This is a genomic window from Acinetobacter sp. 25-47-122, from assembly GCF_056779695.1.
In genome coordinates, this window is sequence record NZ_JBWYIJ010000002.1 from 173,014 (window position 1) to 229,690 (window position 56,677).

58 protein-coding genes and 1 tRNA gene (2 of these 59 running past the window's edge) are annotated in these 56,677 nt (G+C 39.6%); 22 read left to right on the plus strand and 37 right to left on the minus strand.

Annotation, left to right across the window (positions count from 1 at the left end):
* The 5 genes from mltB to AC1M9P_RS02360 all read right to left on the minus strand — a co-directional run.
* A protein-coding gene (gene mltB, locus AC1M9P_RS02340; RefSeq protein ID WP_416202006.1) for a lytic murein transglycosylase B crosses the window boundary here: on the minus strand, positions 1 to 865 show its 5' portion. Its footprint begins 77 nt before the window's first position; the window shows 865 of its 942 coding nt (coding positions 1-865); it begins with the start codon at positions 863 to 865; its stop codon lies beyond the left edge, outside the window.
* A 309-nt stretch (positions 866 to 1,174) separates the two neighbouring features.
* Positions 1,175 to 1,828, minus strand: coding sequence for a hypothetical protein (locus tag AC1M9P_RS02345; RefSeq protein WP_035265692.1), 654 nt, complete (start codon positions 1,826 to 1,828; stop codon positions 1,175 to 1,177).
* A gap of 25 nt (positions 1,829 to 1,853) precedes the next feature.
* Positions 1,854 to 2,672 (minus strand): NADPH-dependent 7-cyano-7-deazaguanine reductase QueF, encoded by an 819-nt coding sequence (gene queF, locus AC1M9P_RS02350; protein ID WP_481586625.1) that lies wholly within the window; start codon positions 2,670 to 2,672, stop codon positions 1,854 to 1,856.
* Complete coding sequence (locus AC1M9P_RS02355; RefSeq protein ID WP_035265695.1) at positions 2,672 to 3,445, minus strand: ABC transporter permease; 774 nt, start codon at positions 3,443 to 3,445, stop codon at positions 2,672 to 2,674. Before AC1M9P_RS02355 ends, queF begins: the two co-directional genes overlap by 1 nt.
* The gene (locus AC1M9P_RS02360) at positions 3,442 to 4,377 is read right to left on the minus strand and encodes an ABC transporter ATP-binding protein (protein WP_180027530.1); all 936 of its coding nucleotides are present in this window, start codon (positions 4,375 to 4,377) and stop codon (positions 3,442 to 3,444) included. Before AC1M9P_RS02360 ends, AC1M9P_RS02355 begins: the two co-directional genes overlap by 4 nt.
* Before the next feature lie 187 nt (positions 4,378 to 4,564).
* On the opposite strand from AC1M9P_RS02360, the gene AC1M9P_RS02365 reads away from it, so the two are divergent.
* Both AC1M9P_RS02365 and AC1M9P_RS02370 read left to right on the plus strand, forming a co-directional pair.
* Positions 4,565 to 4,640, plus strand: a tRNA-Arg gene (locus AC1M9P_RS02365).
* A 276-nt stretch (positions 4,641 to 4,916) separates the two neighbouring features.
* Positions 4,917 to 5,918 carry a hypothetical protein gene (locus tag AC1M9P_RS02370; protein WP_035265699.1) on the plus strand — a complete coding sequence of 334 codons (1,002 nt, stop codon included), beginning with the start codon at positions 4,917 to 4,919 and terminating at the stop codon, positions 5,916 to 5,918.
* 327 nt (positions 5,919 to 6,245) lie between these two features.
* Here AC1M9P_RS02370 and AC1M9P_RS02375 read toward each other — a convergent pair whose 3' ends face one another.
* Together AC1M9P_RS02375 and AC1M9P_RS02380 are read right to left on the minus strand one after the other, a co-directional pair.
* Positions 6,246 to 6,602, minus strand: a complete 357-nt coding sequence (locus tag AC1M9P_RS02375; RefSeq protein WP_035265701.1) for a hypothetical protein — start codon at positions 6,600 to 6,602, stop codon at positions 6,246 to 6,248.
* A 257-nt stretch (positions 6,603 to 6,859) separates the two neighbouring features.
* A complete protein-coding gene (locus AC1M9P_RS02380) occupies positions 6,860 to 7,561 on the minus strand; it encodes a putative quorum-sensing-regulated virulence factor (protein WP_035265703.1) in 702 nt (233 codons plus the stop codon).
* Positions 7,562 to 7,964: 403 nt separating this feature from the next.
* Between AC1M9P_RS02380 and glyA the strand changes: the two genes are divergently transcribed.
* On the plus strand, positions 7,965 to 9,218 hold the full coding sequence (gene glyA / locus AC1M9P_RS02385; RefSeq protein WP_035265704.1) for a serine hydroxymethyltransferase: 1,254 nt from the start codon (positions 7,965 to 7,967) through the stop codon (positions 9,216 to 9,218).
* A 144-nt stretch (positions 9,219 to 9,362) separates the two neighbouring features.
* A complete protein-coding gene (rnk, locus tag AC1M9P_RS02390) occupies positions 9,363 to 9,767 on the plus strand; it encodes a nucleoside diphosphate kinase regulator (RefSeq protein WP_035265705.1) in 405 nt (134 codons plus the stop codon).
* A gap of 38 nt (positions 9,768 to 9,805) precedes the next feature.
* Here the strand turns inward: rnk and AC1M9P_RS02395 are convergent, their stop codons facing one another.
* The 5 genes from AC1M9P_RS02395 to AC1M9P_RS02415 form a co-directional block, all read right to left on the minus strand.
* On the minus strand, positions 9,806 to 10,210 hold the full coding sequence (locus AC1M9P_RS02395; RefSeq protein WP_035265706.1) for a DUF3106 domain-containing protein: 405 nt from the start codon (positions 10,208 to 10,210) through the stop codon (positions 9,806 to 9,808).
* Complete coding sequence (locus AC1M9P_RS02400) at positions 10,200 to 10,526, minus strand: hypothetical protein (RefSeq protein WP_035265708.1); 327 nt, start codon at positions 10,524 to 10,526, stop codon at positions 10,200 to 10,202. The genes AC1M9P_RS02395 and AC1M9P_RS02400 overlap by 11 nt, the downstream gene beginning before the upstream one ends.
* The gene (locus AC1M9P_RS02405) at positions 10,516 to 11,136 is read right to left on the minus strand and encodes an RNA polymerase sigma factor (protein WP_035265710.1); all 621 of its coding nucleotides are present in this window, start codon (positions 11,134 to 11,136) and stop codon (positions 10,516 to 10,518) included. The genes AC1M9P_RS02400 and AC1M9P_RS02405 overlap by 11 nt, the downstream gene beginning before the upstream one ends.
* A gap of 160 nt (positions 11,137 to 11,296) precedes the next feature.
* Positions 11,297 to 12,073, minus strand: a complete 777-nt coding sequence (locus tag AC1M9P_RS02410; RefSeq protein WP_035265712.1) for a TrmH family RNA methyltransferase — start codon at positions 12,071 to 12,073, stop codon at positions 11,297 to 11,299.
* Between the two features lie 50 nt (positions 12,074 to 12,123).
* On the minus strand, positions 12,124 to 13,098 hold the full coding sequence (locus AC1M9P_RS02415; RefSeq protein WP_035265714.1) for a class 1 fructose-bisphosphatase: 975 nt from the start codon (positions 13,096 to 13,098) through the stop codon (positions 12,124 to 12,126).
* A 172-nt stretch (positions 13,099 to 13,270) separates the two neighbouring features.
* Between AC1M9P_RS02415 and AC1M9P_RS02420 the strand changes: the two genes are divergently transcribed.
* The gene (locus tag AC1M9P_RS02420; protein WP_035265716.1) at positions 13,271 to 13,456 is read left to right on the plus strand and encodes an NF038105 family protein; all 186 of its coding nucleotides are present in this window, start codon (positions 13,271 to 13,273) and stop codon (positions 13,454 to 13,456) included.
* Between the two features lie 47 nt (positions 13,457 to 13,503).
* On the opposite strand, the gene pal is transcribed toward AC1M9P_RS02420, so the two are convergent.
* From pal to ybgC, 6 genes are all read right to left on the minus strand, one after another.
* Positions 13,504 to 14,076 carry a peptidoglycan-associated lipoprotein Pal gene (gene pal / locus AC1M9P_RS02425; protein ID WP_035265718.1) on the minus strand — a complete coding sequence of 191 codons (573 nt, stop codon included), beginning with the start codon at positions 14,074 to 14,076 and terminating at the stop codon, positions 13,504 to 13,506.
* Between the two features lie 28 nt (positions 14,077 to 14,104).
* A complete protein-coding gene (gene tolB, locus AC1M9P_RS02430; RefSeq protein ID WP_035265720.1) occupies positions 14,105 to 15,388 on the minus strand; it encodes a Tol-Pal system beta propeller repeat protein TolB in 1,284 nt (427 codons plus the stop codon).
* A 137-nt stretch (positions 15,389 to 15,525) separates the two neighbouring features.
* Positions 15,526 to 16,743: a cell envelope integrity protein TolA gene (gene tolA / locus AC1M9P_RS02435; protein ID WP_481586626.1), complete on the minus strand. Its 1,218-nt coding sequence runs from the start codon at positions 16,741 to 16,743 to the stop codon at positions 15,526 to 15,528.
* 3 nt (positions 16,744 to 16,746) lie between these two features.
* Positions 16,747 to 17,196, minus strand: a complete 450-nt coding sequence (gene tolR / locus AC1M9P_RS02440; RefSeq protein WP_035265723.1) for a protein TolR — start codon at positions 17,194 to 17,196, stop codon at positions 16,747 to 16,749.
* The gene (tolQ, locus tag AC1M9P_RS02445; protein ID WP_179998400.1) at positions 17,197 to 17,895 is read right to left on the minus strand and encodes a protein TolQ; all 699 of its coding nucleotides are present in this window, start codon (positions 17,893 to 17,895) and stop codon (positions 17,197 to 17,199) included.
* 23 nt (positions 17,896 to 17,918) lie between these two features.
* The gene (ybgC, locus tag AC1M9P_RS02450; protein WP_035265725.1) at positions 17,919 to 18,326 is read right to left on the minus strand and encodes a tol-pal system-associated acyl-CoA thioesterase; all 408 of its coding nucleotides are present in this window, start codon (positions 18,324 to 18,326) and stop codon (positions 17,919 to 17,921) included.
* A 262-nt stretch (positions 18,327 to 18,588) separates the two neighbouring features.
* Between ybgC and AC1M9P_RS02455 the strand changes: the two genes are divergently transcribed.
* The 4 genes from AC1M9P_RS02455 (at position 18,589) to AC1M9P_RS02470 (ending at position 24,577) form a co-directional block, all read left to right on the plus strand.
* Positions 18,589 to 19,815, plus strand: a complete 1,227-nt coding sequence (locus tag AC1M9P_RS02455) for an acetamidase/formamidase family protein (RefSeq protein ID WP_035265726.1) — start codon at positions 18,589 to 18,591, stop codon at positions 19,813 to 19,815.
* 285 nt (positions 19,816 to 20,100) lie between these two features.
* The gene (locus AC1M9P_RS02460; protein ID WP_481586627.1) at positions 20,101 to 21,762 is read left to right on the plus strand and encodes a flavin-containing monooxygenase; all 1,662 of its coding nucleotides are present in this window, start codon (positions 20,101 to 20,103) and stop codon (positions 21,760 to 21,762) included.
* A gap of 12 nt (positions 21,763 to 21,774) precedes the next feature.
* Positions 21,775 to 22,683 carry an alpha/beta hydrolase gene (locus AC1M9P_RS02465; RefSeq protein WP_481586696.1) on the plus strand — a complete coding sequence of 303 codons (909 nt, stop codon included), beginning with the start codon at positions 21,775 to 21,777 and terminating at the stop codon, positions 22,681 to 22,683.
* A 268-nt stretch (positions 22,684 to 22,951) separates the two neighbouring features.
* On the plus strand, positions 22,952 to 24,577 hold the full coding sequence (locus AC1M9P_RS02470; RefSeq protein WP_481586628.1) for a sigma 54-interacting transcriptional regulator: 1,626 nt from the start codon (positions 22,952 to 22,954) through the stop codon (positions 24,575 to 24,577).
* Between the two features lie 32 nt (positions 24,578 to 24,609).
* On the opposite strand, the gene mobR is transcribed toward AC1M9P_RS02470, so the two are convergent.
* Positions 24,610 to 26,286 (minus strand): phenol degradation transcriptional regulator MobR, encoded by a 1,677-nt coding sequence (mobR, locus tag AC1M9P_RS02475; protein WP_481586629.1) that lies wholly within the window; start codon positions 26,284 to 26,286, stop codon positions 24,610 to 24,612.
* 355 nt (positions 26,287 to 26,641) lie between these two features.
* On the opposite strand from mobR, the gene AC1M9P_RS02480 reads away from it, so the two are divergent.
* The 6 genes from AC1M9P_RS02480 to AC1M9P_RS02505 all read left to right on the plus strand — a co-directional run bounded on the left by AC1M9P_RS02480 (position 26,642) and on the right by AC1M9P_RS02505 (position 31,305).
* Positions 26,642 to 26,911, plus strand: coding sequence for a phenol hydroxylase subunit (locus AC1M9P_RS02480; RefSeq protein WP_481586697.1), 270 nt, complete (start codon positions 26,642 to 26,644; stop codon positions 26,909 to 26,911).
* Between the two features lie 21 nt (positions 26,912 to 26,932).
* Entirely contained in the window at positions 26,933 to 27,937 is a 1,005-nt protein-coding gene (locus AC1M9P_RS02485) for an aromatic/alkene monooxygenase hydroxylase subunit beta (RefSeq protein ID WP_481586630.1), read from the plus strand.
* An 11-nt stretch (positions 27,938 to 27,948) separates the two neighbouring features.
* The gene (locus AC1M9P_RS02490) at positions 27,949 to 28,215 is read left to right on the plus strand and encodes an MmoB/DmpM family protein (RefSeq protein ID WP_179998393.1); all 267 of its coding nucleotides are present in this window, start codon (positions 27,949 to 27,951) and stop codon (positions 28,213 to 28,215) included.
* Positions 28,216 to 28,277: 62 nt separating this feature from the next.
* The gene (locus AC1M9P_RS02495) at positions 28,278 to 29,801 is read left to right on the plus strand and encodes an aromatic/alkene/methane monooxygenase hydroxylase/oxygenase subunit alpha (protein WP_481586631.1); all 1,524 of its coding nucleotides are present in this window, start codon (positions 28,278 to 28,280) and stop codon (positions 29,799 to 29,801) included.
* Between the two features lie 68 nt (positions 29,802 to 29,869).
* Positions 29,870 to 30,232 (plus strand): phenol hydroxylase subunit P4, encoded by a 363-nt coding sequence (locus AC1M9P_RS02500; RefSeq protein WP_180027549.1) that lies wholly within the window; start codon positions 29,870 to 29,872, stop codon positions 30,230 to 30,232.
* Between the two features lie 11 nt (positions 30,233 to 30,243).
* Positions 30,244 to 31,305 (plus strand): 2Fe-2S iron-sulfur cluster-binding protein, encoded by a 1,062-nt coding sequence (locus AC1M9P_RS02505; protein ID WP_481586632.1) that lies wholly within the window; start codon positions 30,244 to 30,246, stop codon positions 31,303 to 31,305.
* Positions 31,306 to 31,363: 58 nt separating this feature from the next.
* Here the strand turns inward: AC1M9P_RS02505 and AC1M9P_RS02510 are convergent, their stop codons facing one another.
* Both AC1M9P_RS02510 and AC1M9P_RS02515 read right to left on the minus strand, forming a co-directional pair.
* A complete protein-coding gene (locus AC1M9P_RS02510) occupies positions 31,364 to 31,942 on the minus strand; it encodes an OmpW/AlkL family protein (protein WP_481586633.1) in 579 nt (192 codons plus the stop codon).
* A gap of 298 nt (positions 31,943 to 32,240) precedes the next feature.
* Complete coding sequence (locus tag AC1M9P_RS02515; protein ID WP_481586634.1) at positions 32,241 to 33,593, minus strand: amidohydrolase; 1,353 nt, start codon at positions 33,591 to 33,593, stop codon at positions 32,241 to 32,243.
* A gap of 206 nt (positions 33,594 to 33,799) precedes the next feature.
* On the opposite strand from AC1M9P_RS02515, the gene AC1M9P_RS02520 reads away from it, so the two are divergent.
* Positions 33,800 to 34,684 carry a hypothetical protein gene (locus tag AC1M9P_RS02520; RefSeq protein ID WP_481586635.1) on the plus strand — a complete coding sequence of 295 codons (885 nt, stop codon included), beginning with the start codon at positions 33,800 to 33,802 and terminating at the stop codon, positions 34,682 to 34,684.
* A gap of 19 nt (positions 34,685 to 34,703) precedes the next feature.
* Here the strand turns inward: AC1M9P_RS02520 and ruvB are convergent, their stop codons facing one another.
* The 3 genes from ruvB to AC1M9P_RS02535 all read right to left on the minus strand — a co-directional run bounded on the left by ruvB (position 34,704) and on the right by AC1M9P_RS02535 (position 37,783).
* A complete protein-coding gene (ruvB, locus tag AC1M9P_RS02525) occupies positions 34,704 to 35,708 on the minus strand; it encodes a Holliday junction branch migration DNA helicase RuvB (RefSeq protein ID WP_481586636.1) in 1,005 nt (334 codons plus the stop codon).
* Positions 35,709 to 35,719: 11 nt separating this feature from the next.
* On the minus strand, positions 35,720 to 36,322 hold the full coding sequence (gene ruvA, locus AC1M9P_RS02530; RefSeq protein WP_481586637.1) for a Holliday junction branch migration protein RuvA: 603 nt from the start codon (positions 36,320 to 36,322) through the stop codon (positions 35,720 to 35,722).
* Positions 36,323 to 36,442: 120 nt separating this feature from the next.
* Positions 36,443 to 37,783 (minus strand): deoxyguanosinetriphosphate triphosphohydrolase, encoded by a 1,341-nt coding sequence (locus tag AC1M9P_RS02535; RefSeq protein WP_481586638.1) that lies wholly within the window; start codon positions 37,781 to 37,783, stop codon positions 36,443 to 36,445.
* Positions 37,784 to 38,211: 428 nt separating this feature from the next.
* On the opposite strand from AC1M9P_RS02535, the gene sohB reads away from it, so the two are divergent.
* On the plus strand, positions 38,212 to 39,174 hold the full coding sequence (sohB, locus tag AC1M9P_RS02540) for a protease SohB (protein ID WP_481586639.1): 963 nt from the start codon (positions 38,212 to 38,214) through the stop codon (positions 39,172 to 39,174).
* A 59-nt stretch (positions 39,175 to 39,233) separates the two neighbouring features.
* On the opposite strand, the gene AC1M9P_RS02545 is transcribed toward sohB, so the two are convergent.
* A complete protein-coding gene (locus tag AC1M9P_RS02545) occupies positions 39,234 to 39,869 on the minus strand; it encodes a DUF2238 domain-containing protein (protein ID WP_481586640.1) in 636 nt (211 codons plus the stop codon).
* Positions 39,870 to 40,048: 179 nt separating this feature from the next.
* Here AC1M9P_RS02545 and AC1M9P_RS02550 point away from each other — a divergent pair, with 179 nt between their 5' ends.
* Entirely contained in the window at positions 40,049 to 40,288 is a 240-nt protein-coding gene (locus tag AC1M9P_RS02550; RefSeq protein ID WP_035265735.1) for a hypothetical protein, read from the plus strand.
* A 73-nt stretch (positions 40,289 to 40,361) separates the two neighbouring features.
* On the opposite strand, the gene purB is transcribed toward AC1M9P_RS02550, so the two are convergent.
* The 10 genes from purB to AC1M9P_RS02600 all read right to left on the minus strand — a co-directional run bounded on the left by purB (position 40,362) and on the right by AC1M9P_RS02600 (position 49,311).
* Complete coding sequence (purB, locus tag AC1M9P_RS02555; protein ID WP_092766083.1) at positions 40,362 to 41,750, minus strand: adenylosuccinate lyase; 1,389 nt, start codon at positions 41,748 to 41,750, stop codon at positions 40,362 to 40,364.
* A gap of 55 nt (positions 41,751 to 41,805) precedes the next feature.
* On the minus strand, positions 41,806 to 42,537 hold the full coding sequence (hflD, locus tag AC1M9P_RS02560; RefSeq protein ID WP_481586641.1) for a high frequency lysogenization protein HflD: 732 nt from the start codon (positions 42,535 to 42,537) through the stop codon (positions 41,806 to 41,808).
* Between the two features lie 14 nt (positions 42,538 to 42,551).
* On the minus strand, positions 42,552 to 43,685 hold the full coding sequence (gene mnmA, locus AC1M9P_RS02565; RefSeq protein WP_035265757.1) for a tRNA 2-thiouridine(34) synthase MnmA: 1,134 nt from the start codon (positions 43,683 to 43,685) through the stop codon (positions 42,552 to 42,554).
* A gap of 4 nt (positions 43,686 to 43,689) precedes the next feature.
* Complete coding sequence (locus AC1M9P_RS02570) at positions 43,690 to 44,175, minus strand: NUDIX hydrolase (RefSeq protein ID WP_481586642.1); 486 nt, start codon at positions 44,173 to 44,175, stop codon at positions 43,690 to 43,692.
* Positions 44,176 to 44,853: 678 nt separating this feature from the next.
* The gene (locus AC1M9P_RS02575) at positions 44,854 to 44,973 is read right to left on the minus strand and encodes an SRPBCC family protein (RefSeq protein WP_481586643.1); all 120 of its coding nucleotides are present in this window, start codon (positions 44,971 to 44,973) and stop codon (positions 44,854 to 44,856) included.
* 58 nt (positions 44,974 to 45,031) lie between these two features.
* On the minus strand, positions 45,032 to 45,691 hold the full coding sequence (locus tag AC1M9P_RS02580) for an HAD-IA family hydrolase (RefSeq protein ID WP_035265744.1): 660 nt from the start codon (positions 45,689 to 45,691) through the stop codon (positions 45,032 to 45,034).
* Positions 45,692 to 45,800: 109 nt separating this feature from the next.
* Positions 45,801 to 46,829, minus strand: coding sequence for a MerR family transcriptional regulator (locus AC1M9P_RS02585; RefSeq protein WP_035265745.1), 1,029 nt, complete (start codon positions 46,827 to 46,829; stop codon positions 45,801 to 45,803).
* Between the two features lie 199 nt (positions 46,830 to 47,028).
* On the minus strand, positions 47,029 to 47,559 hold the full coding sequence (locus AC1M9P_RS02590) for a gamma carbonic anhydrase family protein (protein ID WP_035270475.1): 531 nt from the start codon (positions 47,557 to 47,559) through the stop codon (positions 47,029 to 47,031).
* Between the two features lie 85 nt (positions 47,560 to 47,644).
* Positions 47,645 to 48,793 carry a D-alanyl-D-alanine carboxypeptidase PBP5/6 gene (gene dacC, locus AC1M9P_RS02595; RefSeq protein ID WP_035270478.1) on the minus strand — a complete coding sequence of 383 codons (1,149 nt, stop codon included), beginning with the start codon at positions 48,791 to 48,793 and terminating at the stop codon, positions 47,645 to 47,647.
* Positions 48,794 to 48,912: 119 nt separating this feature from the next.
* A complete protein-coding gene (locus tag AC1M9P_RS02600; protein ID WP_035270480.1) occupies positions 48,913 to 49,311 on the minus strand; it encodes an MCR_0457 family protein in 399 nt (132 codons plus the stop codon).
* Positions 49,312 to 49,601: 290 nt separating this feature from the next.
* Between AC1M9P_RS02600 and surE the strand changes: the two genes are divergently transcribed.
* The 3 genes from surE to AC1M9P_RS02615 all read left to right on the plus strand — a co-directional run bounded on the left by surE (position 49,602) and on the right by AC1M9P_RS02615 (position 52,376).
* Complete coding sequence (gene surE, locus AC1M9P_RS02605) at positions 49,602 to 50,372, plus strand: 5'/3'-nucleotidase SurE (RefSeq protein ID WP_035270482.1); 771 nt, start codon at positions 49,602 to 49,604, stop codon at positions 50,370 to 50,372.
* Between the two features lie 128 nt (positions 50,373 to 50,500).
* A complete protein-coding gene (locus AC1M9P_RS02610) occupies positions 50,501 to 51,340 on the plus strand; it encodes a peptidoglycan DD-metalloendopeptidase family protein (protein WP_481586644.1) in 840 nt (279 codons plus the stop codon).
* A 103-nt stretch (positions 51,341 to 51,443) separates the two neighbouring features.
* The gene (locus tag AC1M9P_RS02615) at positions 51,444 to 52,376 is read left to right on the plus strand and encodes a LysR family transcriptional regulator (RefSeq protein WP_481586645.1); all 933 of its coding nucleotides are present in this window, start codon (positions 51,444 to 51,446) and stop codon (positions 52,374 to 52,376) included.
* Positions 52,377 to 52,431: 55 nt separating this feature from the next.
* Here the strand turns inward: AC1M9P_RS02615 and AC1M9P_RS02620 are convergent, their stop codons facing one another.
* Positions 52,432 to 53,643, minus strand: coding sequence for an acetylornithine/succinylornithine family transaminase (locus AC1M9P_RS02620; protein ID WP_481586646.1), 1,212 nt, complete (start codon positions 53,641 to 53,643; stop codon positions 52,432 to 52,434).
* Between the two features lie 161 nt (positions 53,644 to 53,804).
* On the opposite strand from AC1M9P_RS02620, the gene grxD reads away from it, so the two are divergent.
* On the plus strand, positions 53,805 to 54,146 hold the full coding sequence (gene grxD, locus AC1M9P_RS02625; RefSeq protein ID WP_092766094.1) for a Grx4 family monothiol glutaredoxin: 342 nt from the start codon (positions 53,805 to 53,807) through the stop codon (positions 54,144 to 54,146).
* Between the two features lie 57 nt (positions 54,147 to 54,203).
* Here grxD and AC1M9P_RS02630 read toward each other — a convergent pair whose 3' ends face one another.
* A protein-coding gene (locus tag AC1M9P_RS02630; protein WP_481586647.1) for a Lon protease family protein crosses the window boundary here: on the minus strand, positions 54,204 to 56,677 show its 3' portion. It continues 145 nt past the right edge of the window; 2,474 of the gene's 2,619 nt are visible here — the last part of the coding sequence; its start codon lies off the right edge, out of view; it ends in the stop codon at positions 54,204 to 54,206.

Consider the following 56,677-nt stretch of genomic DNA (forward strand, 5'->3'; position numbering starts at 1 on the left):
CTTGAAAATTAGGATATGTAAGGTAATAAGCTGGTCCATAATTTTCTTGTAGTTGAATCACATTGACCATGTCTAAGTCATCTATTTTAACAATAGGATTGAGTGGGCTAATGCCTTGGACTTTTAATGCACCATATGGGGTAGGTTGTGTTAAGTCTTTGGCTATGATGGCATCCGCATTATTTCCTTGGTAGCGTGCGGCAAAAGCAATCGGTTGATCTCGTTGCCAACCATGTTGAGCAAGATAATTTGCAATAGAACCAATTGCATCTACAGCAGAGTTTCTGAGATCGATATGACCATTACCGTCATAATCCACACCAAATTTCGGAATATTGCTTGGCATAAATTGAGGATAGCCCACAGCACCAGCATAAGAGCCAACGACTGAATTAGCTGGAATACCGTCCTTATAAGACCATGCAATCAAAGCGCTTAATTCGTCTTGAAAGTATTGTGCACGACGTTCATATCCAAACCCTAAAGTGGCTAGGGCGTCACGTGTGATGAATGAACCTTTATTTGCTCCAAAACCTGTCTCAACGCCAAGAATACCGAGAATGATGGACTGGGGAACACCGAACTGCTGTTCTGCTCGATTTAAAGTGTCTGCATACTGATTTTTAAAACGCACACCTCGTTGAATTGTACTTTCTGCTAAAAAATTCTTTTTGTATTCGTACCAAGGTTTGCTTTCTCCTGGGCGATTCATAATGTTGATAATATTTGGTAGGTTTTTTGACCCATTCATGGCCCAGTCAACTTGCTCAGCACTCAAACCATAGGTCTGCATCGTTTTTAGTTTAAAATTTTGATATTGAGGATGTTGAGCGAAGTCATTGGCTTGAACAAAACTTGTGACCATAAACGCACTGAGTGCTAGACCAATACGTTGTAATTTAACATTAAAATTTTCAAATAACATAACAGCAGCAGATCCAATTATTATCGGTGATAGATGCAAAGGTATAAGTGTTGATAAGGATTAAAAGTTCAGCATCATTTGATTAATCGCAATGTTTATTAAGATAACATTAGGTCGTGATGGATTCACAAAAACCTACATAAAAAGTGTAAAAATGGATGAATTATGTCTTTTATTTATTCAATATTGTTGAACCATCTTTAAAACATAAAAAAACCTAGCTTTAGCTAGGTTTTTGATTAATCTGATTTATTCCTGAATAAATAGCGTGTCATGATATTCAGCTGCAGCTAACAATTCTTCTTTAGTAAAGTTAGGAATGAGCTTATCAATAGCAATATGAACTGCTTTGATGACCGCTGAAGAAGCGATATCAGACGCCTTACGTTTAATCATCCCCAAATCTAGGGTCTTATTAAAATCATTCATAAAGTGACGAACTGCAGCTTCACCGAATTGTTTGTATTGTTCAGACAGAACTGCACGATTGACATCATTGCCTGCACGTACTTCTGCAAAGCTATTTTTTAAGTTTGTTACTAAATCAGCGGGTAATGGAGCACCGACACGATAATTACCCTCTGGATCTTTGAATAAACTTTTTTCAGAGAATTCAATCGATTGTCTCACGACGTCATTTGGTGCTTTACCCAATAACTGTTTAAGTAGTACCGATACTGTTGATTTAATATAACCAGCAAGTTTTTCAGCTGTTTCTCGTTTGTCACTTGCAGGGAAACGACGTACAAGTTCAACTAAAATTGCATCGATAATTTCATCATTAATAGCGAGTGCAGTTTGATCACGCAAAGGGTAAAGTGGTTCGTTTGAATTTTTTTTCTCAATTCCAGTTTGAATATTCTTTAACAAAGATTCAGATGGAATAAAACCAAAATATGACATCGTATAACCTCAACTATTCTTCAATTTATTGTCGCGCCAATCGAATTGGGCTCGGCATCCATGCAAAGTCCGATACACGACAAGGGTTAATGTCTAAACCACCACGGCGTGTATAAGTCGCATATACCATCAACTTTTCAGGATTAAAGTTTTCCCAAATGTCTGCGTAGATTTGTTCAACGCATTGTTCGTGAAAGCCATTATGCTGACGATAGGAGATAATATAAGCTAAAATTGAACGATAACAAGGTTTTTTGCCACGATATCTTAAAAAAACTGTGCCCCAATCAGGCTGTCCTGTGACTGGGCAGTTACTTCTTAATAAATGCGAATATAATTGAATTTCAACGATTTCTTCGGAAGACGCTGCATCGAGTTTAAGTAAGCTTGCATCAGGGTGGTTTTCAAGACGTTCAGGCTCATAATGGTCGATACAAATTCCTTCAGGCTGGGCAATATTCAACTGATCAACATCGAATAATTCAAGTCTGACTTCTGCATTGGCTGCTTTAGAAAGATCACGCTCAACTGTCTCAATAAACTGATTTTGAGATTCAAATTGAGCAAAATTCAGACTATTGAAATATAGCTTTAGAGATTTTGACTCGATGAGATAAGGTGATGAAGCAGGAAGATGCATTCGACCAATCGCAACTTGAGGAATCCCTGACAGATTCAACCAAGAAATTTCAAAAATATGCCACCAATCTATTCCTTGTTGAATACCGTCTACATGAGCGTACTTCGCTCGTGCTTCTGCACGAGCAATTGGAAATAGCACCTCAGGTTGATATTCAGTTGGATAGTTGGTGTCTTTGCCTAAAAGAGATTGTTCAACGCTCATTATTCACGCATTCCTGAACCACGGGAGAGTAAGTGATAAGCGACCGCATATAGCGCGGCGCAACACGCTGTGATTACTAATAAAGAGATAGATACATTTACATCGCTATGACCAAGGATCCCATAACGGAATGCATTGACCATATATACGACAGGGTTAATTAAAGATAGATTTTGCCAAAATGGGCTTAATGCAGAAATTGCATAGAACACCCCACCTAAATAGGTCAACGGTGTTAAAACAAAAGTGGGAATAATCGAAATATCATCAAATGACTTTGCATAGACCGCATTGATAAATCCACCTAATGCAAACAGTAATGATGTAATCAGGACGGTATAAATTGTTACGAACCAGTTGGTAATATATAAGTCAGTAAAAAATAAACTCATCGCAGTCACAATGATAGCAACCAATAAGCCTCGAGCAACACCACCGAGCACATAACCCCAAAGTACGGCATGTAAAGGCACTGGACTCATGATCAATTCTTCAATACTTTTTTGAAATTTAGAACTAAAAAAGCTTGATGAAACGTTGGCATAACTATTAGTAATGACAGCCATCATAATTAGACCAGGTACAATGAACTGCATGTAGGTAAAGCCACCCATTTCCCCAATTCTTGAACCGACTAGATTTCCAAAAATCACAAAATACAGTGACATGGTAATTGCTGGTGGTAACAATGTTTGTGGCCAAATGCGCATAAATCTACGAATTTCCTTATGGATAATCGTATATAAAGCTACAGCGAGTTGGTTAAAATTCATTGCGCAGCTCCATCAAGATTCTTTTCGACCATTTTGACGAATAACTCTTCTAAACGATTTGATTTATTACGCATACTTCGAACTTGAATGTTCTGTGATTCTAGAAGTTGGAAAAGATCATTCATGCTATGTGCTTTATCAAGCGTAATTTCTAAGGTCACTGGATCAACCAAATTAAATTTCACACCAATAATGTCAAGTTGTATCGGTTCTATAGGTTCAGCCAAATCAAAAATGAAAGATTCTTCATTTAATTGATTTAAGAAGTTCTTCATGGTGGTGTCTTCTTTAATGACGCCACGATCAATAATTGCAATTTTGCGACACAGTACTTCTGCTTCTTCTAAATAATGTGTTGTGAGAATGATAGATGTACCTTTCTGATTCATTTCTGTTAAGAAGTCCCACATCGAGCGACGTAGTTCAATATCAACACCAGCAGTCGGTTCATCGAGAATTAACAGTTTCGGATCATGCATCATTGCCCGGGCAATCATAAGGCGGCGTTTCATTCCCCCAGATAGCATACGTGCTTGAGTAGAACGTTTTTCCCATAAACCTAATTTGGTCAGATACTCCTCTGCACGAGTTTCAGCAACTTTTTTTGGAATGCCGTAATAACCTGCCTGAGTGACTAAAATATCGAAAGTCTTTTCAAATTGCGCAAAGTTAAATTCTTGGGGGACTACACCCAAGCATTGTTTAGCTTGTGAAGGATGTGTATCGAGATTATGACCAAAAATCTCGACAGTTCCTGCAGTTTTTTTTGTAAGAGAGCTGATGATGCCAATAGTGGTTGATTTACCTGCACCATTAGGGCCTAGAAGTGCATAAAATTCACCTTCTGGAACATCTAAGTTGATTCCTTTTAATGCTTGAAAACCATTTCGATAGGTCTTCGACAAATCCCTCAAGGTCAATGCATCAGTCATGAATATCTCGAATGGTGAAAAGTTGAGATATTGTGAGTGATCTTGAAAAATAAACCAAGCTCTGTAATCAGAATTCTCTGTTTTGATGTTGAAACGCTGTATAAAGCATGAGCACTAAAAATTGGAAAGATATATAGTTGCTTTACCTTAGAGTTTTTTTTGTTATGATGTGCGCACTTCCTAAAATGCGCTCATAGCTCAACTGGATAGAGTACAGGTCTCCGAAGCCTGTGGCGTGGGTTCGAGTCCCGCTGAGCGCACCATTTCTTTTATGTCTTTCAAACAAAACATAGTCCGTCAAATAAAATATTTTTAGTAAATATTTATCAAAATTTAGTGCGTAATCTGAATTGTTAATCTGAGTCGATTGAATCGTGAGATGCTCCAATACTGACAAATAACAATATATTTAGTCTCAAAATAAACATAAAAATGCAAAATTTGTCACATAAAATTCACATGGCCTATTTTAAATTTGAATTGCGGCATTGCCGTATAAATCACATAAATTATGAATAATTCAAATAAGAGGCACAACAATGTACGAAGAAAAAGTTCTGATCCAAAATCGAATTTCGTGGGCGAGTATTTTCGCTGGCGTTATTGTTGTATTAGCTATTTCAATTTTACTCTCATTACTTGGCGTTGCATTAGGATTTGCGCTCCTAGATCCACAATCTACCACTGATATTACAAATGGCTCAGGGATAGCAGTAAGCGTATGGACAATTATTTCATTGTTAGTATCGTTAGCTATTGGTGGATTTGTTGCAGGTCACTTGGCTCAAGCTGATGGTGCAATCCATGGCTTTATTGTCTGGTCACTTTCATTGCTGTTAGGTATCTGGTTTGGTGCAATGACCATTAGCGGCGCGGCAAAAATTACTGGTAGTGCGATTAGTTCAGTCAGTAGTGCTGCGGGTAGTGTAGCATCAGAAATTGGTCGAGGTGGCGTTAATTTAACTCAGATCGGAGTTCAAGCTTTTGAGGAATTGGTTCCTTTACCAAAGCTTGAAAATAGTGATGAAAAGATGTCTGAGGCATTACGCAAAACAGGAATCGAGGAATTGCAACCCGAATTCTTAAAAGCGCAGGGTGAATGGGCAAAAGAGCAAATTAAGGTTGCTGCAAAAGAGTTGGTGATTCATCCAGATAACAGTGATGCTATTATTCAAAAGTTATCAGAACAATTAAAAACTCGTGCACAATCTGTAACTGCTTCTATTAATAAGAATGAAGTCAGTGCTGCTTTAGCGAAAAATTCATCTCTAACTCCGCAAGAAGCGAATCAAGCTGTCAATAATTTCCTTATACAGCAGGATAAATTCTTTAATGATTTAGAGGCGAATATTCAATCTGCTAAATTAAAATATGCTGAACTAAAAGATCAAGCACGTGAAAAAGCAGCTAATGCGACTAAAGCTGCTGCAAAAGCTGCCTTATGGTCATTCATTGGTTTATTGATTGGATTGATTGTGACGATTTTTGCTGGACGTTTTGGTGTAAATCATTCAAATAATCGTTCACGTCATTTGGCTTAATTCTGAGCTTAAAATTAGAATTAAAAGTCGACCCATTTCGGTCGACTTTTTTGAATTAAAACTTTGTTCATATTCGCGAAACTTATTCTTATCTATAAATAAAAAAATTCAATTGTATTTTTTTTATACAGTTGTTGAAAAGTGTTAAAGTGACTTCACATCACATATTGAAAGTATTAAATTAAAAATCACAGTAGGTTGTAAATATTCAACGCTACTGACGAGTTGGACGGATCAATGACAGTTAGTTGAGTTCAGTTGAACAATAAATCTAACACTAGCCTTCCAACATAAAGCCCGCGTAAAGCGGGCTTTTTCATATCGGAATTATGCTTTAAACATGACTTCAACATCATATTTTCGAAATTCACTGAGCAGGTCTTGAATGATCGATCCACCCGTTTGTTCTGAAGCATTGAGCAGGACTTCTTTATTTTCAAGGCTATCAAAACATTCTATGTGATTGATTTGCCATTGATGATCTTGATCAGCTTGCTCAATGATAATACGTCGAGGCTGCAATGAGCCATCTGCTTGACGCGGAATAACATTGGTAATGGCGAGCTGGATTTTCTCCACCTGGTCATGGGCATGCAAGAAGGTGAGAACCCAATTTCCGACTTTTTTAAGATACATAGGATTATCTAAAGGATCAAATTCTAGAATTTGGCTAAGTTTAGACATAAGGCACCTATTTATACCGTGGTTGGATGATGGTATTAATATATTTATGGTACAGATGTTCTACTTCGCCTTAGTCTAATAGCGGATGAGGTGGGCAGTGTTGAATGAATAAAAATAATAAAAAATATTTAATTATCATGTGATTATATTATTGTAATTATTGGTGTAAATTTTAGTTTAATCGTTTAAAAGTATTAAAAAATAGTTAATTTCTCACTTTGAGGTTTAGGTTCAAAGTGAGAGTCATGAAATATTGCTTAAAGCGTATCAATTAAAGTTTTTTCTAAGGCTTTTTTCAAATAGGGATCCAAGTCTTCTTGTCTTAGTAACCATGAAACATAATCACTTGGAAGATCTACAATGGCTGTCCCACGATGTTTACCGAAGTTAATTGTACGAGGAATACGTGCATCTTCAGATACTTCATAGAGTTCTTCAATGTTTTGAATACCCAAATGATGAATAATGTGCATTAAGATATTTGCAGTCAAAATAATATCAGCATCAGCACGATGGGCACCTTTTAACATCTCTCTAGCTTTGCTACTGCCTTTACTAATCATATAAATTAAAGCAGAAATGTTGTGTGCTTCTGCATGAGGCCAAACTAGTCGAGAAAGAGCGAGTGTACAGATGGCTTTAATATGACTTGTGTCTACGCCGCATTGCTGAACAGCTCGAATATCATAATCAATATTATGACCAATAATATACGTCGTTTCTTGAGGTAATTCGAAGGTACCGAAGTTGGGCTGATCTACTAAATCACTTTCAAGAATATGATGTACCGCCATTGCAGCATAGGAAATTTTTTCGTCACCAATACTATATAGTTGGTCAAAGATTTTTTCGCGATCAAGACTTAATTTGCCTTGTTCAATCTGAATAGGAGCATATGCAATTTCTATGGGCAAACCGTTCAATGTATGGGTTTCAGTATCCAAGATAATGGCTTGCATGCAAATGTCCAAGTAAATGATAAAGATGTAATTAATTTAACATTTTCAAATCTGAGCTCACAGTAATAAAGTCAGTGAATTGTATAAATTATGCTGAATTGAACGAATCATGGGAATTATTTAGATGAGGTGCTCATTTTAAGTAATCTTCATGCTCGATCATATTAACGTTGCAAGTTTAGGCTGTAGGTTGTTAAAGGCAATTTTCAAAAATGGCTGAATTTAAAAAGAATAGTCTTAATTCAGATATTTGTTTTTAATAGTAATAGAGTGAACACACAAGAATTAATCAAATTTAATTGCAAACTGTTTAAACTTCATTCTCGAAATTTAACAAGTTCATGTTACAATACGCGCCAATCTTAGCACGGCTTAAAAGCCCTACATTAATAGGACCTCGCTAATGTTTGCCAATATCTCTATTGCTGACTTTGATCCAGAATTAGCTCAAGCTATTACGAGTGAAGATGCTCGTCAGGAAGCTCATATTGAGTTAATCGCTTCAGAAAACTATTGCTCTCCAGCAGTAATGGAAGCTCAAGGTTCAAAACTCACTAACAAATATGCAGAAGGCTACCCAGGCAAACGCTACTATGGCGGTTGTGAATATGTAGACGTGATTGAACAATTGGCAATTGACCGTGCTAAAGAACTCTTTGGTGCTGATTACGCGAACGTTCAGCCTCATGCTGGTTCTCAAGCAAACTCTGCAGTTTATCTAGCGCTTCTTAACCCAGGCGATACTGTTTTAGGTATGAGCTTAGCTCACGGTGGTCATTTGACTCACGGTGCTAAAGTTAGCTTCTCTGGTAAAACATATAATGCGATCCAATACGGTTTAAATCCAGAAACGGGTGAAATCGATTACGAAGAAGTAGAACGTTTAGCTGTAGAACACAAGCCACGTATGATTGTCGCTGGTTTCTCTGCTTATAGCCAAATCGTTGATTGGCAGCGTTTCCGTGAAATCGCAGACAAAGTAGGCGCTTATCTATTCGTTGATATGGCTCACGTTGCTGGTCTTGTTGCTGCTGGTGTTTATCCAAGCCCAGTTCAAATTGCTGACGTAACTACAACGACGACTCACAAAACACTTCGTGGTCCACGTTCAGGTTTAATCCTTGCAAAAGCAAATGAAGAAATTGAGAAAAAACTTCAATCTGCTGTATTCCCAGGTAACCAAGGTGGTCCTTTAGTTCATGCTGTAGCGGCTAAAGCAATCTGCTTCAAAGAAGCAATGGCTCCTGAATACAAAGCATATCAACAACAAGTTGTGAAAAACGCGCAAGCAATGGCTGAAGTGTTAATCGAACGCGGTTATGATGTTGTTTCAGGTGGTACGAAAAACCACTTGTTCTTGTTGTCTCTCATCAAACAAGACATTACAGGTAAAGATGCTGATGCTTGGTTAGGTGCGGCTCACATCACTGTGAACAAAAACTCTGTGCCAAACGATCCACGTTCTCCATTCGTAACTTCTGGTATCCGTATCGGTACTCCAGCTGTAACAACTCGTGGTTTCGGTGAAGCAGAAGTACGTGAACTTGCAGGTTGGATCGCGGATATCTTAGATTCTAAAGGTGATGAAACTGTCATCAACGCTGTGAAAGCTAAAGTTGAGACTGTATGCGCTAAATTCCCAGTTTACGCAAAATAATCTTCGACTTGAGAAAAGCCCCCTCAAGGGGGCTTTTTTATTGAATGTTGGAATGTCAAATCTGTCATTTTTGGATAGTTCTGATATAACTGATGTATCTATTAATTATTCAATTGTCTCTATACATTTGAATTGGAGCAGAAAATGAGCCATCCAAATATTATTATTTCTGAGCAAGATTTAAATCGTTTAGAAACCATGTTGGAACATCAGAAGCAGGTAACTCCAACGATGGAGCATTTAGAAAATGAGTTGGCTCGTGCTGAAGTCGTACAGCCTAAAGATATCCCTGCCAATGTAGTGACGATGAATGCTAGAGTACTGATAACGGTTGCACCGTCCACTGAATCTACAGAGATTGTGCTAGTATATCCCCATGACTTTAAAGGTGAAAGGGGGCAGGTTAATGTGATTGCACCTATTGGTGCAGCAATCCTAGGTTTGGCGGAAGGACAAGAAATTGAATGGCCTCAGCCTGATGGGCAAACAATGAAAGTGAAAATTGATAAAGTGCTCTATCAGCCTGAACGAGAGGGCATATATCTTTAACTAAAAAATAAAGCCTCTTGTGGAGGCTTTAAAGTTTATTATTTCATCGTGGTTTGTTGCATATATTTATTTAAATAAGTTTCGCGTATTTCTTTGCGCTGCTCGGCAGTCGTCGCGTTCATCATTTTTTTACGCAAATCATTTCGTTCACTTGAGCTCATCTGTTGCCAAGTTTCGCGCATTTGTATTTTTTCTTGTTCAGGCAGTTTAGTAAACCAATCCATTCTTTGTTGTAGAACAACACTTTGCTCTTCAGGAATTTCTTTCAAATTTTGATAGCGTTTAATCAGTGCTTTTTGTTCATCTTCAGAAAGAGATTCCCAAGATTCATTAAGTTCAGGATTATTGTCTTTCGAGAAGATCCAAAAACGTTCATAGCCTGCAAAACTGGTTTGTAAAAAACCTAATGTGCAGAGTGCAATCGCTAAGCCTTTAGCTGCCATGAGCTGATTTATCCTCACCAAAAACAGATAACATTTCTAGATCTTCCATCATTTGCGGAGAAAGTTTAGGGGTGACAATCACTTGTTGTGGGCTTGGAGCTTCTTCTAAATCAAATGCATTAGGAAGTACCACAAATCCTGTGATCGCGGCTGCTAATGCAAAACCAGTAACTTTCCAAGTCATAAACTGAGAAAATAACGGTTTGTCTTTAATTTCATCGAGTACATGCTCCATCACGACCGCTTTATTGCGATGTTGTGATGCCAGTACATTCAATTTTTCAGTCACTTGTTTCGTAAATTCATCATGATTCATCCGATGATCCCCCGTCATTTGGGTTTAAGTGAGACAAAGCAGATCTTAAGCCCTGTATAGCTCGATGGTAATGGGTCTTTACACTGCCTTCTGAACAATTCATGATTTCGGCTGTGGTTTGTGTATCAAACCCTTCCCATGCTCTCAACATAAATGCTTGTTGTTGGCGAACAGGTAACTTAGAAATTGCATTTTGAATCTCCTCAACAGCCATCTCTTGTGCAAGAAATTGCAGCGGATTAGGTGTTGATTCATCCACAATATTGATGGTTTCGTCATCATCTTCATCGTGGTTATTTTTTTTAAATAACGTGAATGGAAAAGCCCGTCGAGATTCTTTACGACGCCAATCCTGAAGTTTGTTATTTAAAATGGTATAGAAAAGGGGATACCACTCTGCAGTGGATTTATCAGCATATGATTTATGCAAGGATATAAAAGCTTCTTGGACTAAATCCATGGCAATGCCATTGTGTCCTTGAGTTGCACTTTCCATCATCACCAATGCACGCCCAGTGACGTCTTGCATAAAATATTTAAGACGTTGTTCTGCCGTATTCAAAAGAACACTCGAATCTTCAGGCTTGACTTTTTTTGGTGCTAAATCCATAGAGATGGAAAATCCCGTCATTGGGTACCCACCATTATTTTCTAATCGTTACTTATATAACGTCAAAACATAATGGTAGGTTGACAATCTAAGCAACTATTTTTTTGCAGTTTAATAGATTTTTTTATTTTCAGTGACTTCGTTAATATATTTTAACGAATCATATCCGTTGGCGTACCATTTCAAAGAAACAAATCGATCCGGCAACTGCAACGTTTAATGATTCTTGACCACCCGGTTGGGGAATGGTAATTGCTGAAGCATGCGCTAGGGCATATTCCGAAACGCCTTGGCCTTCATTGCCCAGTACCCATACGCAAGCTTGAGTTAAGTCTTTTGCATATAAACTTTCTGATTCATGTGAGCTCGTGACATACACGGGAATTTTGAATTGAGACAGCACATCTTCAAGCGCAACGTTTTCATAGGTTTTTAATGAAAAGTGCGCACCCATTCCTGCTCGTAATACGCGAGGAGACCACAAAGATGCTGAACCTTTGGTGCAAACAATTTGTTCAATACCTGCAGCCGCAGCTGAACGAAGTAATGTACCTACATTGCCTGGATCTTGAACATTTTCAAGAATTAAAGTGTCTTGAGTATAATCTAGAGCATCACGTTGAGTTGGTAAATCTACAATCGCTAAACATGCTAAGGTGGTTCCTAGCGTGCTAATGTCTTTATAGAGTGATTCACTAATAACAAACACTGAACCTGTATAGTGTTGTGCGATTTCGTCAAAATCGGCGTGTTCCATTGCTTTTTCAGTGGTAAAAATCGAATTCAATTTACGATTTTTTTCTAACCAAGCTAAGCACAAATGTGTGCCTTCTAGAACAGTTTGGCCTTGCTTTTTACGGTAACTATTTTGATCAATTAAACCACGTAAATGTTTAATTTTCGGGTTGTCTTTAGATTCTAAAAAGATAATGGCCATTCAGTTTGACTTCCATGAGAGCCTAAATCAATAGGCTCTCAATTGTAAGATTATTGATGATAAGCAGTAACAAGCTCAACTTCATTTTTTGAACCAATAACGACTGGTACACGTTGGTGAAGTTCAGTCGGTTGGATTTCCATAATACGCACGCGACCTGTTGTCGAAGCACCACCTGCTTGTTCCATGAGCATACTCATTGGATTTGCTTCATACATAAGACGTAGACGACCTGCTTTCTTAGGATCTTTGGTATCGTAAGGGTATAAGAAGATCCCACTACGGCAAAGAATACGGTGGATATCACCAACCATGCAGGCAACCCAACGCATATTAAAGTCTTTTTCACGTACAGATGTTTTACCCGCTTGTAGCTCACCAATATAGCGTTGAACAGGTTCTTCCCAATGACGTTGGTTTGAAGCATTAATGGCGTATTCTTTTGTATCGGCATCCACTTGGATATTTTCAGTCGTCAACAGGAATGTTTTTGACTCTGGATCAAATGTAAAGAAAACAGTACCTGCACCAACGGTTAATGCCATCATAGTTGATGGGCCATATAACACATAACCAGCTGCGACTTGTTCAGTGCCTGCTTGAAGGAAATCTTCTGCTTGTGTCACTGAATTTTTGGCAGGTAGGATAGAGAAGATGGTGCCAACACACATATTGATATCGATATTACTTGAGCCATCTAGTGGGTCAAATAAAACTAAATACTTACCGTTCTCTTGTGCTGGTGTAAACTCATCGAGTTCTTCAGAAGCTAAACCGCCTACATTTGCGTTGTTTTTTAGCGCATCAATTAAATAGTCATTTGAAATAACATCTAATTTTTTTTGCGCTTCACCTTGTACGTTTTCATTACCAGCACTACCTAATACACCCGCTAAGGCACCCTTTTGCAATGCTGAATCGATGGTTTTACACGTTTCAGCAATGGTTTCAATCACATTAGAGAGTTCAGGCGTTAGATTTCCTTGTTGTTGTGCAAGATATTGTGACAAGGTGAGGTATGACATTACAAGGACGCTCCTAAAAGCTTTAAAAGAATAAAATTTGGATCTTGGGCTATTTTAGATGAGTTCAGTGCAAAATAGAAATTATCCTGCGTTATTTGTGGTGATTTTGCACTTGCCAGAGTTTTAGAACATGGTATGTTGATAGGAGGATGATTTTAAAAGGAGCTTTAAAATGAGCATTCAAAAGTTTGAAGCAACTCCAACGCCAGGTGAGGCAATCGACTTAAACGAAATTAGTTCAGAGAGTTCCAAGGAAGCATGGAAACAGTACGAGGCTAAACCTGAATATAAAGAGTTTAATAAGCATGACATGATTGAGTCTATGCAAGTGCCCATGCCAGACTCGCAAAGGTCTTAAACCTGATATAAAAAAAGCGCTCGAATTGAGCGCTTTTTTTGCATTCATTAGCGAAGAAGTGGTGGCACTGCTTCATAATTGAGTTCTACACGACGGTTTTCTTTCCACGCAGCTTCATTATTACCTGTATTAATTGGCATTTCTTTACCATAACTCACAGCTTCGAGTTGGTTTGGATTTACACCATTTGTAACTAGATAACTTTCAACTGCTTTGGCACGTCGCTCACCCAAAGCCATATTGTATTCACGCGTTCCACGTTCATCGGTATGACCAGTTAATGCGATTTTAGAGTTTGCATTTGCCAATAAAAATTGTGCATGTGCTTGGAGGGTTTGATAGTCCTCAGTAGATAGCTCACTGCTGTCATAATCAAAGTGAACAACACGTTTAGCCAAGAAAGCTTTATTGGCTTCAGTTACCCCTTTAGCAGAAGCACCCGTTAAGTTTTGAGCATTTAATGCTGCATCTTCACTGAGACCAGTCGTATTTACAGAGGTGGACGTTGATGGTGGTGTCATCGTAGTGGTATCTGTAGTTGCTGGTTTACGGCTTGCGCAACCCGTCATTACTAAACTAACAGCAATGAGTGGAAGAGCAAACGTTTTAATCGCGTTCATGTTCATCTCCTTGAAAGATTAAATTCGATTATTTGGGTGCCCAAGCAGGTTCACGAACTTCACCTTGTTCGCTAGGTAGGTTCATGCGGAAGCGACCGTCTGTAGACATAATCGATAACAATCCACGGCTGCCTTCACGTGTCGCATACACGACCATTTGACCATTTGGTGAAAAGCTTGGTGATTCATCTAAACTGGTTGGCGTTAAAATGTTCGTGATTCCAGTTGAGATTTCTTGAATTGCTACCTTATAGTTGCTGCCTGAAGGGCGATGTACTAAAGCAACATATTTACCATCGGCACTTAAACTTCCACGTGCGTTGAATGCTCCGCGGAAAGTCAAACGTTTTGTTGAACCATCGGCAAATGTGTAATGATAGATCTGTGCTGAACCACCACGGTCTGAGGTAAAGATAAAACCTTTACCATCTGGGGTATAGCGAGCTTCTGTATCAATTGCTGTATTATTTGTCATACGCTTCACTTGGCGCGTATTTAAATCCATTTGATAAATTTCAGGGTTGTCATGCATTGAAGCAGTGAACAACATGCTTTTACCATCAGGGGAAAAACTTGGCGCACCGTTTAAGCCACGGAAGCCAGCTAATTTTTCACGTTGTCCAGTCGCTAAATCTTGAACATAGATGGCTGGACGTTTGGTTTCGAATGAAACATAAGCGATTTTTTTGCCATCAGGCGTCCAAGCAGGGGATAAAATTGGATCGCGTGAACTCAATACAGTGCGTGGTTGTTCGCCGTCCGTATCTGCGATTTGTAAAGTGTAGCGATTATCAGGAGTCGCAGGATTTCGCAAAACATAAGCGATGCGACCACTAAAGTCACCAGGAATACCTGTTAATGCTTGGTAAATCGCATCACTGATCATATGTGCTGCAGATCGAATGCGCGATGGTGGTACAGTTAATAGTTCATTGAGCAAATATTGTTGTTTTTGGACATCATAGAGTTGGTAATGAACAGCCAGTGAACCATCAGGATTAGTTTTAACTTCACCATTCACAACATAAGGTACGCCTGCAGATTGCCAAGCAGCACCATTGGCTTGATTGATGGTTGCTGTTGCAGGTAAATTTTTAGATGAACTGGTAAAGCGACCTGAACGGTTTAAATCTTGCTCTACAACAGGGTATAAGCGTTGATCACCTAGGAATGGCACGATAGCAATTTTTGGTGCTTCTTCAGGTGCTTTAGCAATTTCAAGATGAAGCTGTGCATAAGAGGTCGTAATGAGAGCAGGGCTAAATGCTACCAAAATTGCTAAACCGAGAAGATGTTTTGAGATCATTTTCATGAGAAGTCACGTACTCAAGATACTAATTTTTCGAATATTCTAGCTTTTTAGCATATAGCTCCGTACCGAATCTATATAAAGCGTGTAATTATCCGCAATTCATGAAAAAACCTTTCGACGAATCGAAAGGTTTTTTATTATTTCACGGTGAATGAAGAAGTGAAACTACGAGCTTCACGCCTTGCATCAGGATCGGATGGCATCGGATATGGTGCTGCTGCACGAACAGCCTGTTCGACACTGGCTTTGACATCTGGATCTGATGCATTGACGATGACTGAAGTCACAGAACCACTGTCAGATAATGTCACGCGTGCTGTCGCTTTTTGACCTGAAGAGCCTATTGGCATTCTCCAAGCACCTTTAATTTTTTGCTCAAAGTCTCTTTTTGCTGAAGAAGCGATGCGTTTAGATTCAGCTTTTTTATTGGCTGCTTCTTGTCTGGCTTTTTCAGCCGCAGATTCTCGAGCTTCAGCTTCGGCACGTTCTCTGGCTTCGGCATCCGCTTTTCTTTGTGCTTCCTGACGAGCTTTCGCATCAGCTTCCGCTTTAGCTTTGGCATCAGCTGCAGCCTTAGCTTTACGATCAGCATCCTGTTTGGCTTTTGCATCAGCTTCAACTTTAGCTTTCCGATCAGCATCTTGTTTTGCTTTGGCTTCAGCAGCAGCTTTAGCTTTCCGGTCGGCTTCTTGTTTGGCTTTAGCATCGGCCTCCGCCTTAGCTTTCCGATCAGCTTCTTGCTTAGCTTTGGCTTGAGTTGCCTCAGCTTTAGCTTTTCGATCAGCCTCTTGTTTCGCTTTTAAAGCCGCATCAGCTTTCGCCTTTTGTTGTTGTTCCTGTTTTGCGTTTTGCTCTGCTGCTTTGGCTTTTTGGGCGGCCTCTTGTTTAGCTCTAGCATCGGCCTCAGCTTTAGCTTTCCGATTCGCTTCTTGAGTCGCTTGACGTTGTGCTTCAGCCGCTGCTTTACGTTCGGCTTCTTGTTGAGCTTTAACCGCAGCCGCTTGCTCAGCTTTACGGTCGGATTTTGGCTCTTCGACTTTTGGTTGAGCTGGAGGAGGTACAGCAGGCGCAACAGGAATCACAGGAGCATTTTGAATAGGCTCATTGGTCTGTTGAACATTTTCTTGAACGTTCTGGTGCGCTGTATCTGAATGATCAGATTCAACCAATGGTGTGGGTTCAGGTGGTACCAGATCTTCAGGTTTCACTAAAACTGTTTTAACAGTTTTAGTTGGCTCAGGAGGTTGAGTCAACCCAAGGAACAATAAGCCTGTGATCGCAATCACATGGACCGCAACAGTGAATCCGATTGCAATTTTCTTTTCTTTTGAAAAGCGAGAGTTAGATTCTTTCATAGCTTATTGAATTGGTTTGGTCAGCAAGCCAACTTGATTGATCCCTGCATCTTGTAAGTTAGACATGAGCGTCATCACCTCACCATAAGGTCGAGTGTTATGACCATTAATGACGACACTAAATTGTTTATTCTCACGTTCAGCAGTTTGTTGTGCATCACGAAGTATCTGTTGTAATTCCTGCAAGCTCAGTGGACTTGGTTGGCTACCCTTGTATTCTAAAAAGTATTGTCCTTGTTGATCTAAAGTCACCATAGCTGGTGCATCCTTAGATTCAATCGGTACACTGTTTGCTTCAGGTAAATCAACTTTTATGCCACTTGTGATCATTGGTGCAGTCACCATAAAAATCACCAAAAGTACTAACATGACGTCAATATAAGGAACTACATTCATGTCACTGTTAAGTGGCTTTTTAATGCGTTGGAAACGCCCTGAGCGACGAACGGCCATTTATTCAGCTTCCTGTGTAGAACCCACAGAACGACGTTGTAAAAGCGCCACCATTTCTTCAGCAAACAAGGAACGATCTGAGTAAATTTCTTCACTTTTGGCCGTATAGTGGTTGAATGCAAGTACTGCAGGAATCGCAGCAAATAAACCAATAGCAGTCGCAATGAGGGCTTCCGCGATACCTGGTGCGACAGTTGCTAGCGTCACTTGATCGACTTGGGCTAAGCCGATAAAAGCATTCATAATGCCCCAAACTGTACCAAATAAACCAACATAGGGCGCAACTGAACCAATACTGGCAAGTGCACTGAGGCCTTGTTCCATACGGCTCTGATCTCGGCTTAAACCCACCCCAAGAATACGCTCTGTGCCATCAATGACTTGTGCTGTTTCAGCTTTGGTTTTTTTGAGTTTGAGAAACTCTGCAAAACCAAGATAAAAAACATCTTCCAAGCCTTCACGCTTAGAGTTGACTTGTGCATTGTTATATAAAGTGTTGAGTTCTGCACCAGACCAAAAAATCTTTTGAAAATGATCATCACCTTGGCGAGCTTTTTTAAAAGTCATATGTAACTTGGCAATAAGGTACCAGCTAAAGAGTGAAGCTAGTACCAACACCAGCATGACCAGTTGTACGACTGGACTCGCTTGAAGAATTAAATCTGTGACGTGAAGTGAAGATTCGAGTTGTGTTGCCATAGTTACATGTGCCAATCATATTTTTATGCGTGGGCTAATTCTTTTTCGATTAGATCACGGATTTCATTTGGAATTCTCAGCGGTTTCATTTCAGCGCTAATACACGCCAATTCTACTTCCCCTGAAGCTAGCATGATTTCACCACGATAAATATTTTGTTGCAATACAAAAGACGTTGCTTTACACGAAACTACACTTGCTGTAACAGTAATTAAGTCATCCATTAATATTGGACGTGAATATTTAAGCGCTAATTTATGCACGACAAAGTTGTAATCTTTTTGATGCCAGTAATGTGAAATCCCTGAAGCGCGTAACCATTCTGTACGTGCGCGTTCCATAAAGCGAATATGATTGGCATGATAAACAATGCCTCCTGCATCTGTATCTTCAATATACACTCGGATTTGAAATTCAAATTTGTTCGCCATACAGGTGTTCCATTACTTTAAATAGTCCAGTGTTTTGCAACATTCTTGACAAAGAATGCGAAACGCTGATTTATACAATGTTTGAAAGGCTTGAAGTTTAGCACTCCATTTTTACAGACCAATGGCACAAGATTTCAAAAATAGCTGTAGATTGGGCGAAATATTTTAAGATGAAAATGCAGATTTAATTGAATTTTAATCATGTTTGGCATAGGGATTGCTTAAATAAATTCACATGAAATTTATAGTTGGATTTGAGTGCATGTTAAAAAAGTTAGCTTTATCGATTTCGATTGCTACATCAATATTAAGTTTTTCGACTTTTAGTTCGGCTGAAGATTTTAAAATTTTAAAACAGATTGAAAGCAAGCCAACTTTACTAAAAAAAGGGGAATATGCTGGACACTATTATATTCCAAGCACACTCAATACTATTCAATGGGGTTATCTACCGAATAAAGATGCTAAGCCAGTTTTAACGGTTCCATCGGGGAGTCATGTGACTTTTGATACAGTGTCACATGAAGGTTTATTAGAGGACCAAGGGCGTGATGCTGAAAAATACTTTACATCTAAAGGTGTTAAAAAAGAGCACATTTTAGATGAAGCGAAATTGATCACCCGCTCTAATTTAAAGCATGATTTCCATAAAGATGGCCCACACATTATTACTGGTCCGATCTACGTTGAAGGTGCAATGCCGGGAGACGTGCTTAAAGTTGAAATCATCAAAATAGAACCGCGTGTTCCTTATGGTGTTATTTCAAACCGTCATGGTAAAGGTACATTGCCTGAATTCCCTAAACGTCAAAAACATGATCATGCTTCGCCAGAAAATCCAGATGCTTATGGCAATGTTTCAGTATTTACACCCATTGCGCAAAATAAAGAGGGTGTATGGGAGGGGGTGATTCAAACAGAATCTGGTAAAGCGATTCGTTTTCCATTAAATCCGTTTATGGGAACAATGGGAGTTGCACCGAATACCAGCGAACCTGTTCACTCAGTTCCACCCTCATTTTATGGTGGAAATATTGATATTAATGATTTAACTGCTGGGGCAACCGCTTATTATCCTGTTCAAGTTCCAGGTGCATTATTCTACACAGGTGATAGTCATTTCGTTCAAGGCGATGGTGAGGTTGCATTAACTGCTTTAGAGGGTTCAGCGCGCGCAACGTTTAAAATTAGTGTGTTAAAAGCGGGTAAAGATCATATTCCAGGTAAGCACCTTTCTCAGCCATTAGGTGAAAATGGTGAGTTTTGGATCACGCCTGGTTTAGATGAAGATTTGGATGAAGCAATGCGCAAATCTACGCGTGAAGCAATTAATTTCTTAGTGAATGAATATGGCATAAGTGAAGATATTGCATATGCTTATCTCAGTGCGGCGACTGATTTTGAAGTTTCTCAAGTTGTAGATAAAACAAAAGGCATCCATGCGATGATTCGTAAAGCAGATTTTAAAGAGTTCATCGAGCAGAAATAAATTTTTGAAATAAAAAATCCTCCTTAATGGAGGATTTTTTTTGCCTGCTGGAGTGTATCTTTGATGCCATGAATGAACTCCCTTCATTCTCAACTCCTTTATAAATTCATGTATATGTGAGAATTAGAGTTAATTTAGTGAAAACATGAATTTTTTTTACTTAGAAAATAAATATTTTTATAAAAAAACATATAGTTAAATTTTGGCATGCTCCTTGCGAAGTATCTGGTGGCTTAGATAGGACATTTAAGCATAAGGATAATTTATGAACACTGGAGACGTTTCATGGATAATTTAAATATTTTAACAAAAGGTGTGGACACCTTGGTGACGGTCGTTGGTGCAGGATTTACTGGACTTTATGCCTTATTCAAACTGCGTGATCAGATGAAAGTTCCAGTACGCGTGTTTGAAAGTGCACCGGATGTCGGTGGAACTTGGTACTGGAATAATTATCCCGGTGCACGTTGTGATATTGAGAGTGTGCATTATTCCTATTCATTTGATGAAAAATTACAGCAAGAATGGACCTGGAGCGAGAAATTTGCCGCCCAGCCAGAAATTCTACGATATCTCAATCATGTGGCAGATCGCTTTGACCTGAGAAAGGACATCACCTTCAATACCAAAGTCACGTCTGTGGTCTGGAATGAACAAGAAAAATATTGGACAGTAACGACCAATCAGGGTGAAGTCATTAAATCTCGTTTCTTTATTTCTGGTGTAGGGACATTGTCCGTGCCGAAAAAACCGGAATTCCCAGGTGTAGAAAACTTTAAAGGTCCAACACTGATTACCGGCAACTGGCCAAAACAACCAATCAGCTTGAAAGGCAAACGTGTTGGTGTAATTGGCACCGGTTCTACGGGTATCCAGCTTATTACGGAAATTGCCAAAGAAGTCGGTGAGTTATATGTGTTCCAGCGTACACCAAACTACTCCACTCCATTGGGTAATGGGCCTACTCAGGCAGAGGAAGATCTCGAGAACAAGGCCAAATATACTTTAATCAGACATAATGCCCGCAATCATTTCCTGGGGGTACCTTATAACGAAGTACAGCCTTCAGCACTGGCAGTTTCCGAAGAAGAACGTTTAAAAGTTTATGAAGACCGTTACCAACGTGGTGGTTTCCGTCTGTTTATTGATAGTTATCAGGATATCTTGTTTGATCCGAAAGCCAATGAAACTGTATCCGAGTTTATTCGTCAAAAAATTCATGCTCGTGTGAAAAGGCCAGAAGTAGCAGAATTGTTGGCACCGAGAGATTATTGCTATGGCACTAAACGACCACCCATGGAAAGTGGATATTACGAAGTATTTAACCAGGACAATGTGCATTTAATTGACGTTAAACAAACTCCAATTTCCCGTATTGATGAGAATGGCGTTGTGGTTGGTGATCAGTTGCATGAGGTGGATGTCTTGATTCTGGCGACCGGTTTTGATGCCATGACTGGACCATTATTTGCGTTAGGGATCCAAGGCAAGAACCATGAAAAACTGACTGAAAAATGGAAAGAAGGACCACGTACCTATTTGGGGCATACCGTGAGTGGATTCCCGAATTTATTTCTTGTGACAGGTCCACAAAGTCCTTCAGTGCTATATAACATGCCTTTAGCGATTGAAGATCATGTTGATCTTGCGACAGGCATTATCCAACACATGATTGATCATCAGCTTCTTGAAGTTGATGCAGATGCTCAAGCGGAAGAAGAATGGGTGAATCATGCTAATGAGCTGGCTCAGGCAAGTCTGCTACCAAATACGGATTCTTGGTATATGGGTGCCAATATTCCCGGAAAACCACGCCGTTGCCTGGTGTATTTAGGTGGAGCACCGAAGTATCGTGCGATTTGTGATGAGATGATTGCTAAAGGTTATCAGGGTTTTCATTTTAAAGCAGGCGATCCTAACAGTACTTTACTTCAACAAGTGTCTTGATCGGTCAGGAGAATTCATATGCCAATTACTCAAGAAATTGCAACTCTACTCGGTCAGATCCAAGAAGCAGGAGTGAAACCTTTTCATCAAAGTCAGGTAGATGAAGTGCGTGCAGTAGTTGAATCATTCCACAACATGCAAAAGCCGGTCGAGGTGAAAACCAAAACGACCGATGTTGAGTACCGCACAGGAACTTATCTGCGCATTTATCAGCCAGAACTTGCAGGAAAAACACTCCCTGTGCTGGTGTATTATCATGGAGGTGGCTTTGTCGCTGGTTCGCTGGCTGTAGCCGATGAAACTTGCCATGTGCTGGCGCAAATGAATCAACATATTGTGGTGTCAGTGGATTACCGTTTGGCGCCTGAGCATCCGTTTCCAGCCGCACATGAAGATGCCAGACAGGGATTGGAGTGGGTGTTTCAACATATTCAAGAATATGGCGGTGACGAGAATCAAATCTCAGTCATAGGTGACAGTGCAGGAGGTAATCTTGCAACGACATCTGCGTTATGGGCTGTATCACAGGATATGAAGATTGCCAAACAGATCTTAATATATCCAGTGATACAGCCTGAGATGGATTCTGCCTCAAGAAATGATGAAAATGGTTATCTAATTTCGCAACAGGATATGGACTGGTTCTGGAAAAATTATCAGATCCAAGATGGGCAGTCTGTTCAATATTCACCTTTACAGTATGACAATCTATCCGCTGCGCCAGAAACTTTAATTGTGACCACCGAATATGAAGTATCGCGGGATGATGCGGAATATTATGGATTCCGTTTAATCGAACAAGGTATAACCACCACCATCAAGCGTATTCGGGGTGGTGTACATGGTATTTTCTGGCTATCTGCAGTCGTGCCTGAACACCAGACGATTCGGGAGGAAATTGCTCGATTTTTAAAGAAATAACTCCCATTCAAAACCAGCCAGTGAATGGCTGGTTTTCACATTCAAAGCGCATTAATCTTATCGATATGTGCTTGATATGCTCGATGAGATTGAAGAATGAATCAAAGGAGCAAAACGTAGTGTTTTGTAGTTTTGTCATCTTTGACACTGTATTTCTAAATTGGCGATCTATACACTGACCTAGAAACGCCTGCTTATTTATAAAAATAATAATATATTCAAACAGTTCAGGAAATTTGAAATTAATTGAGGGATGGAGTAATACTCAATGAAAAATTATATGGATATATCGGTTAGCGATTTTATTAGTAAAATTTCTTTTGAAAGTGAGGACGGTAAAATCTGGTTCGATGGAGATCGATCACTTCTCTTTAATGCGAATAGTTTGTATACACTGAAGCATTTTTTAATTGATGAATATGGGATTGATCTAGCTAAAAAAGTTATCTATCGCTGGGGTTATGAAATTGGTAGTGAAGATGCTGTGCGAGCGCTCAAACTGCGCGCAGATGATCAGTTGTCAGCTTTTGTGGCCGGACCTCAACTGGCCAAGATTCGTGGCATGGTAAATGTTGATATTGAGACGCTGGATTTCAATCCCAAGCAAAACAAGTTTAAAGGTATATTCAAATGGAATGACTCCTATGAAGCCTATGCACAAATTAAGAACAGGTCTTACTCGACACACTGTTGCTGCTGGTGGTTGACGGGTTATTCCAGTGGTTATACCTCAAAATTTTTAAATGCTCCCTTTCATTATGTCGAAACACATTGTGTTGCCAAAGGAGATGAGTGTTGCCGGATTGAAAGCCATGAAGGGCAGGACCGTCATTTTGGACTGAAATCTGAATATTTCATTGAAACCATTAAACCATTATTTTCCAACAGCTACTTTGATGCCATAGGGAAATCCAAGACCTTTGCCAAGGTGTGCCAATTATTGCTCAAGGCAGCAGAGTCGGATATTACGGTATTGCTACAAGGCAGCACAGGGGTTGGGAAAGAAGCATTTGCGCGTGGTATCCATCAGAATAGTGCCCGTAAAGATAAAGAATTTGTCGCAATTAACTGTGCCTGTCTGCCAGAGCAACTGATTGAAGCGGAATTGTTTGGTAGTAATAAAGGCGCATTTACCGGGGCGACTGAAAATCGCTTTGGTAAATTTGAACGGGCAGATGGGGGCACCATTTTCCTGGACGAAATTATCGAGCTATCCCCTAAAGCGCAGGCGTCTTTGCTTCGTGTTTTGCAAACTGGAGAGTTTGAACGGGTAGGGGATACCAAGACCCGCAAGACCAATGTCAGGGTGGTGGTCGCTTGTAATGAAAGTCTGAAAAAAGCAGTAGATGAAGGACGTTTCCGCAGTGATTTATATTACCGGCTTGCCACTTATCCGGTATTAATCCCATCATTGAAAGAGCGTCGGGAAGACATTAATTTACTGCTGGAATATTATATTCGGTTCTTTGAAAAGCAGTACGAGAAGACCTTCAACGGATTTAGTGACCGGGTTTATGCTTTCTTCAACAGTTATGAGTGGCCGGGGAATATCCGCGAACTGCGAAATATTGTGGAACGGGCAGTGCTATTGTCCAATGATGTGTCATTGGACTTAGAAGACCTGATGTTGGAAGATAATGTAATTCAGAGCTTTGTTAGCCAGCATAAGCAGAAAGTGAATGGCATCAAAGGCATTGCTACTCAAAGTGATCTGGATCAGTTCATTGAAAATCTGATGCACAATTCAGAACAGCTAGATATTGAATATGTCGAAGCCACGATTTTACAAACAGCTTTGCAAAAGTATCGCGGCAACGTGTCGAAAGCCGCACGTTATTTGAATATGACACGAAGTGCACTGGAATACCGGTTAAAAAAGCACGCAGTAATATAAGTTGAGGGTGTTTGGGTATGAAATATAGAGCCTTAGGATAAGGCCCTATATTTCTTTAAGCGGTAATCCAATGTTGCCCGGCTAATGCCAAGTAAACGTGCTGCTTCGGAGACGTTGTTCTGACTCTGTTGCATGGCTTGTACAATAATCTGCTGTTCGTAATGCTCCAATGAAAAGTCAGGAGTAAATAGTTCTGCAATTTTTTGTGAATTAAATGATTTGGAAGGGAATGTTTCCCGATAGCTATTTGTCTCAGCGGCTACAACATCGGGAAATAAATCACGTAGTTTAATCTCTTGTTGATCATCTGTGAGTAGTGCTGCGCGTTCCAGCACATTCTCTAATTCACGGATATTACCTGGCCAATTGTAATTTATAAAGAAATGTTTGGCTTTGTCACTTAGTCCTTTAAATTTTTTGTCATATATATTTTCAAAGCGTTTAAGAAAATGACTGACCAGCAGGGGAATGTCCTCCCGCCGTTCACGTAATGGCGGAATACGTACCGGAAAAATATTTAGGCGAAAATACAGATCGGCACGGAATCGACCCTCTTTGACAGCTAATTCTAGATCTTCATTGGTAGCAGCTACCACTCTAACATCGACTTTTCGGGTCTGATAATCGCCTACACGCTCAAATTCACCTTCTTGCAGCATTCGTAATAAGGCTGCTTGGGCACGAGGGGATAACTCAGCCAGTTCATCCAGAAAAATCGTACCTTGATGGGCACGTTCAAATTTACCTATTCGTTGACTGACTGCTCCTGTGAAAGCCCCCTTTTCTACGCCAAAGAGCTCAGCTTCAATCAGGTCATGTGGGATACAAGCACAGTTAACTGCGATAAAAGGCTTATCTTTGCGTGGACTAGCATAGTGAATACCTCGTGCAAAAGCCTCCTTACCAACACCTGTTTCCCCAGACAAGAGTACGGCCACTTTACTGCCAGCCGCTTTTTTGAGGAGGTCACAGACATTGCGGTAAGCCGCAGATTCTCCGACCGCATTAAACATGCTGTAGTCGACCTCGGCACGAGTATAAATATCGAGTTTTAGCTGATTCAATTCAGCGCGTAATGCAATGATTTCGTCCGATATAGGGTCAGGAGACATAAATTGTACAAGTTCTTCAGCATTTTCCCATTCAGTTAAGGGTTTACCAATGATCCGACAATGATCATGACCTTGGGCAATACATTGGGTTTCCTGATAAATAATGGTTTGTCCCATGACATAGCTGCTATATCCACAAGCATAACCAAGTTGTAGCCAGCAAGCAGGTTCATCGGATTTACCAAATTCGCTCAGGTGAACTTCACCTTCAAAGGAATGTCGCCAGTTAAAGTCGGCATAGAACTCATGGTTGCGATGGCTCAGCTGAAGTGTATTGACTTCGACCTGTACCATCCCACGAATACCATGCATTTGTGGTCCTGCCATAAAAGCCTCTGTTTCATTGAGGTCTGGACGAAGTTGTGCAGTGGCTTCGGCATCTCGCATACCAGCCTGATAACCACAACGAATAAAGAACCTTTTGGCTGGCTCATAACCCAGCATATCGTGCAAGTCTTTGCGTAGAAAACCAAAAATATCGGTATGTAGCAACAACATACGATTTTCTTCAAACCAAATCTGACCATGAGCGGCATCGAACTTAATCCGGTCAATCAGGTCCTGAATATCTTGTTGTGGCTTCAAAAATGGCTGCATGCGCAATGTCCTTCATTTTATTCTGTGCTCAATATCCTATGAAGCACTTTTTCATTACTTGTGTACTAATAACGAACTCAAAATTTATACATATCATCATACTGTACATAAAGTGCATGAAAATGCCAGATGGATATTTATAAAAAAAAGAGTTGAAATAGTCTTTCATCATTTGATAAATATTTTTTTAATTGTGTTCATCATTTGATGAAATCAAAATTCAAAAAAAGACATTAAATACAATAAATATTATATAAATCAATTTCTTAAAAAGTTGGCACACTAATTGATATATGTATGTGGAAGGAAGTTTGTCCAGCAAGAAGGATTCTTAGTCATGACAAATCAAATAGGGATGCCACAACTCACCAAATATATCCGGGTGACGGGTGACCGTAATGCCAAATTTGTTGAATTTGATTTCGCTATTCACGATCCAAGTCTGTTTGTCGAACTGGTGCTACCTCGTGAAGCTTTTATACAGTTTTGTGAGACCAATCAAGTCGTCGAGATGACTGAAGAACAGAAAACCAGAAATGATGAGGAAGAAGAAAAATGGCGCTATGGGACTGAAGTCACTTTAGTCAATGCACAGCGATATATCCCAGATCAAGAAGATCTTTAGAAATAGCTTAAGGAGATAGCCATGTCACTTGAAATTAAAACATCTAGTATTGAACCAATACGCCAGAGTTACGCCTACATTGAACGCCGTTTTGGCAATAAACCTGCAACCCGCTATCAGGAAGTCAGTTTTGATATTCAGGCTGAAACCAACTTCCATTACCGACCATTATGGAAACCTGAGAAAACACTGAATGATAAAACGCATACAGCTATTGTGATGCAGGACTGGTATGCATTTAAGGATCCACGTCAGTTTTATTATGGGACATATGTGCAACATCGCGCCCGTTTACAAGATACTGCCGAAGCTAATTTTAACTTTTTTGAGAAGCGTCAGCTGGCTGTACATATTTCTGAAGAAGTCCGTGAAAAAGTAATCACGTTGTTTATTCCATTCCGTCATTTGGAGCAAACCGCCAACCTGCACATGATGTCAGGAAGTGCTTATGGTTATGGCACGGTACTAACCCAAGCATGTATTTATGCAGCGATGGACCGACTCGGGATGGCGCAGTATATCTCTCGTGTGGGTTTGGCTTTAGATGGGGGAACTGGTGAATCACTCGCACCTGCAAAACAAGCATGGATGAACGATACAGCTTGGCAAGGTTTACGCAAGCTATGTGAACAGAGCCTGACAGAACAAGACTATTTCAAGCTGTTTTTATTACAAAACCTAGTGATAGATAGTTTTATGTCTGAACTGGTCTATACCCAATTTGATCAATGGTTAGCAGATCACCAAGCTCGTGATTTGGCAATGCTCACCGAGTTTATGCAAGAAGCCTTAACAGATCTGCGCAAATGGTCAGACAGCGTACTCAAAACAGCGGCAGCAGAATCAATTGAAAATAAACAATTGTTAAGTCAATGGCTGGCGGAATACCTACCCGAAGTCAAAGCGGCATTTACACCTTGGGCAGAACAAGCATTATCTGCAGGTGCCATTGAACTCGCTGAAAAAAAACTGCTGGAGCGCAGTAAAAAAATTGGAATAGATCTCGAACAAGTGGCACAGGCTTAAGGAGAAGCAGCATGTCTAAAGTGTATTTGGCATTACAAGATAACGATACCTCACGTTACATCATTGAAGCGATTGAAGAAGATAATCCTGACGCCACCATTCAGTATTTACCTGCCATGATTCGCGTAGAAAGTGAGAAAGGGCTGATTGTTCGTGCGGAAACGGTTTCGGAAAAATTGGGCCAAGAATGGGATATTCAATCTTTGCAGCTCAACATGATCACGTTGGGCGGCAACGTTGAAGAAGATGACGATACGTTCCGTCTACACTGGAATTAAAAAAAGTAAGCGTCAATGTGCCGCATTGAAGCGGTATATCAAAAGAATAAAGGACCTCAGGTATGAATTCTAAAATTAATGCAGTTGGCAAAAAACTGAATGCCAAAGACCGTTACCGTGCACTCACGCGTGATCTGGACTGGGAGTTTTCCTATGCAGACCGTAAAGAAGCATTTCCTTATGAAGAATTTGAAGGCATTAAAATTACGGATTGGTCGAAATGGGAAGATCCATTCCGCCTAACCATGGATGCCTACTGGAAATATCAAGCGGAAAAAGAGAAAAAGCTCTACGCAATTTTTGATGCTTTTGCACAAAATAATGGTCAGTTGAATGTCACCAACGAACGCTATTTAAATGCCATTAAACTGTTTTTAACTGCTGTAACGCCATTGGAATATCAAGCCTTCCAAGGTTATGCCCATGTAGGACGTCAGTTCAGTGGTGTTGGTGCACGTATTGCGTCCCAAATGCAGTCCATTGATGAATTGCGTCATGTGCAAACGCAGATTCATGCGATGAGCCATTACAACAAATTCTTTGATGGCTTCCAAGATTGGTCACACATGCATGACCGCGTTTGGTATTTATCTGTACCTAAATCATTCTTTGAAGATGCGCGTTCTGCAGGCCCATTTGAATTCTTACTGGCTATCAGTTTTGCCTTTGAATATGTGTTGACCAACTTGCTGTTTGTACCCTTCATGTCTGGTGCTGCCCATAACGGTGATATGGCAACCGTCACATTCGGCTTTAGCGCGCAGTCAGATGAAGCGCGTCATATGACACTAGGACTGGAAATTGTCAAATTCCTACTGGAACAGCATGAAGACAACGTGCCGATCGTACAGGAGTGGATTGATAAATGGTTCTGGCGTGGCACTCGATTACTATCAATTGTCGGCATGATGATGGATTACATGCTGCCAAACAAAGTTATGTCATGGAAAGAAGCATGGGAAACTTATTTTGAAGAAGCGGGTGGGGCGCTCTTTAAAGACCTGAGCCGCTACGGCATTCGTATGCCTAAATATTCTGAAGTCATTGAAAAAGAAAAAGAGCACGTCTCGCATCAAGCATGGTGGATTTTCTATAACTTTGGTCATGCGGCTGGCTTCCACACTTGGATTCCAACCGATGAAGAAATGGATTGGTTATCAGAAAAATATCCAGACACGTTTGACAAATATTACCGTCCACGTTGGGAGTTAGCACGCAAGATGGAAGCGGAAGGTAAACGTTTCTATAGTGCGGGCTTGCCACAGCTGTGCCAAATCTGTCAGGTACCGATGACCTTTACTGAAATGGATGGTGATCAGACCATGTTCAGTTACCGCAGCAGTGTCTATAAGGGTGAGCGTTATCACACTTGTTCAGATGGTTGCCATGACATTTTCGAGCGTGAACCAGAGAAATATGTACAAGCTTGGTTGCCAGTGAACCAAATTCTACAAGGCAACTGTGGTGGCCCTGATCTGGAAGTGATGTTGCGCGAATATTACCGCTTTAATGTCGGTGCAGACAACTTAGACATTGAAGGCTCTCCAGATCAGGTACGCTGGAAAAAATGGAAAGGTGTGGCGTAAGTCACGAGCTGGGGATAGTCCTAAAATGGGCTATCCAGCTTACTCATGGAATTTAGGAGTTTAGGGATATGCCAGTAAAAGCAATTAACAACCAATATGATTTTGAACCGCGTGATCTACAAAAACATTATGGCGACAACATTCTGATTTATGTGGGATGGGATCATCACACCTTATACTGTGCGGCACATGCCATGTTGGCATCTCCACAGCAAAGCTTTCAGGATTTAATTGATCAACAGATACAAGGTGGTTTCCACCAACATCCTGAATTTACTGAAATTGATTGGTCAAAAGTCGAATATTTGTTAGATGGTCAGTCGTTCCAACCGAAACTGGATCAAAGCTTGGCAAGTCAAAATATTGGTCATAAATCACTATTGCGCTTCATTACACCTGGGCTGGATGGTTACCAGCATCGTCATGTTTAAGGAGCGCTGAAATGAGTTATCAAGTCACGATTGAACCGATTGGAACCACCATTGAAGTCGAAGAAGATCAAACCATTTTGGATGCAGCATTACGTCAGGGTGTATGGCTTCCATTTGCCTGTGGTCATGGCACCTGCGGTACCTGTAAAGTGCAGGTGACAGATGGATATTATGATGTTGGTGAAGCTTCTCCATTTGCATTAATGGACATTGAGCGTGAAGAAAATAAAGTTCTCGCATGTTGCTGCAAACCAGAATCAGATATGGTCATTGAAGCTGATGTTGATGAGGATGAAGACTTCCTTGGTTATCTAGTCGAAGATTTTCAGGCTGAAGTGATTGAGATCAAAGAGCTTTCACCTACGATTAAGGGCGTACGTCTAGCTTTAGACCGTCCAATGCAATTCCAAGCTGGGCAATATATCAATATACAATTCCCTGGAATTGAAGGTACACGCGCCTTTTCAATCGCCAATTCCCCAAGTGAGGAAGGTATTGTTGAATTACATATCCGCCAAGTACCGCGTGGCGCAGCGACTACTTATGTCCATGAATCATTAAAGACTGGCGACCAGCTAGAAATTTCCGGACCGTATGGACAATTCTTTGTACGCAAGTCTGATACGAAGGATGTGATTTTTATTGCAGGTGGTTCGGGCCTATCTAGCCCTCAATCAATGATTCAAGATTTATTAGAACAAAGTGATAACCGTACCATTTATTTATTCCAAGGTGCACGTGATGTTGCAGAACTGTATAACCGTGAAATATTTGAAGGTTGGGTAAAACAATATCCGAATTTCCGTTATATACCAGCCTTGAATGCCCCGAAGCCCGAAGACCAATGGGATGGATTTACCGGATTTGTACATGAAGCCGTAGCAGATTATTTTGAAAATAAATGTTCTGGTCATAAAGCTTATTTGTGCGGTCCACCACTCATGATTGATGCTGCGATTTCCACGTTAATGCAAAGTCGTCTGTTTGAACGGGATATTCATACAGAACGCTTTCTCAGTGCGGCCGATGGCGCATCGGATCAATCACGTTCAGCACTATTTAAACATATCTAATTGCCTGATAGGTGAACATAAAAAAAACAGCCAAATGGCTGTTTTTTTATCGAATTACTTAAAAATGATAAGCCAGTGTAAGGCTGTAGAGACTTGGATCAATTTTGAGATTACCTGCATCCGCACCATTGATTTTCACATCGCTGTCTACTTTGACATAACGATAATCAAAACCTAGACTAATTTTATTATTGATGAAATATTCTATGCCGGCGTTAAACGCGATGCCATGTGAATTGGACAGATCAACATCTGAACCATCTGTGCTGTCAGTATCATAAAAATAGACATAATTGTAACCGACTCCTAGATAAGGATTAATATTACCTTTGGGTTTGAAATGGTACTGGAGACTCAAGGTGGGTGGCAGATATTTGGTGCTGCCTAGTTTGACTCCATCACCATAAAAATTATGTTGTGGCGGGATACCAGCTAATAAATCCAGGCTGATGTTGTCACTGAGGAATAGCCCCATGGCTAGGGTTGGTCGATAACTTTCACCAATTGAGGTTTCAACACTGTTAAATAACAGGCCAGGATGTTTGTCTGCTTCAATCTGGGTAATACCAAACCGTAGATACTTGTCATGCGAAAGTAAAGGTGAGGCAGAAATTGCGGTGCTTACCGTTATGGCCAAACTGGTACAGAGTATTGTTTTTTTCATCAAATTTATTCCTTTAAATATAGTCAATTTCATTACTTTGAAATTGATTAGGAATATTGCAATAGTTGTACCATGTTTATTTTTTTAAAAAAAATCAATAACTTGTTTGTTTTTTTAGATTTATGGTTTTAATCATTTCATTTATTAGATAAAAAGTACGATTGAAATTTAATGAAATAATGAAATTTGCATTTCAATAAAATATGTATTTGAGAAGAGTCAAGAATTATCGTTCTAGACTCTCCTTAATTCAACTTACCATTAAAATGATTTAAACCTTATTGTGTGTTTTTATCCAGTCATTTTGAACTTGTTGTGCAATATTCGGATAGTCCATCACAAAACGAATGTGGCTTTCAACGCCAGTTTTTAATGTCGCATCATCTACAATAAATTGAGGGTTATGATTGGGTGCAGCCTTACTCATCTCTTGATCTTGAGGTGTTGCACCAATGAAAATGAACAATGAAGGCATAAGTTGACCATAATAGGCAAAGTCTTCACTTGCACTCGCATTGTTCTCGAGCACATGTAATTTATCTTCACCGTGAACTTTCGCAAGTGATGGCGCGATGAGTTGAGTTAGCGTTTTGTCGTTCGTGGTGACGGGGGCATAAGCGGCAATTTCTACTTTGGCTTTTACGTCATTTGCATGAGCATTATGTTTGATCAATTTCGGTAAATCCTTGAGAATATTCTGGCGGACCTCTTCATTATTTGATCGAATCGTGCCAACCATATTGACTTGCTCTGGTATCACATTTCCTACCGTTCCACCTTGGATACTACCGATACTGATTGCCCCCATACCTTTGGTTAAATCTGCACGACGGCTGATCAAACTCTGCATATTACTAATCATTTGAGATGAAGCATAAATGGGATCACGTCCTAGCCATGGCATAGAACCATGAACTTGTTTTCCACTGACATGAATGCGCAAATGATCTGCACTGTTTAAAATGGTGCCATCTTTATAAAAAATATGACCACTTGGCATACCCGCCATAACATGCATACCGAAGATCACTTCAGGCTTAGGATTTTTTAAAGCCCCATCTGCAATCATCTTACGTGAACCAATTTGATCGCCATGGCTAAAGTTATCAATATCTGCTCCACCTTCTTCAGCTGGTTGGAAGACAAACACAACAGTACCTGCAATTTTATCTTTATTTTCCGAAAGCACTTTTGCAGCGCCGAGTAACATTGCTGTGTGACCATCATGTCCACAGGCATGCATCACTGGCGTTTCTTTACCTTGATAGGTTGCCTTTGCTTTACTCGCAAAAGAAAGTCCTGTTTTTTCCTCGATAGGTAATGCATCCATATCTGCACGTAATGCCATCACTGGGCCAGGTTTTGCACCTTTAAGAATTCCGATTACACCTGTTTTGGCATAGCCTGTGCGGACTTCAATTCCATATTTTTTTAATTCTTTTTGAACCAGAGCCGAGGTTTTAAATTCCATATTGCCGAGTTCGGGATGTTGGTGAATGTGTTGTCTTAATTTGATGGTATGTTGTTCAACCGCGTTTACACCGTCATCAACCCAATCTGCAAAACTAAAGGTTGAACAAAGGGGCAAGATAGTACAAGCAGTAAATAGCCTAAGTGAAATCATGAACTCAATGTCCTAAAAATCCAAAAGTTTTAGGAGCTTCTCATTCACTTCTGATGGTTGCAAAACTTAAGAGGTATATCAAAATACATGAAAAGTATAGTAACTATGAGGCTTTGATTTTTAATGCTTTATCCATAGATTTAAAGTTGTTATTATTTGTAAATTATTCATTTTAAATAATTATTTTAATAGTTGTGGGGGAGCTAATGAGCGTTGAAGAAGAACTTAAGCATAATCAAGATGTCATGATTCAACTTCCGTGGACCGTGCCACAACCGCCTTTATATACGACGAGTATTCAAGTTGATCCTGAAACGCAGAAAATTCCTTTGGATTTGAATGTAAGCTCAACTGATACGACTGCTATTTCGTCTTTTACTATTTCAATGATTATCGCACTGATTCTGGGAGGATTTGCAACTTGGTTAGCTTATTGGTATGGGAGAAAAAGTTTTAAATTAACAGAAATGTCATTCAAATCATTAGTGCTAGAAATACAAAGTTCACAACAAACTGCTTTCGATCTAAATCAAAAATTATTTGAGCAACAAAGAGAGTTAGGAGAACAAGAATTTCAATATTCTAAACAACTTAAATGTGAAGATGAGATAAGAAGTATAACTTCAGAGTGTCTAAATTCTTTGGCTAAATATGTTCAAAAAGTTATGATATTTGTTGATAATTTTATAAGTTCTTCTAAAGATGAAAAATTTAATGAATCGACAATATTTGGTTCTAAATTAAAAGAAATTCAAGAAATTTCAGAAAATACTAGTGCTTGTTTAACTAAGTTAAATTTATATTTCGGTGTTGGAACTGAACAAGAAAAAATAATTTCTAAACTTGGAAAACTTTTGATCGTATCAATAATGCATTTTAATAATCAATTAGCACACCAGACCGACGCTAAAGATATTTATGTGAGTAAATTTAATATTGAAAATGGATTAATTGAGGAAGTAAATAAAATATTAATAAATGATCGAAAGTGGGATGTATCAAATGATTTATTATCATTAACTGATATTGCAAATTTAGGTGATCAGGTAGCTGATGAATTTAAGAAAATATTAATTAAAGAGACAACTTAATATTGTCTCTTTATTAAAATTATTTATTAGGCTCAGGTGGTGTCATCCCAAACTGTAAATACGCCTGATTCGTTGCAATACGACCACGTGCAGTACGCATGACATAACCTTGCTGTATCAAGTAAGGCTCAATGACATCTTCCAGCGTGCCTGAATCTTCTGCCATAGCCGCTGCTAAAGCTTCAACACCTGCAGGACCACCATCAAAACGTTCTAATAACATGGATAAATAACGGCGGTCGAGTGTATCTAAACCATCTTTGTCCACATTCAACATATCAAGCGCACGTTGCGCCATTTCTTGTGTGACTTCACCAGTACCTTTCACTTGCGCATAGTCACGTACACGACGCAGTAAACGGTTTGCGATACGAGGCGTACCACGAGAACGACGAGCCACTTCCTTCGAACCAGCTTCTGTGATTGGAACATCCATCAGATTTGCAGAACGAGTCACGATATGGGTCAAATCTTCAACCGAATAAAACTCTAATCGTTGGACAATACCAAAACGATCTCGAAGCGGAGAGGTCAGTAAACCGGCACGAGTAGTCGCAGCGACTAAAGTGAATGGCGGTAAATCTAACTTAATTGAACGCGCAGCAGGGCCTTCACCAATCATAATATCCAGTTGGTAATCTTCCATCGCGGGATAAAGGATTTCCTCGATCACTGGAGAGAGGCGGTGAATCTCATCAATAAATAAAACGTCACCTTCTTCTAAGTTAGTGAGCATTGCTGCCAAATCACCAGCACGCTCTAACACAGGTCCAGAAGTTGATTTCAAATTACCACCCATTTCACGCGCGATAATATTGGCAAGTGTGGTTTTACCTAAACCCGGAGGACCAAAAATCAAGGTATGGTCTAAAGCTTCACCACGTCCACGAGCTGCACCAATGAAAATTTCCATCTGCTCACGCACAACAGGTTGACCAATATAATCATCTAATGATGTTGGTCGAATGGCACGATCAAAATGATCTTCTGGTTTTTCAGAACCACTGATAATACGGTCTTGCATAATATGAGATCTTATTTATTCATCGATTTTAAAGCAGCACGGATAATATCGGATGCCTCAGTGAAGTCACCTTTAACGGCATTCACTAACTTTTGGGCTTCTAGTGGCTTGTAACCTAATGACTGTAAAGCAGCTTCAGCCTCAGCGACAGCAGAGTTACCCGTAAACTGAAGTTGTGCTGTTGTAGAGTTTGATGTGGATGGCTGAGTTGCAAGCGCCTTAAAGCGATCTCGAAGTTCAATCATCAAACGCTCTGCGGTCTTTTTGCCAACACCTGGAACTTTGACTAAAGTATTTACATCTTCATGTTCAACGGTATGAATGAGCATGTCCACACTGAGTGTAGATAGAATACCCAATGCCATTTTGGGACCAACGCCGTTCACTTTAAGTAAAGTGCGGAAAATACTTTTTTCTTGTGCGTTGGAAAATCCATACAGTAATTGAGCATCTTCACGTACAGCCAAGTGCGTCCACAATGTGACTTTTTGTCCTTTCTGCAATTGGCAAAATGTTGAGAGAGGTGTATCTACCTCATAGCCAACACCATTTACATTCAATAAAACTGTTGGTGCTTCCAAAGCAAGCACTTCACCAATAAGACATCCAATCATTCAATTATTTCACTTATTTGTCGATGTTAAATTCACTATGTCAGCATAGTAGTGTTCATTGCTTCAGAACGCAAAATCAAAAAACACTTTATGCTCTTTTCCTGAACACTAATTTAAGGTTTATAAAAATCCAACTTTATTCCCTTGAAGTTCCTGTGCCAAATGATAAGCCTGATGATCCGAAAATTTTGAGATCACATCTAAGACTTGCATGATATTGTCATAGTGATCATCACTGAAACGTACACCTAAGCCTGAGATAATAGACAGTAAACGTCCTTCCTTAAAATTATGAATTTTATTGGGGGTCGTAAGCGGAATAAAGGCATCTAGTATGTGCTGTAAGCTTTGATGTGCAATGATTTCTAAACCAGATTTTTGAGGATGCTCAAAGATTTTTTCCCGCGCTAAATTCTTTGCACAATCAATTCCTGCTTCGATATCGGGCGAGCAATATTGGAGCAAACTACCTTTAAGCTGTCCTGACAGAATTTCAAAATGATGTTTAGCAAAAGCGGAAGTGACTTCATCAACCAAGCGTTTCATCACACGACCACGCAATGCTGCAATCTTTTGTTGCCACGTGGTGTATGGCATTGCAAGTTCAACGGGCGAGCCATAGTCACCAAGCAGATTTAAAAAAATAGGTTCGACTTGCTCATAGCTGAGCATGTTAAGAATAATGCCATCTTCTAAATCGATCAGGGCATAACAAATATCATCCGCAGCTTCGAGTAAATAGGTGAGTGGATGGCGACAGAAATGATATTCATCATATTGTATAAGACCTAATTGGTGACCAATTTGTTGCAAAATTTCTTTTTCAGATTGATAGCAACCAAACTTAGCTCGTTTACTGGCAGGCGTATTCCCCTGAGAGTCAATGGTTTTAGAAAGCCATGGGTACTTTAAGTAAGCTCCTAAGGTTGCGTAAGTGAGGCGCATTCCACCGTCATTAGGGTGATAGTCAATTTTCGTGAGTAAACGAAGACCTTGAGCATTGCCTTCAAACTGGCGAACATCGGCCTGCTGTTCAGGGGTTAAACTCGATAAAAAATCGCCGTGTGATGCATCATCAAACCATTCTCGAATCGCATATTCACCTGCATGACCAAAGGGGGGATTACCAATATCGTGTGCAAGACAAGCTGCTTGAATAATTGCACCGACATCTGCAGGAGAGATCCACATAGGTAACTCATCACGAATTTTTTCAGCTGCCAGCATTCCCAAAGAGCGTCCGATGCAAGAAACCTCAAGGGAATGTGTTAGACGCGTATGAATGCCATCATGTTGAGTCAGGGGGTGAACTTGAGTTTTACGGTTAAGTTGCCTAAAACTCTGAGAAAAAATAATACGATCGTAATCTTTATGGAAGGGGCTACGTGCTTGTTCTGTATTTTGTTTTGAACTACCAAATCGAACTGTTGATAACAGTTCCAGCCAACGCATTTGAGTCATTTATCATTATTCATCATCACTGTATGGAACCATCATGCCAAAAAAATCGTGAAAAATATATGCTGACACGACATAATTTGGCGCATTGAAAATGCATTTCAGAAAAGTTTAAGAAGTAAAATAATGAGTATTAAGATATTGATTTTAAGAATTATTCTTCAAATATAATTCAATTTATTCACTCTCAAATCATATAAGAGTCTCTAATTGATTATAAAGATAGATATCAATCATTAGATGATGCGTGGATGCGAGCCGGTTCGATAATTTTTTATCGAGATAGTATGCATAATGTATCTACTTTTTATGCTGATTGTTGATCAAATTGATCCTATGATTGGCAGAACATTTCAATAAAGCTATTGAAATTTGTCTATTTTGACCTCATGTTATCCTCATAAAGATGAATTATAGAGATGTGAATTTATATGTTATTTCATTTGCCGAAACTTCCTGCCGAAATTCGAGTCACTCACTTAAATGCGCGTATTAATGAACAACGAAAAAAAATTGCGCAAAGTACTGCATCTAAACTTGAACTTCTGCAGTTGTCTCAGCAGTTTTCAAAAGAAGCACGCACGCGTAAAAAGAATAATCAGAAAGTATATGTAATTGATTTTAAAGGTGACATGGCAGCTTCAGCTGTAGAAAATCTTCGTGAAGAAATCACCTTGATTTTGGCGACTGCTAAAGCAGGGCGTGATCGTGTCGTAGTTCGTTTGGAAAGTCCAGGTGGGATGGTACATGGTTATGGACTTGCGGCTGCTCAATTGGTGCGTCTGCGCGATGCTGGTTTTCATTTAACCATTTGTGTTGATAAAGTCGCAGCAAGTGGTGGATACATGATGGCATGTATCGGTAACGAAATTATTTCTGCTCCATTTGCAGTGATTGGTTCAATTGGTGTTGTTGCTCAAGTGCCTAATTTTAATCGTTTACTTAAAGAACATAATGTTGATTTTGAGCTTTATACTGCGGGTCAATATAAACGTACCGTGACCATGTTTGGTGAAAATACGGAAGAAGGTAAAGCAAAGTTTGAAGAAGAGTTGCAACAAACGCATGCATTGTTCAAGCATTTTGTTGAAAAATATCGTCCACAGTTAAATGTTGAAAAAGTAGCAACAGGTGAACATTGGTACGGTCAAGATTCATTAGATTTGAATTTGGTTGATAAGCTTCAAACCTCGGATGAGTATTTATTAAGTTTATTGACAGTGCATGATGTTTACTTGATTCAAACTCGCCGTAAACCTACCTTAGGTGAGAAATTAGGACTGCAAGCGGCACAAATGGCGGACAGTTTGATTCCTGCTGTGATGAATAAAGTTATGGACACTTTAGTCAAAACTAATGCGAACTTAGTGCAACTACGTGATCCTAAATTTTAAATTCGATGAAATAAAAAAAAGCTAATCTAATGATTGGCTTTTTTTATGATTTATCATTTCTATGGTCGAGAGTCTAATTTTCGATATAACATCACTATTCCTGTGATCATGGACCCAAGTGTTGCGAACAGCATATCTTTATGGGCATCCCAAATATCACCTTGTTGACCATTATAATTTTCTGCTGCCTCAGGGGAAAGATTAATCGCAATTAACCATTCAATCCATTCGTAAATGAGACTGGTGGCCATGACAAACTGAACCACAATAAGAAAAAGTACTCGTTCAGATAATTGGGGTAAATAGAATTGAATGATCCTCAGGAAAAAAGGATAGAGAAGTAGACCATAGGCAAAATGGACCAAGCGATCATACATATTTCGCTCCCAACCCATCTGTGCATTTAAATCTATGCCGAAGTTGTGCATCAACCATTCATTATAGGGAACATACGAATATAAATAGTGTGCCCCAAGAATATGAATGATCAGAAATCCAATATAGAGAGAAAATGCGATAAAACTCAAACCAACTTTCTTTTGTATATAGATCAAAAACACTAGCATTAAAGCTGTGCCAAGTTGATGTAAGCCATAAGAAGCATATTCAAGAGGCTTTATACTTGCCAAGATCAGCACCATTATGAAAATGAAGAATACGAGGTGGTGTTTAGGAGTAAATTTTTTGTAGTGCATTTTGTTATATGTTGATTTGATTAATTTCTTCATATGATTGTAATGGATCAATCCTGAGAATAAGCTGCAGATCGCATTATTTTTATAAATCGCATTATTTTTATAAATAGTTGTTTATATCAATAGCTCATTGCAATCAGGATGATGAGTTAGAATATGATTTATTTTGAGTTTTTATTATGACGGTTTCAGCTGCTTTTCTTGCACAGCAAAATGCATATTTTCATTATGAGTTTGAAGAGCTTACTCTGAATGACTTTCCTGAAGAGATCTCAGTATCACTCCGAGGAATGATGTTTAGGCATGACATTCAATATGCTCAAGTGACTCATTATATTTACTATAGCGATGTTTTAACTGGTGATGAATTAGAAAAGCTCAGAACTGACTTTATACGTTACTGTCCTGATGAAGCATGATTTTTATTGAAACATTTGATGAGTCTCATACAAAAAAGCGAAGCCTAAGCTTCGCTTTTTTATTCAATGCTATTTAGATTTTAGCAATCAAATCTTTAATTTGTTTCGCTTGCTCAGCAGCATTACCTGTATAAGATGCAGGTGTCATTTCAGCAAGACGCGCACGATCTGCTGCAGGAACAGCTTCTAATTCGTTACCATTCACAAAATTCACCATCATTTCGCGAGTCATTGCTTGACCACGAGTAAGGGCTTTAAGTTTTTCGTATGGTTTTTCAACGTTATAACGACGCATTACTGTTTGAATTGGTTCAGCAAGAACTTCTTGAGCGTTGTCTAAGTCTTCAAGAATACGGTCGGCATTCAATTCAAGTTTGCCCACACCTTTCAAGCAAGCTTCAAATGCGATCAAGCTTTGTGCAAAACCAACGCCCATGTTACGAAGAACAGTAGAGTCAGTTAAGTCACGCTGCCAGCGAGAAATTGGAAGCTTTTCACCAAGGTGAGCAAGGACTGCATTAGCAATACCCAAGTTACCTTCAGAGTTTTCAAAGTCGATTGGGTTCACTTTGTGTGGCATTGTTGAAGAACCAACTTCACCTTCTTTTAATTTTTGTTTGAAGAAACCAAGAGAGATATAACCCCAAACATCACGGTTGAAATCGATGAGGATTGTGTTGAAACGACGAAGCGCATCAAACAATTCAGCCATGTAGTCGTGTGGCTCAATTTGAGTTGTATACGGGTTAAACGTGAGACCTAAAGATTCAACAAATGCTTGCGAGTGAGCAGGCCAGTTAATTTCAGGGTAAGCAGAAAGGTGAGCATTATAGTTACCTACTGCACCATTGATTTTACCTAGAAGCTCAACATTGTTGAATTGTTTGATTTGGCGTGCAAGACGGTATGCCACGTTTGCCATTTCTTTCCCCAATGTTGTTGGGCTTGCAGTTTGACCATGTGTACGAGACAACATTGGTTGATCAGCGTGTTTTTCTGCAAGTGCAACAATTGAGTCCACGATTTGTTGCATAGACGTAGCTAGTACTTCACGACCGCTTTTCAGCATGAGTGCATGAGACAAGTTGTTGATGTCTTCAGATGTACAAGCAAAGTGAATGAATTCACCCGCATTTTTAAGTTCATCAATGTTTGCAATTTTCTCTTTTAAGAAATATTCAACCGCTTTTACATCGTGGTTGGTTGTGCGTTCGATTTCTTTGATACGGTTAGCATCGTCTTCAGAGAAATTTGCAACGATTGCATCTAAAGCTGCATTTGTTTCGTTAGAAAAAGCTGGCACTTCAGTAATTTCTGGGCGATTTGCAAGTGCTTGTAACCAGCGCACTTCAACAGTCACACGAGCATGGATTAAACCAAACTCAGAGAGGAAAGGGCGCAAAGCATCACATTTGCTTGCATAGCGACCATCTAATGGAGAAAGTGCGGTTAAAGCGTTCATAGCAATTCCTTAAACTTTGGAATGAAACGTAAAACAGAACTCGATATACATCAGGTTAAACCACCTGAAACTGTAAACGAGCGAGATCTTGAATATCTTTCAGTAACTTGCGTTTGGTGAAGATCATGCTCCATGAACTTCCACCTGACTGACGCCATAAATGCGCCATCTGTAAACCTGTAAACAATGAAGCACGAATACGATTGGTGTGCGAAGAATCCTTAAAAGCTTCTGCATTGCCTTTCACCATAATGCGAGGATTAATCTGTCCTGCAGTTTCGACATAGGTTTGAGCAAGGTTTGCAAGAATACTTGGATGTAGATAATTATGATCAAAAAAGGAGAGTTGTTTTAGTATTTTTTCTTGTGATTTTTCAATAATTTCAACGAATTTTGGGTTGCTATATACTTTCTTTTCTAAATGTAATAATGCCATTGCATAGGACATTGGAAGTTTTGCATTGGCAAATTTAGGTATTCTTGATTTTGGTGCAGTATTGAATGGTTGGGTGATGCTACTTTCTAATGTTTTTAATCCCAGAGAAATATCTGCAAGCTGGTTAAAAAAATCTAAGGTTTGACAATTCTTATTGGAAGTAGGGCGAATATTTAAACTCGCCTTAATTAACTGTTCTAAATAGAAATTACCGTTTCCGCCGATATTTTGTCGACCTGCAATGGCTGTCATATGTGTCAGCTGAGTCGATTGAAATACTGCTGCCAAAGCCAAAGCTCTGTTTTGACGATCATTCAGAGTCTGAAGCTGCTGGAACGGTAACTCTGTCATGCCTGAAAATTCCTTTAAATAAAATCAGGTTTAGGCGCATTAGTATGATGAATCACACCGCCACCTAAACAAACTTCATCCGCGTAAAACACAACGCTTTGTCCTGGCGTAACAGCACGTTGAGGTTCATCAAATTCTACACGTACACCTTGCGGTGCATTTGGGTCATTAAATAAGACACATGCTTGATCAGGTTGGCGATAGCGAGTTTTCGCTGTGCAACGGAAACCATTTTCTGGAATCTCTTGCTCACCTGCAACCCAATCAATTGCTTCAGACCATAACATAGTACTTTGCATGAGGGGATGCTCATGACCTTGGCCAACAACTAAACGATTGCCTTCGATATCTTTGTGTAATACGAACCAAGCACCTTCTTCAGCGCCTTTCATACCACCGATACCAATACCACCACGCTGACCGAGCGTATAGTACATTAAGCCGTGATGATCACCAACCTCTTTACCATCTTCAAGGACAATTTTACCTGGTTGAGCAGGTAAATATTGCTTTAAGAAGTCATTAAATCGGCGTTCACCAATAAAACAGATACCTGTAGAGTCTTTTTTCTTCGCTGTTGCAAGACCTAAATCTTCAGCAATTTTACGAACTTGAGGCTTTTCGATCTCACCCACAGGGAACAAGGTCTTGTTAATTTCACGACCATGAACGGCATGTAGGAAATAAGTTTGGTCTTTGTTGTTATCCACGCCACGGAGTAAAGGCGCATATTGCTCACCTTTAGAGTTGGTCATGGTTTCACCGCGACGAGCATAGTGTCCTGTTGCGATGAAGTCAGCACCTAATTTCATGGCATGATCGAGGAATGCACGGAACTTAATTTCTTTATTACATAAAATATCTGGGTTTGGGGTGCGCCCCGCAGCATATTCAGCCAAGAAGTGCTCAAATACACGATCCCAATATTCCATTGCGAAGTTGGCTGTATGTAATTTGATACCGATACGATCACATACGGCTTGCGCATCTGCAAGATCATCCATAGCCGTGCAGTATTCTGTGCCGTCATCTTCTTCCCAGTTTTTCATGAAAAGACCCTCAACTTGATATCCTTGTTGAAGTAATAAAGCCGCAGAGACAGATGAGTCTACACCACCTGACATACCGACGATGACACGTTGTTGCATAGGATTAGGCATCCAAATTTGAAATTAAGGGAGAATTTTGGTGCTCATAAACGAGCGATAAAGGAAATTTTTGTCCTGATTGGGCAGCTTGAATGGCTTTGATGACCAATGGGCTACGCGCGCGAGCCGTTTCTAATAGCTCATCTAGGCTCATCCAAACAGCACCTACGATACCTGTATCTAATGTTGCATTGGCAAAATACTGTGTTGATTTTGCTAAAAAACAGAAGCGGTAATAGGTACGATCTGGAAACATAGGTGGGGTATAGGTGTATATACCCAATAAATCTGTGACTTCAACTTGGTGACCTGTTTCTTCCATGGTTTCACGAACCGCGGCTTGAATAAGGGTTTCACCAGCTTCAACATGACCTGCAGGTTGATTAAAAACGGTGTGCATGACACCTTCTGTTTGTTCTTCTACAAACAGATATTTACCATCTTTTTCAACCACTGTTGCAACAGTGACGTGAGCAGTCCAAGCGGTCATAAAAAAGCACCAGATGAAGGGAAGGCATATTGTATAAAATTTTGAGGTGTGTGGCTATGATGGGAGGGGATTTCTTTGAAGGCGTTCTATCTTAAGTTTAACTAAGAAGTTCTTTGGATCAATAATTTAATAAAGGGCGTGGAACATGAAGAATCAACAAAAAAGCCCAATTTAAGTAAATTGGGCTTTTGAATGTAATTTAAGATTATGATTTATATGAAATAAAAAAGATAATTTCGCATAAGGTGTATTATGTTAATTTTAGGGGAATTTAAAAATTGAAAGAACAAAGAAGCGAAGTGCCTACATGGATCTGTTTTAATAAAAATAACAATTTATTACCCTATGATTTCAAATCTAAAGTTTTGATTCTACAAATAATTTTAGAGATTGATTCATGTATTCAAAATCTTTCCTTATAGATTTCAAATTATTACGCATCATAGGTACAAGTAGACCACTAAATGTCTCAGAATGTATGAGACAAGTGCTGCCATCTTCTTGGGAGCAAAGTTTAAAATGATGCTCACCATCTAAAAGACTAGGGATTAGAAAGTGACCTAGCCAGCTTAAAGACTGAGCATTTTTAACTTCCAATAGTGTAGGCTTAAATTCCATTGCTTTTTGCTTAGTTGGGTGAATCCTAATCTTTAGTTTTTCACCTATGTTTAACTTTCCTTAAACTTTACGGATAAAGGGATTCCAACTCTCATACGATTTAAAATCAGTCAGTACCTGCCAAACTTGCTCCGGTGTCGCATGAATATCAATATGTGTAGTTATCTTTAAAGAAAGCATAATTTACCTCGGGTATCTAGAATGGCGATTCTCTGCTTATAAGCATAATTTAGTAGGGTTATTTTTTGCTGACAGTAATCCTCTTTATGGCAGACACATTTTCAAATGTCTCATCAGGTGACAATTTCTTTAAAAGTCTTTCTGTGCTGTAACCCCATGAAACTGCACCGAAAGCAATTCCTACCGATCTAGCTGCCTCATAATCGGTAATCTGATCACCTATATAGATAGTTTCTGAGGGTTTATAGCCTGCTTTTTTTAAAAGCTGCTTTAACCTAGATGCTTTTCCAAAAAAAGATGCACCGCATTCAAAGTAATTAAAGTATCGACAGCTTGAACCAAGAATACGGGTCACATTTTCGTATCCATTTGAAGAAACCAGGCCCACTGTAATTCCATGTTCATTAAGGTGGGAAAGCATTTCATCGGTATGGTCGAATAGAGGAATCTTTGAAGGATTTACCTTCATGAGTTTTATAAAATTCTGAGTAATCGCAGGTAGTTTCCATACTGGTATTCCAAGAGTTTTCATTAGCTCTCGGGAAGGTATTTCTCTAAAAGATTCCACTTCATCTAAATGAATCTTCTTGAAAGAGTGCATGTCAGCCAGATGATTTATAGTTGAAACAAAGAAAGGAAATGAATCTGCTAAGGTTCCATCAAAATCGAAAATAACCAACTTATATAGTGTAGTTGGATAAGTTTGTGATAATACCATTTACTCTACTTTCTCTATATAAAATATTTTGAAATCATAAACTTAATGACTACCCCGTATTATGGGATAGCCACACTACTTTGATTATTTGAATAGAGGAAAGCATGTACTAAGCACAACGCATCAAAGCTGCTACTGCTTTTTCTAAAAATTGCAAAGTGGTAGGTTTGAGCCAGGTTCCCTCGGCAAGACTTGGTTCATTTTGCATGGCATTGCGAATCTTCGCATGTGTCGCTGGATTTTTGCCTGCGTAACCCTGTAACATGGAGAGCCATTGCTGTGCTAAACATTTTGCTTGTTCACTGTCAGGTTCAATCCCAGCACGAATGGCCTTCTCCAATCCAATCAATAACTGGGGCCAATTTTTCATCTCACGTACATAATGTTGCTTCATAAAAGCAAATTCCTGCTCGGATAAATAACGTGCAAAAACGTTCAGCTTACTCTCGGCAAATGCTTCAAGTAGAAACTCAACCACTTCCGGGCGCACACCCAATTTTTCCTGAAATGCCGATTCAGCTGAATGCATGCTATTCAATTTAGCCAACCATTCAGGATTAGCAGCCGTATTCTGTTCGAGGGTCAGCATCCAGCGTGAAGCCAGGTTTTGGGCAGTTTCACTACTAGAAGATTCTCCGGCCTTAAAGAGTGCATTGGCTTCGATGACAAGCGCTTCCCATTCTTTTTGTTGTTTACTATCTGCCTGTAAAAAAGTCAGTTCTGCAAGTTCCTCTTTTGTAAAATATTGTTCGTACATAGACATAAGCTCCAATGTTTTTAGCCAATTGTCCAGTTCTAGCTCTTCACCATTCATCAGTTGATTTTTGAGACTGCTCAAACGATAGCGCAGTTGAGTCTGCTTAATTATCATCTGATCGATTGCCTGAATCTGCCGATCAATTAATGGGGCGAGTGCAAGGTTTGGACTATTAAGAACCGCGCCAATTTCTGCCAATGTCATTCCAAGCCCTCGCAATGCCTGAATTTGGTATAAGCGAGTAATATCTTGACGACTGTAAAGTCTATAACCGGCGTCGGAGCGGGCCGAAGGCTGAAGTAAACCGATATCATCATAGTGATGAAGGGTACGAATAGTTAACCCTGTTCGCTTCGCCAATTCACCGACTTGTAATAACATCTTTTGACTCCTTTATCCCTTAGGCATGTTTTATGCTAGAGGCTAACGTTACGTGAGGGTCAAGTATCTAAGCTATAAAAAATATTTATGGTAAATAATTTACATTTTTGATGTTTTATTTATTTAGGTAGTAAAATTTTTTATATTCCATACATTTCCATCTTCCATTTAACATAATGGCTGTTATGCGAATTCAAAATTATTTATAATTTCCCGAAACCTTTACATAATTCTGCGCTGAATACGGCAGAAACGCTTTTTCTTTATCAGTCAGTGGACGCACTTTTTTCACTGGGCTACCCACATACAAATAACCACTTTCTAAAACTTTGTTGGGTGGAACAAGCGAACCCGCACCTATCATCACATCATCTTCAACAACAACATCATCCAAAATAATCGTTCCAATACCGACTAAAACACGATTACCAATAGTACAACCATGTAATTTCACATGATGACCCACAGTAACGTCCTCACCAATAATGAGCGGTGAACCTTCAGGTTTATCCGCTTTCTTATGACTGACATGCAACATGGAATGATCTTGGATATTGGAATTTTTACCAATCCGAATAAAATTAACATCACCACGGATCACAGCATAAGGCCAGACCGAAACATTCTCAGCCAAGACAACATCACCAATCACTAACGCAGTTGGATCAATATAATTTGTTGTATCAAATTTTGGGTAAGTCTCTAAGTATTTGCGGATATTTTCAGTCATAAAAAATTGCCTGTTTTTACTCATTATAAACAAAAAAGCACCCAAAAGAATTTGAGTGCCTTTATATCTTTAGTCAAGCTACGACTTAAAACAAATTACTAAAGAACTGTTTGATATGATCGATCATACGCGAGAAGAAACCAGCTTCTTCAACAGCTTGCAAAGCAACAAGCGGCTTCTCAGCAATAACTTTGCCGTCAAGTGTCGCTGTTAATTTACCTACAACTTGCCCTTGTTGAAGAGGGGCATTTAAGTTCGGTTGAACCGCGATTTGAGTTTGAATGGCATTTGCTTGACCTTTTGGCATAGTCACGTTGAAGTTTTCAGCAAGACCCACACTCACTTGATTAGATTGACCAAACCAAACTTTAGAAGTGGTCAACTCTTTGTGAGCGGGTTGAACACTGACAGTTTCAAAGTTTGCATAACCCCAAGATAACAAATCACGTGTTTGCGTTGCACGTGCTTGCATTGATGGAGCACCAAAAATCACTGAAATTAAACGCATCGGGCCACGTTTAGCTGAAGTCGTTAAACAATAACCAGCTTCAGAAGTATGACCTGTTTTAAGACCATCTACACTCGGATCTGTATATAGCAACGCGTTACGGTTACCTTGCTTGATCCCGTTAAAAGTAAACTCTTTTTCAGAGTAGATAGGATAATACTTTGAACTGTCATGAATGATGTGCTTCGCAAGAGTAGCCATATCTTTCGCAGTAGAATAATGACCTTCAGCAGGCATACCTGTTGAGTTCATAAAGTTCGTGTTGGTCATGCCAATACGCTTAGCTTCTTGGTTCATGCTGTGTACAAATGTACCTTCATTACCAGAAATATGCTCAGCCATCGCCTTAGATGCGTCATTACCAGATTGAATGATAATCCCGCGTAACATTTCCAAAACGGTTGCTGTGCCATTGAGAGGTACATACATACAAGATTCTGTACTACTACCACGACACCAAGCAGATTCGTTCATACGAACTTTTTCATCTTCCGTGAGTTCACCGTTCAACAACTTTTGTTCAATAATGAAACTAGTCATCATTTTGGTCATTGAAGCAGGCGCAAGTTTTTCATTTTCATTTTTACTTGCGAGAATTTGACCTGTTTCATAATCCATCAAAACGTAAGACTTGTTATTGAGTTCTGGTGGTGAAGATAAAACAGTTGCTGCATAAGTAAATGAAGGTAATAGTAATAATGCAGCAATGGCGCTTTTTCGGGTCATTCTATGTAGTTCCAATCTTGTATGAACGCAAAAATCAGCTTTGCATTCTAGGACAAAGCAAAGCCGACTTCTAGCAGTGGAGTCGGCTTATTTCAATCGAATTGTAACTATTTCGTGCTCTATTTAACTGAAGACTGATATTTTTTTATATCCTCGCACACTTGTTGATTTGCTTTATCTCCAGCGTTTTTCGCATCTTGTCTCGCTTGAGCTAATGCTTGCTGATAATCCTGTTGTTTAATTAGATTGTTCAGCGTGGTTTGAGGTGAATTTTCATTAGGTAAATAGTCTTTTAATAGCTTTTGATAGCCTGCTTTAAACGCCGCATCTTCTTCCACTAAACTTGGGCATGATTCTGAAAAGACATAGATTGCAGCGAGTTCATCTTTAGTCACTTTTTGTTGAGTAACTTCGATATTTTCTTTTAAGTCTTGAGCATTGGCGAAAGTGAAACTTGAAAACAACATTGAACTGCTGATAAATGCGGTTGAAATCAATTGTAAAAAACGTTTTTGCATAAATGACTCAAAAATTAGTAAGTTAGTTATAAGAATAGAATAATCTTTTTTCGTGTTTAAAAAATAGAGAAAGTGTATTAATGCTGTTGGAACTCAGAAAGTAAAGAAGAAAAGTTCAGGTATGAACAGGGGGATGACTACATGCTGAGTTTTCAAGATTAAAGGGTAAGCAGATTTTCAAGATTAAAGGCGTTTAAAACCTCAACATCTATGCGTGTACTCATTGTTGTGTTGGGGGATTTTGATTAGGCTATCGAACAGATGGGATTACATGAATTGAGTGAATTGTTTTGAATATTTTGATTGCCAACGATGACGGTGTGTTCGCACCAGGAATACAAGCATTAGCACAAGCATTAAAACCTTTGGGTCGAGTAGTCGTGGTTGCTCCAGAAAGTGAGCGGAGTGGTTTTTCAAGTGCATTAACGCTTGATCGTCCATTGCGACCCGTGCAAATTTCAGAGGATGTATGGGCAATTAATGGCACGCCAGCGGACTGTGTTTATCTGTCCATGAATGGTCTATTTGATTTTGAATTTGATCTAGTTGTAAGCGGGATCAACAGTGGAGCGAATTTAGGTGATGATGTGTTGTATTCAGGTACAGTTGGGGCCGCGTTTGAAGGCCGACTCATGAAACAACCTGCAATCGCAGTTTCATTGGCTGGTCCAAATGTTCGTTCGTATCAAGATGCTCAAGATTATGCACAAGCTGCAAATTGGGTATATGAGTTTATTAAAAATGGTTTGCCTGAGTTACCACCGCGTCATATTTTCAATATTAATATTCCGGATACGGCTGAAATAAAAGGGACATTAGTGACTTATCAAGGAAGAAGAAAACAAACGAAACCGATTACCACACAAGTTGACCCGAGAGGCCGTCAAGTTGTTTGGATTGGTTTGGCTGGAGAGGCCGTAACAGATCCCGAAAAAAGCCAACTGGGTTATCAGTCAGACTTTTATGCCATTGCAAATGGATATGTCAGTGTGACACCGATCCAAATGGATGCTACCAACTATCAGGTGTTGGCTTCACTTGAATCTCAGTTAGAGCTTTAATTGAATGACTACAGGTAGGATGTGTTATAACTTTGTGAAAAATATATTTGAAACGGTGAATTTAGCATTAATTTTGCTACTCTTAAGCCGAATTCAGTCTTTTTAATCTTTTGTCAGAGAGGGAAATCATGCTTTTGGCCAGACCCAAAACAGTTTTGAAGTTGTCTAAACCATCTATTCACTCAGCATTGATCGCGGTTGCTGTCGCTTCTTTTCTTGGTTTGTCGGGCTGTGCATCGAAACCCCAAATCCACAATTCTGCTCGTTATGCGGTTGCTCCTGACTTCTATACAGTTCGTTCTGGCGACACTTTAAGTAAAATTGCGGCACGTTATGGATTGAGCTATTTGAGCATTGCGGAGATGAATGATATTGCACCGCCTTATCGCATCTATGTAAATCAATCTTTAAGATTAAAACCCTCTGGCAATCGACAAGTGACACGTTCGACCACGCGTCCTTTGACAGCGACTGAAACTCAGATTCAACGTCAAACCATTCAGTTACCAACAAAACCAGCTGTGGGTACGCCACCACCACAAACCACACCAGTACCAGCGGTAACTGCTGCAGTACCGACGACTTCGACTAAAGCAACTTCATTACGCTGGGTGAAACCATCGAATGGTCAAGTCATTGAAAACTTTAATGTGGCAAGTAATGTCAAGGGATTACGTTTTGGTGGCAATGTTGGTGATCCAATTTTTGCAGCAGCTGATGGTCAAGTGGTTTACGCAGCTGATGGTTTAAAAGAATATGGTAATTTGGTGCTCATTAAACATATTGATGGTTATATCACTGCGTATGCGCACAATAACCGGATGTTAGTGAAGAGTGGGCAAAACGTAAGTGCAGGGCAACAAATTGCAGAAATGGGCTCGAGTGGTGCAACCCGTACGATGCTTGAGTTTCAAGTTCGTTTAGATGGTAAGCCAATCAATCCAGCAAATATTTTGCCAATCAACTGAAGATATTTAGTGCAATTTAACAATTTCTTCGTATAATACAATGAGTTGCTTTTGTTAATTTTTGTTAATTAGAGAAGCATCTCATAATTTCAGAGGGAAATTTATGTTAGATCAACTTCGCTCGATGGGCGTATTTGCATGTGTTGTTGAAAAAAGCTCTTTCAGTGGTGCTGCTCGAGATTTAGGCATTACGACGAGTGCAGTTAGTCAGCAAATTCGTTCACTAGAACAAGAAATGGAAGTAACACTTCTGCACCGTTCCACAAGAAAACTAAGTTTAACGGAAGCAGGGCAGGCCTTTTTTCATAGCTGTCAAGAAATGCTCGCTGCAGCAGAGCGCGGTAAAATTCGAATTAATGAGTTACGAGACGATTTAGTTGGTGATTTACGTATTGCAACAACGCCAGAACTCGGTGCAACCCATGTAGTTCCTGCGCTGTCGCATTGGATTTCGGCACATCGTGGTTTAACCGTTCACTTTGAAGTTGAAAATCAGTTTGTCGATTTGATTCAAGAAAGAATCGATATTGCAGTGAGAATGTGTTCTCGCGTGGATGAGTCTAATCACTTATCTTGTCTGCCGCTTGCACGTGTGGATCAAGTCTTGGTGGCTTCACCAAGTTATTTGAATCAAAATGCAGTTATTTCAAGACCTGAAGATTTAGCACATCACGATTTGATTCCAGTAAATATTGTAAAAAATCAGCAAATGATGACATTTGAACACAGTACATCGCGTGAATTGGTGAATGTGTCCATGGAAAATCGTTTACAGACAAACAATGTTTATGTCGCTAAATCACTGTGCCAAAATGGTCACGGCATCGCGCGATTATTATATCTGGATGTGCAAAAAGAATTAATGAATGGCACATTGGTTGAAGTTTTACCTGAATGGAAGTTACCTGCATACACTTTGAATGCAATGACATTAAAACGTGAACAACAACCAATGAAAATTCATCGCTGCCTAGATGCTTTAAAACAATATTTCAGCCAGTTACCTGGTGGTCGAGTATTCCAAGAAGCATCTTAAGTGTTCTTCTTAATAAAAAAAGCCGCAATATGCGGCTTTTTTTATTGATCTTGGTTTAAGCCAAGAAGTTTTTAATCGCAGGAACTAAGCGTTTTAATAAATCATCAGCTTGTTCTTGATTCATATTCAACGCTGGCAACAAACGAACGACATTACCTGCGGTGACATTAATAATTAGATTGTGTTCTATGCGTGCAATATCCACCAACTCTGCGCATGGTTTTGGTAATTCAATACCAATCATCATACCAAAGCCGCGAACAATAACGTTTTGATCTGCAAGTTGTATACGGAATTGATCAACTAAGTATTGGCCAATTGTTGCTGCGTTTTCAACAATATTTTCTTTTTGCATCAAATCGATAATCGTGTAGACAATGCGCGAACCTAATGCAGTACCACTATAAGTTGATCCGTGGTTACCTGCAGTAAGAATACCTACACCTTTACCTTGAGTCATCACTGCACCAATTGGGAAACCATTACCCAAGCCTTTAGCTGTCGTCATGACATCAGGAATAATATTGGTATGTTGATACGCGAAATATTTTCCTGTACGACCGTTACCTGTTTGAACTTCATCTAGCATCATCAACCAATTATGTTGATTACAGATTTGACGAATTTCTTCAAGATAACTAAAACCTTGAGGGGCAGTATTTACACCACCTTCACCTTGGATCGGTTCAACGAGAATCGCGACGATATCTGGATGGTTGATTGCTGCTTCTTCAATTGCCTCAATGTCGCCAAAAGGTACTCGGATAAAACCTTCAACGAGCGGGCCAAAACCTTCTTGTACTTTTTTATTGCCTGTCGCAGAAAGTGTTGCCATTGTACGACCATGGAAAGAATGATCAGCTACAATGATTTTCGGAAGAGCAATACCTTGCATATGACCATATTTACGCGCAATTTTAATTGCACCTTCATTTGATTCAGCACCACTATTCGAGAAGAAAATTTCTTCCATACCAGATACTTCAGCTAACTTTTGCGCAGCTGCAGTCTGCCAAGGTACTTCATAAATATTACTGGTGTGAATAAGCGTCGCTGCTTGTTCTGCAATTGCTTCTGCCAAAACTGGATGTGCATGACCTAGACCACATACTGCAATGCCAGTCAGCGCATCTAAATATTCTGTACCTTCAGCTGTATAAAGATACGAACCTCGGCCACGCACAAAGCTGATCGGTTGACGGCTGAATACAGGCATCAAATGAGATGGTTGATCAGTTTGAACTGGAGCGAGGGTGATATTGTTCATGTCTAACTCGTATTTGTTAGGTGGAAAATAAAAGTTTATCTAAGCAAAATCTGCTTAAGATTAAAAGCCTAATTGCAAATTAAACTGGAAAAATTTAGCAATCCATACTCTTTACGGCGGTTTTAGGTATAATGCAGGCAGAATAGTTGAGGATTTAATCAATGACTGAACAAGTGCGTGATACAGAAGCGTTAATTCGTGATCAAATTGCAAAACATGCAGTTCTTCTTTATATGAAAGGCACACCACAGTTCCCACAATGTGGTTTCTCTGCACGTGCAGTTGAAGCATTGAGCCAAATTGGTCGCCCATTTGCTTATGTAAATATTCTTGAAAACCAAGACATTCGTGCGACTTTGCCACAAATTGCAAACTGGCCAACATTCCCACAATTATGGATCAATGGTGAGTTGATCGGTGGTAGTGATATTATGCTAGAAATGTTCCAAACAGGCGAATTAAAAACGCTCGTGGAGCAATATAGCCCAGCGCCTGAAGCTTAATTTAAGCGCAATAAAAAAAGCACCGATGGGTGCTTTTTTTATTTTGAAAACTTCAAATTAGTTTGAAGTCTCATCAGCGAGTTGAGAAGGTTGTTCTTCAGCATTGATCGCTTTATCTTTTTTAGCTTTGTCTTTTTTCTTCTTTTTTTTCTTTTTCTTTGGCTCTTCTTCAATTTCAGCGCCATCTTCAATGGCTTGCCAATATTCTAGCTGCTCCATGACAGCAGCGTAAATTGATCCTTTGGTATAGCGACCTTTTTTATTTAATTCTCCGACAGGACGCGCCATGAGAATCTCAAGTGCTTGATCAATTGTGTTGATGGCATGAATATGGAATTGACCGGCCTCGACAGCATCAATCACATCTTGACGTAACATTAGATGCTGCATGTTTTGACGTGGAATAATGACACCTTGTTTGCCTGTTAAACCTTGAAGTTTACATGCATCAAAGAAACCTTCGATTTTGGCATTGACGCCACCAATCGGTTGTACTTGACCCAGTTGATTCATTGAACCTGTAATCGCCCATGACTGATCAATCGGCAGTTGGCTGATCGCAGAAATTAAAGCGGAGAGTTCTGCAACGGTTGCACTATCACCATCGACTTGACCATAACTTTGTTCAAAAGCCAAAGCGGCAGAGAAGTGCAAGGTTTGTTCACGTCCGAAATGTGCCTTTAAGAAAGACGACATTAATAGTACACCTTTAGCATGAAGTGAACCGCCTAACTCCACGCTACGTTCGATATCTAAAATATCGCCCCCACCCTGATACACTGAAGCAGTCAAGCGTGATGGTAGGCCAAATTCGACATCGGCGTAGTGAATCACGGACAAAGCATTTATCTGACCGAGTCGATGACCACGCGTTTCGATAAGCTGTGTACCACGAGATAAATCTTGCCAGTACAACTCTCGTAAATAACCTAGACGATATTGGCGGTGTTTGAGCGCAGTGCCGATATGTTCTGCTGTCACCATAGTTGCATTAGATTTGGATGCATGGTGATGAGATTCATGAATCAGATCACCTAAAGTTAAGGCATGTAGTGACAACGAACTCTGATCCTCTGCTTGACGACTTGAGTCGGTCAGTAAAGCAGCCAAGGCAGAACGATCAAATGGAAGTAGTTTAGAGGATTGAACATAGTCTGCAATCAAATGCATATAAGCTTGTTCATTTTCGTCATTACGTTGTAATGTGTCAGTAAAATCAGCTCTGATTTTAAAGATACTTCCTAACTCAGGCTCCACCTCCAGAATCTCATAATAGATTTCTGGTTCAGCCATTAAAATGACTTTCAATTGTAATGGAATCGATGCTGGCTCAATTGAAATGCTGCCCGTCAGCGTTAGCATGTGCTCTAGAGATGAGAGTTTAATTTGACCAGACTTAATCGCTCGTTTGAGTCCTTGCCATGCATAAGGTTGTTCTAAAAGCTGCTCAGCCTCAAGCATTAAAAAACCACCATTGGCACGATGCAGTGCACCAGGTCGTATTAAAGTGAAATCAGTGCTGATAGTGCCATTTTGCGTTAATTGTTCAACATGGCCAAGTAAGTTGTAATGTGTGGGGAAATCTTCAAAGATGACTGGTGCCCCAGAATTTGGCTTGTTGCTAATGACTAAATTTGCTTGATAACGCGCAGGGACTCGGTTAAATAATGCAGGTGAAAAATCAATTTCTTCCTGTTCTAGTACGGTCTCCACATTGTCGATAATATCTTGAGCATATAGTTTTAAATATTGTTCAAGATGTTTGATGTCTGGAAATTTATTTAAAATATGTTCCATGCGAGGAATAATGACTTGTTTGGCAATGTCACGATTCAACTCAGACACCATATCACGTGCTTCATCTTCAAGATCACCAATCTGTAAACCTAAACGCTCAAGCTTTTTATCCATATAACGGATATTAGACGCAATTTCAGAACGTTCTTTGCTACTCAGTGCATTGATGTCATCTTGAGACATCTCTTGAATTTTATTGTCTTTAAGATGAACAGGAATAAAGCAGTGTTCTTCATTACGACTGATCAACTTTAAATCAAGCTCTTCACCTTCTTTGGTGAGCTCAATCAAAGCTTGTTGTTGTTCATGACCTGTCGTTAAACGAATTTTTTCAATCCGATTGTGATACGTTTCAGCACTAAAACGACGTTCGAGCTGTTTGAAAATCGTTTGCCATGTTTGATGTAGCGTACTTTGAAACTTTGCGCCTTGTCCTGCAGGAAAGTTAAGCGCAATTGGGTTGCGTGCATTTTTGAAGTTGTATACATAAACCCAATCATCCGGTGTAGGCATATCTTTGGCATGTTGTTGGAGTAAGCGCTTGATCATGGTGCGTTTACCCAACCCTGCCGTACCCACAGCAAAGATGTTATAGCCTGAGTATGGGAGGGCAATGCCTGCTTCTACAGATGCTTTAGCACGATCTTGTCCTAAAAAATTATTAAGGGGTTTGATACGTTTTGTAGACGCAGGAATATTGTCATAATTTGGAATATGCGTCAGTTGTTCTGGTT

What these genes read in the sequence shown, in the direction of transcription:
- queF (WP_481586625.1), bottom strand. Translation starts at nt 2,672, where the DNA reads ATGAGCGTTGAACAATCTCTTTTAGGCAAAGACACCAACTATCCAACT.
- AC1M9P_RS02400 (WP_035265708.1), bottom strand. Translation starts at nt 10,526, where the DNA reads ATGAATCATGATGAATTTACGAAACAAGTGACTGAAAAATTGAATGTA.
- hflD (WP_481586641.1), bottom strand. Translation starts at nt 42,537, where the DNA reads ATGACAGAGTTACCGTTCCAGCAGCTTCAGACTCTGAATGATCGTCAA.
- AC1M9P_RS02495 (WP_481586631.1), top strand. Translation starts at nt 28,278, where the DNA reads ATGAATTCTAAAATTAATGCAGTTGGCAAAAAACTGAATGCCAAAGAC.
- AC1M9P_RS02620 (WP_481586646.1), bottom strand. Translation starts at nt 53,643, where the DNA reads ATGAACAATATCACCCTCGCTCCAGTTCAAACTGATCAACCATCTCAT.
- sohB (WP_481586639.1), top strand. Translation starts at nt 38,212, where the DNA reads ATGTTATTTCATTTGCCGAAACTTCCTGCCGAAATTCGAGTCACTCAC.
- AC1M9P_RS02590 (WP_035270475.1), bottom strand. Translation starts at nt 47,559, where the DNA reads ATGACTGAAAATATCCGCAAATACTTAGAGACTTACCCAAAATTTGAT.
- AC1M9P_RS02600 (WP_035270480.1), bottom strand. Translation starts at nt 49,311, where the DNA reads ATGCAAAAACGTTTTTTACAATTGATTTCAACCGCATTTATCAGCAGT.
- AC1M9P_RS02535 (WP_481586638.1), bottom strand. Translation starts at nt 37,783, where the DNA reads ATGACTCAAATGCGTTGGCTGGAACTGTTATCAACAGTTCGATTTGGT.
- AC1M9P_RS02585 (WP_035265745.1), bottom strand. Translation starts at nt 46,829, where the DNA reads ATGTTATTACAAGTCGGTGAATTGGCGAAGCGAACAGGGTTAACTATT.
- AC1M9P_RS02550 (WP_035265735.1), top strand. Translation starts at nt 40,049, where the DNA reads ATGACGGTTTCAGCTGCTTTTCTTGCACAGCAAAATGCATATTTTCAT.
- AC1M9P_RS02455 (WP_035265726.1), top strand. Translation starts at nt 18,589, where the DNA reads ATGTTAAAAAAGTTAGCTTTATCGATTTCGATTGCTACATCAATATTA.
- AC1M9P_RS02520 (WP_481586635.1), top strand. Translation starts at nt 33,800, where the DNA reads ATGAGCGTTGAAGAAGAACTTAAGCATAATCAAGATGTCATGATTCAA.
- AC1M9P_RS02420 (WP_035265716.1), top strand. Translation starts at nt 13,271, where the DNA reads ATGAGCATTCAAAAGTTTGAAGCAACTCCAACGCCAGGTGAGGCAATC.
- AC1M9P_RS02370 (WP_035265699.1), top strand. Translation starts at nt 4,917, where the DNA reads ATGTACGAAGAAAAAGTTCTGATCCAAAATCGAATTTCGTGGGCGAGT.
- purB (WP_092766083.1), bottom strand. Translation starts at nt 41,750, where the DNA reads ATGAACGCTTTAACCGCACTTTCTCCATTAGATGGTCGCTATGCAAGC.
- AC1M9P_RS02480 (WP_481586697.1), top strand. Translation starts at nt 26,642, where the DNA reads ATGCCACAACTCACCAAATATATCCGGGTGACGGGTGACCGTAATGCC.
- mobR (WP_481586629.1), bottom strand. Translation starts at nt 26,286, where the DNA reads ATGCAGCCATTTTTGAAGCCACAACAAGATATTCAGGACCTGATTGAC.
- AC1M9P_RS02515 (WP_481586634.1), bottom strand. Translation starts at nt 33,593, where the DNA reads ATGATTTCACTTAGGCTATTTACTGCTTGTACTATCTTGCCCCTTTGT.
- tolA (WP_481586626.1), bottom strand. Translation starts at nt 16,743, where the DNA reads ATGAAAGAATCTAACTCTCGCTTTTCAAAAGAAAAGAAAATTGCAATC.
- dacC (WP_035270478.1), bottom strand. Translation starts at nt 48,793, where the DNA reads ATGACCCGAAAAAGCGCCATTGCTGCATTATTACTATTACCTTCATTT.
- tolB (WP_035265720.1), bottom strand. Translation starts at nt 15,388, where the DNA reads ATGAAAATGATCTCAAAACATCTTCTCGGTTTAGCAATTTTGGTAGCA.
- ruvA (WP_481586637.1), bottom strand. Translation starts at nt 36,322, where the DNA reads ATGATTGGATGTCTTATTGGTGAAGTGCTTGCTTTGGAAGCACCAACA.
- pal (WP_035265718.1), bottom strand. Translation starts at nt 14,076, where the DNA reads ATGAACGCGATTAAAACGTTTGCTCTTCCACTCATTGCTGTTAGTTTA.
- glyA (WP_035265704.1), top strand. Translation starts at nt 7,965, where the DNA reads ATGTTTGCCAATATCTCTATTGCTGACTTTGATCCAGAATTAGCTCAA.
- AC1M9P_RS02485 (WP_481586630.1), top strand. Translation starts at nt 26,933, where the DNA reads ATGTCACTTGAAATTAAAACATCTAGTATTGAACCAATACGCCAGAGT.
- AC1M9P_RS02570 (WP_481586642.1), bottom strand. Translation starts at nt 44,175, where the DNA reads ATGACCGCTTGGACTGCTCACGTCACTGTTGCAACAGTGGTTGAAAAA.
- AC1M9P_RS02505 (WP_481586632.1), top strand. Translation starts at nt 30,244, where the DNA reads ATGAGTTATCAAGTCACGATTGAACCGATTGGAACCACCATTGAAGTC.
- AC1M9P_RS02405 (WP_035265710.1), bottom strand. Translation starts at nt 11,136, where the DNA reads ATGGATTTAGCACCAAAAAAAGTCAAGCCTGAAGATTCGAGTGTTCTT.
- AC1M9P_RS02545 (WP_481586640.1), bottom strand. Translation starts at nt 39,869, where the DNA reads ATGCACTACAAAAAATTTACTCCTAAACACCACCTCGTATTCTTCATT.
- AC1M9P_RS02580 (WP_035265744.1), bottom strand. Translation starts at nt 45,691, where the DNA reads ATGGTATTATCACAAACTTATCCAACTACACTATATAAGTTGGTTATT.
- ruvB (WP_481586636.1), bottom strand. Translation starts at nt 35,708, where the DNA reads ATGCAAGACCGTATTATCAGTGGTTCTGAAAAACCAGAAGATCATTTT.
- AC1M9P_RS02460 (WP_481586627.1), top strand. Translation starts at nt 20,101, where the DNA reads ATGGATAATTTAAATATTTTAACAAAAGGTGTGGACACCTTGGTGACG.
- AC1M9P_RS02345 (WP_035265692.1), bottom strand. Translation starts at nt 1,828, where the DNA reads ATGTCATATTTTGGTTTTATTCCATCTGAATCTTTGTTAAAGAATATT.
- mnmA (WP_035265757.1), bottom strand. Translation starts at nt 43,685, where the DNA reads ATGCAACAACGTGTCATCGTCGGTATGTCAGGTGGTGTAGACTCATCT.
- ybgC (WP_035265725.1), bottom strand. Translation starts at nt 18,326, where the DNA reads ATGGCGAACAAATTTGAATTTCAAATCCGAGTGTATATTGAAGATACA.
- AC1M9P_RS02500 (WP_180027549.1), top strand. Translation starts at nt 29,870, where the DNA reads ATGCCAGTAAAAGCAATTAACAACCAATATGATTTTGAACCGCGTGAT.
- AC1M9P_RS02355 (WP_035265695.1), bottom strand. Translation starts at nt 3,445, where the DNA reads ATGAATTTTAACCAACTCGCTGTAGCTTTATATACGATTATCCATAAG.
- AC1M9P_RS02395 (WP_035265706.1), bottom strand. Translation starts at nt 10,210, where the DNA reads ATGGCAGCTAAAGGCTTAGCGATTGCACTCTGCACATTAGGTTTTTTA.
- grxD (WP_092766094.1), top strand. Translation starts at nt 53,805, where the DNA reads ATGACTGAACAAGTGCGTGATACAGAAGCGTTAATTCGTGATCAAATT.
- AC1M9P_RS02470 (WP_481586628.1), top strand. Translation starts at nt 22,952, where the DNA reads ATGAAAAATTATATGGATATATCGGTTAGCGATTTTATTAGTAAAATT.
- AC1M9P_RS02610 (WP_481586644.1), top strand. Translation starts at nt 50,501, where the DNA reads ATGCTTTTGGCCAGACCCAAAACAGTTTTGAAGTTGTCTAAACCATCT.
- AC1M9P_RS02415 (WP_035265714.1), bottom strand. Translation starts at nt 13,098, where the DNA reads ATGTCATACCTCACCTTGTCACAATATCTTGCACAACAACAAGGAAAT.
- tolQ (WP_179998400.1), bottom strand. Translation starts at nt 17,895, where the DNA reads ATGGCAACACAACTCGAATCTTCACTTCACGTCACAGATTTAATTCTT.
- AC1M9P_RS02615 (WP_481586645.1), top strand. Translation starts at nt 51,444, where the DNA reads ATGTTAGATCAACTTCGCTCGATGGGCGTATTTGCATGTGTTGTTGAA.
- AC1M9P_RS02375 (WP_035265701.1), bottom strand. Translation starts at nt 6,602, where the DNA reads ATGTCTAAACTTAGCCAAATTCTAGAATTTGATCCTTTAGATAATCCT.
- tolR (WP_035265723.1), bottom strand. Translation starts at nt 17,196, where the DNA reads ATGGCCGTTCGTCGCTCAGGGCGTTTCCAACGCATTAAAAAGCCACTT.
- AC1M9P_RS02380 (WP_035265703.1), bottom strand. Translation starts at nt 7,561, where the DNA reads ATGCAAGCCATTATCTTGGATACTGAAACCCATACATTGAACGGTTTG.
- AC1M9P_RS02575 (WP_481586643.1), bottom strand. Translation starts at nt 44,973, where the DNA reads ATGCTTTCTTTAAAGATAACTACACATATTGATATTCATGCGACACCG.
- AC1M9P_RS02490 (WP_179998393.1), top strand. Translation starts at nt 27,949, where the DNA reads ATGTCTAAAGTGTATTTGGCATTACAAGATAACGATACCTCACGTTAC.
- AC1M9P_RS02360 (WP_180027530.1), bottom strand. Translation starts at nt 4,377, where the DNA reads ATGACTGATGCATTGACCTTGAGGGATTTGTCGAAGACCTATCGAAAT.
- rnk (WP_035265705.1), top strand. Translation starts at nt 9,363, where the DNA reads ATGAGCCATCCAAATATTATTATTTCTGAGCAAGATTTAAATCGTTTA.
- AC1M9P_RS02410 (WP_035265712.1), bottom strand. Translation starts at nt 12,073, where the DNA reads ATGGCCATTATCTTTTTAGAATCTAAAGACAACCCGAAAATTAAACAT.